This is a genomic window from Ruegeria sp. CE8 (assembly GCF_056537465.1).
The window spans coordinates 1-57,671 of record NZ_JBQFRP010000002.1; the positions used below are offsets into that span (position 1 = coordinate 1).

Consider the following 57,671-nt stretch of genomic DNA (forward strand, 5'->3'; position numbering starts at 1 on the left):
GGCTTCGGGAAGAAGGGCTCCAGACGCGCCATTTGCGCATCCGCAAGCCAGAAGAGATCAGACATGTTCACCGCTCGTTTTTGAACCGTGAATCACGCCGCAAAACGGAAATCAATGGGTCATGACGCTAGAGTTCAGGAGCCATTGTGTAACATTCTGTTTTTCTCAATAATCTCACCAAGGGTCGCACGCGCATCTGGCAACACCGCTGTGAAGCGCACCATAAAACAACCATCGTCATGGTGCTGGTCCATTACTTTAGCGTAAAGCGTCAGATCGCTGCCAGACCCGCCTTGCCACTTGATCTGGAACTGAAGATCACTGAAAGGCTTTGGTGCTGTATCGGATTGTATGCACGCTGCGACGGGAGAAAGCTTCAGAAGCTGGCCGTGCTGCGCCACACCCACGACCTGTTTACCGACAACGGCTCTGTACGAGAGCGCAACGGGCAAGTTGATGTCTGCCATCTCCACAGATTGCGATGAAAGGGTGATCGCGTAGATGCCCCCGATGCCAAGTAATTCATAAAGCTTCAGAGGATCGCCAGAACCTTTGGGCTCAACCGTGCGCATCGCTCCTAGTTCAATAGGCGTTTTGACGGCTTCGCGCGTATTATCTGCGATCAGTATCTGGCCACCGACAGTGTAGCTTTCGATCCTTGCTGCCAGGTTGGTTGTTCTACCCACAACGCTATACTTGGCGCGTTTATCAGAACCGATATTGCCAACAACGACTTCACCCGTGTTCAGACCGATGCCCATCTCAATTTCCGGGAAGCCATTTCTGGTATTCCACTCGTTAACCCAACCCATCCGTTGCTGCATTTCCAACGCACAAGCCAAAGCGCGGTCAGCATCGTCGGGCCGTTGCAAGGGTGCTCCAAACACCACCAAGATCGCGTCGCCGATGAAGGCATCAATTGTGCCATTGTATTTCTGGATGACGTTGGTCATTTCGCTGAGATATGTATTCAGCATTGCCACGATGCTTTCCGGCGGCAACTCGTCAGAAAGGGTCGAGAAGCCCCGCAGATCTGACATCAACATGGTAACCGTGGTTTTCTTCCCGCTGAAGTCCACCCCATCCGCCGATTTCAACAGCTGGTCCACAACTTCCGTGGCCAGAAACTGACCGAACGTCTGTTCAAGAAACTTTGCGTGAACCTCAAGCTGCTCAGTCCGCTCGCGAACTTTTTCTTCCAGATGTTCAACGATCTCAGCATTGCGCATTGAAACGGCAATCTGTCCTGAAAGCAGCGACAGCAGTTGCGCTCGTTCCGGTTTGAAGGCCGAATTCACCAGATTGTTTTCCAGATAGACCAGGCCAATCAATTCGTTCTGGTGGAGTATAGGCTGACACAGAACGGAACGCGTTTCATTTTGCTGAACGTGCGGGTCAACCATGAAACGCTCGTCAAGCTGAGCGTCGTCCACCAGTACGACCTCGTGCGTTCGCGCCGTGAAATTGATTACGCTGGTCGGGAGAATTCTGGATCCTTGGTCGGAATCAAGAGGAACGGGATTCTGGAATGTACCAACCTCGGGTGTAACGCTGACCTCTGCCTCGATCATCAGTTCGTCGCCATGTGCAAGCAAAAGCACGCCGCGTTGAGCACCGGCGTTTTCGATCAGAATTCCAAGCAACCGATCCAGAAGCGGCCCCTGGACCACTTCCGCTGAGATCGTCTGAGCCGCCTTCAGCAGCGTATTCAGGTCAAGATCCTGTCCCAGGAATTGATTGGTCGTTTTTTCGGTAGTTGAGGTCAGGCTTTCAGTGATCTGTTGCGTGGTTGCGCGACGATCACGGTGTTCGGTGAGGAGTTGAGGGAACTCCAGCTCCAGCTCTTCCACTTTGCGATGCGCGCCCCACAAACGATAGGCATGCCGCGCATCGCGCAGGTACATCGAACCGATCCGAGCGCTGGGTCGACGCTCAATCACGTGTCGCGCGGCCAGTTCACACGCCAAGGCCTCATCCTGTAGAAACCGGCCCTTCTGTGCTGCGTCAATGGCCGCGTCCAACAGGTCCAGCACATCTGCATCATTGCCGTTCAGACGCGCAATTTCCGCCCTCACGATAAGGGTTTTAGCCAGGAAGTTGTCCGGGCCGGACTCCGCCCATTGGTTCAGCCTTTCGTGATTTGCCTCCAGACGGCTTTGCATATCGGGATCGGGCTCGCCATCCCGAAGAAGCGCGGCGATTGAAAGCGATTGATAGAGAAGATGGTCGGCAAGGCAGGGATGGTTGACGACAAAACTGAGGATCGGCTCTACCAAACGCGTCTCAGCAAGCGCTTCCTGCGGTCGCCCGAACACATAAAGGGCTTGGGCTTTTAGAATTCTATAGAAACAGATGGCCATGGACATCTGGTTCTCTTCACACCCGGCCAGAAATGTTGCTTCGTCCAGATCTTCGGTGGAAAAATCTGTGCTGGATTGCGTACGTCCCGCCAGCGTTGAAAGCACCAGCCGATACGCGTTAATGCCAGCAGCAGCACCGTGGTTTTGCGCACGTTGGATGGTGTCCAACTGGGTTGGCATCGCATCCAGTATGTCTTCAAGCGGTTTGCCCGCGAAGCTGTCAATCACGACGCGGTACATTACCAGATACCCCGCCCAAAGAATGTCGCCTGAATCCATCCCCTCGCGATAACCCCGTTCGATCACGGGTATCGCATTACGTACATGCTGCACCCACGGGATGAGCTCCACGCCGGTAACCAGACACACAGTTGCTGTCGGGGCACGTGCGCCAAACTTGTCGCAGAGCCGCAAGGACAGCTCACCGAATGCCGCACCCTCGCGGTACTTGCCCATGAACGCGCCGAGGATCAGGCCAAAATTGGCAAAAAACAGTGCAGATTCCGGCGCGTTACCGTGCTTCAATGACAATTGTACCGAGGTGCCGACAATCAGCGGGAATAACTCTTGGTTGTTCAGGAACGCCGCAATGGTCAGATGCCGCAAGCTGCGTTGTGCCAGCGCGATTTCAGGGCTGTCGACATCTGCATTGTCAAAAAGCGCCGCCGGGTTTGTGGCCCCAAGCATCGCCGCAGCCTGGCCGATCGCGTTTTGGCCCGATTCTTCCAGATTATCGAGGCTCATCTGGACGCCGACGAGCCCCAGGGCCTTGATACCTGCATCAATAGCTTCGTCGAATTCCATCAGCAAAGTATGCTGTGCAATACGCGTGAAGAAGATTTCCGCCTTTTCGAGGTCAGTTCGTGCGTGTGCCAACGTTGTGGTCACAATTTCCGTGCATCGCTCGAAATTGCCCGTCAAGTATTCGAGCGATGCGGACAGGCGCTGAGCTTCAAACATCAGCTCATAGTTTTCGTCCCAGCCGTTCGGTCCCAAAAGCTCTGACGCAACGTTCACAAAAGACAGTGCGGCCTCATAGGCAGCCGAGTCAAAAGCCCTGCGTGTGGCAATGAGGTCAAGATGCGCAAGATCGAGCTGCTCGGCACGGTCTTCCATTCTGTCCCGCCCGATGTTGAGTTGATCGACAACTTCAAAAATTCGGTCATTCAACTCTTCCGATGTCAACCGGGCTCTGAGCTGGCGCCCAATGGCAAGATGTACGCTGTTGTGACTGTCAGTGTCGATTAGATCATAAGCGGCCTGCTGAATACGGTCGTGTTGGAACTCAAAGTCCCGCACGACAAGCGGGGACAAGACGTTATCCGTTTCCGTCACGACCAAATCAGAAAGCGGCTGGATCATCTCTTTCCGAATGGCCGTCAGCAGGCGGTCAAACGCTTCCTCAGGTTCGATTTTTAAGATCAGCGCGAGCGTGTCGATGTCAAATCGGTTGCCCATACAGGACGCAATTTGCAGGACTGATTGTGTGCCCTGCTCCAACCTGCGTAGTTTTTCCAACAGAAGGTCGACCACATTGTCGGTGATCTGTACCGCGCGGATCGCCTGGATGTCCCATGTCCATTTCGTGGATACGCTGGAGTTTACTGTCTTTTGGACAATCAGCTTTTCGTGATGCAGGTCCATCAGAAACTGCCGTGCAAAAAACGGGTTGCCTTGCGTCTTTTGCACCACGAGTTGCGCCAGTTCGATAACCTGTGACGCGTCCGAATGGAGCGTGTCCGCAATCAAGTTTGCGATATCGGGCACGCCAAGTGGCGCAAGCGACAAATTGGACAGACGCCCGCCAGCCTCCCGAACCGATTCAAGTGCCAGCGACATGGGATGCATCGCGTCCACTTCGTTGCTGCGATACGAGCCAATCAAAAGTAGCCGCCCGATCTGATCGCCGGTCAAAACAACCTTCAAAAGCCCCAGCGTCGCGCTGTCGGCCCATTGAAGATCGTCCAGAAACAGGACGACAACCCGGTCGTGGGCACAAAGCGCGCGCAAAAACCGGCGAACGGTTTGGTTGAACCTGTTCATGGCCTCTGTGGCGTCCAGCTCTGGTGCAGCAGGCTGTGGCCCGATGATCAACTCAAGTTCCGGCACAACATCCAGAAGGACCGATGCGTTCGGGGCCAAAGCTTCGTTTAGGTCCTTGCGCCAGGTTGCGTGACGCGTCTGGCTTTCGGTCAACAATTGCCGCACAAGGTCCTGCAATGCGACCGTAAGGCCCGAATATGGGTCGTTTTTCTTGAACTGTTCGAATTTACCCTTGATGAAATAACCGCGCGCTCGGGTGATCGGTTTATGAACTTCGTTCACCAGTGCCGTCTTGCCAACACCTGACGAGCCGGACACCAACATCATCTCGGCTGGTCCCTGACGCACCCTTTCAAATGCTTCGAGCAATGTGTGCACTTCTTGATCGCGACCATAAAGTCGTTCAGGGACCGAAAAACGCTCCGTACGATCCTTGAGACCCGGTACAAACTGGTCGAGATTGACGCCAAGCCGTACTGCTTCTAGGTCTGCAATGATGCCAAGGGCGCTTTGATAGCGATCCTCGGCCTTTTTGGCCATCATTCGCTGGACAATCTTGGACAGTGCCAGTGATACGTCCGGGTTTTGCCTATGGGCAGGAACAGGTTCGCGGGCAACGTGGCAGTGTACAAGCTCTAGTTTGTCGTCAACCTCGAAAGGCGGCACACCTGTGAGCATCTCGTAGAAGGTCGCGCCCATCGAATAAAAGTCGGTGCGATGGTCAAGCGTTCGATTCATGCGCCCGGTTTGTTCGGGCGAAATATAGGGCAAACTGCCTTCCAGAACCTCGGGGCTTTTCAGGATCGGGTGCTCGGTCGAAAACTGCGTTGCAATCCCGAAGTCGATCAGTTTCACCTCGCCAGTGCCCGGATTGATGAGCACGTTTTGAGGCGAAATATCTTTGTGGATGACCTGCGCCTGATGAATGCCGTCAACAGAGCGGGCAATCTGAATAGCGGTTTCAATGAATTCTTCGTGTGACATTGCCCGGGTCGACAGCAACTCTGCGATAGAGGTTCCATCGAAGTCTTCCAGGACCATCATGAGCGATTTGTCATGGCGCTGTAAGTCCAGAGCTTTGATCACGCCCGGTAGGTTCAGACCGCTGGTTATCTCGAACTCGCTGCGGAAGCGCGCAAGCCTGCTGGCGCTGGGAAAATCGCTTTTGAGGATTTTTATGACAACGCGTTCCCCATTAGAGTCGCGCGTTGCGCGGAACACGAACGAATTGGAGCTTTCATAGAGAGTTTCGGACAATTGGAACCCCGGAACAAAAGACATCTGCACGTTAGCCATTTGCGCTGTCACCCACCGACATTTTGTTTGCACCATAGTATCCTATACCATGGCCGACTTGTGCAAAGTTGAGTTCCGAAAAGTTGCCAAACGGGATGAATTTCGTCAGCTTTGGCAGTATTTCCCGCTCCCACTTATCCTGTTCTATACAGGTTCCGATTTCTGTGCCGGGCAAGTCGCGTCCAACGTCCAGAAAATCGGTCATCGCATTCATATGGCCCGCCAGGAACTCATGCCCGCGCGCGCGCTCAAGACTGCGGGAAGCCAAGTTCCAGAACGAACTGTCCCATCGCGATCCACGCGCGTAGTGCCAGGAAATAAACAGTGAGTTGCGCAGGACATAAGAGCGCATGGTCCGGTTCGCGTGTTCCACGGCACCCACGTCCGGCGCACTTTGCGGGTGGTGTTCCGTCATCCAGCGCTGCGCGATGCGGACTTGCATGATCGTGGCACCGATGGCCGTGGCCTCAAGTGGTTCGACGAATGACGCGGCGTTGCCAATGGTGAAAACGCGACCGTCAAACCAGTTGCGGCGCATGAAGTTCGGGAAACTGACACGCACTCGAATTTCCGTTGGTTCAACCTGCTCTTCTTTGAGAAAAACGTCGAAGTCCGCCAGAACGTCTTCGTCGCTGCTGAGTGAAGGATTGAAGACATACCCGCAGGAGGTCCAGTCCCGCAGCGGGATTTGGAATATCCACCCATGCGGTCGGGCGATTAAACGGGACATGCTGGTTTCGGTACTGGGGGGCAGACGGCGGACCATCGCGCGGCCAGTAGGTATCCAATCCATGCGAATGATCTCGGGATCTTCCGGCGCTTGCGTCCAAGCTCCCGCAGGAAATCCCCGCGCGTCCAACACATAGTCGCAGTCCAGTTGACTGCCATCCTCAAAACCGATGGCAACGCCGCCGGGCAAAACCTCAAGGGACACAACCCGGGCATCAAGCTGCTTTGCCCGTACATGATCACTGATAATCCCTGTCACACGACCGGCGTCAAAGTGGTATCCGAAAAGACGCGGTGGCTGAAACCTGTTCACGAAATCCGCGCTATTTGATCCCCATCCTTCATAATGTGACCCAAGCTTTACTGTCGCGCCACAACGCGCGCCCAGTTCGTCCGGTCCGATGCCTGTGACCTCGTCCAGCCACAAAGGAAAGCGTGGTGTTGTTCCTTCTCCGACACCGATTGTCGGGATGCGGGAATCGTAAATGTGCCACAGCTCAGCATTCGGGAAATAGCGGGTCATGTGGGCTGCAGCAATGAAACCGGCCGTTCCGCCGCCCAGTACAGCAATTTTCATGAAACAGCCTCATTCGTTAGGGTTTCCGGTGTGCGCAGCATATGCTGGAGTTCCAACAACATTATGGCCAAAGAAGGATCAAAAGGGGCAGCCCGTGTAAGGCTGTTGATCTGATCTGCCAAACCGGGTTGCGACGCAGCTGTTGTCCAATCGTTCGTTGCGATCATCCAGGGCAACTGGTTATGCTTGGCAAGTTGAGACTGGAAGCGGTTTGCCGTGTTGATTGTCTTAAGGTCTGGCTGATTCAGATAACCTTGCAGCAACTGAACACCTCGGGCTGCCGCCGTCATACCCAGCCCGGCATAGGGGTCAAGCGCACAGACGCTGTCACCTATTGCAAACAGATTGTCTGGCCAGAAGGAGTATTGTTCGTAGTGCCGACGGCGATTTGCGGTGCGACCAAACAGATGCGGGGGCGTCACCGGCACTGCGCGTTTCAGGACGTCATAAAGTTCTGTAGCTGGTAGCATCGCCGCTGACGCAAGAAAAGTCTCGTCATTGGTCGGCAATGCGACATCTTCGGGAGTTTGCAGCACCACCCCCCACAGATCGTTCTCTGCCCGCATCATCATCCCTGCACGTCCATGGGTCGGCGCCAACGCAAGGCCTTGCCAGTCCGGGGTTTGATCTGGTGCCAACCGCACCCATCGTGAAACATACTGCCGACCCGGTGCGACTTCGGTCCGGGCGATCTGATGCTGCTCGCCATAAATCCCGGCAAGCCAGCGTGGCAGACGCGAGGCGGCACCGCTGGCATCCACAACCACATCAACATTGTTTAAAACTTGTAAAGCGCCGTTGGTCGACTGAAGCCTCACACCACATACGCGTTCGCCATCCCGCGAGACCTCAAGCCCGATGACGCGCTGGACCGTTTGAATCGTCACATTGCGGGCTTCGCGTAGCACTGCTAGCAGCGCGTTTTCGATGAGCCCGCGTGAAGCGCCATAGAGGGTTATGCCAGTTTCAATCCTCGGCAACCACCCTGAGGCCACCCGCATGGCAACATCTGCACCCGCATCATAAGCCACCGCACCGCGTGCAATCAATTCGCCGCGCCAACCCGGAACCAGTTCGTCAAAAGCTTGGGCGCCAGCTCCCATCAACATGTGCAGGCAGTGGCTTTGCGGCACTTCGGGGCGTGTTGCGGGTGCGCCATCCGAAGGTTCCACGTAGTTTGACCGTTCCAGAACCGTAACATTGGCAAAACGGTCCTTTAGCATGTTTGCACAAAGCAGTCCCGCAATACCCCCACCAATGACAAGCGCTTGGTCGCCTTTCAATCGTGACTGAGCTGGCTGTGGAACGGCTGGGTTTGGCACGGGAGTCAGAACGCGTTTTCGGGGACGTCGTAGGAAATTCGCTCAAAGGTTTGCGAGACGACAAATTGGAAACCGTCTGTCCTTCCTTCTGCATCGCGGGGCACAAATGGACCGATTATCCGGCGCTGATTGGGATTGAGGAAATACTGATTGTTGTAGTAGTCCCCGGTCGGGAAGTTCAAATGAAACAGGTAGGTTCCGGGGGAACTCTCGACACCGTGGACTTTGATGTCACCGGTGATCGATTCGCAGGACTTGCCGTCGACCTGCAGTTCAAACTCACGCAGCACAAACAGATCTTTAAGCGCCTTACCATGTTCGTGCTCTTGTATCAGCTCGTCCAGGCTTCCAAGGTCTTCCTGCCTGTAGTGCATTACTTTCCCGGGTTCTTTCCAGTCGATCGTCAGGATACTGGGTCCGGTGTAGAGGTACTTCCCCTTGTTGTCATAAACGATTGAGTGGCCGGTCCACATTCCGATCATGATGTCGAATGGACGGGCATAGTCGAAATAGCTGCTAGTCATCTGGGGGGGTCCTCACTCAATGGGTCAAAATTGTATCACGTGGGGGTTCAGGTCCTGCTCATGGGTTGGCGTAGAAAGCCACCCCTGACGCACGGGCACGTCATAAAGGCGCCCTGGTCCAAACCTGGCCCAGAAATGGCGCAGGCCTGGGGCCACAACCCGTACCACTGGAAAGTTCACATCTGGCCTAGTCTGGTCGAGAACCAGGACATCAATGCCAACGGGTTTCAAACGCGATACGCAAGCTTCGATATCCAAGAGAATGTCGTCACTTGCCAGACTTTCGCTTTCATTCAGCTTCAGCATCGGTTGCTTGGTGTCGGGTACAAGGTAGCTGGCTTCGGACAGGCGTGTTGTCCGCCACCAGTTTATCGCTTCGGAACTGCCGAGATAGGTCGTTTCGACGGCCGTACCGCCCACTTTTGGGACGGCTTCCAGAGATTGGTTTATTTCCGTAAGCGCCCGCGACAGAGCCACCTCGGGATCGAGATGACAGCCAAACCCGTAAATTATGTCTTCTTCGGACTTGTCTATTCTGCCCGAAATGGCCGCAAAGGTAGGTATGCCAATGTCGCTTGTTACATCTATCACCCGTAGGTTTCTGTTTATCTGCTGGTAATACAACACCAGGTCGCGCCCGTACGTGTCACGGAAACTTTCGATATCAACACCGGGGCGGATCAGCCTGTTGTACCACCAGATCGCAACGGCATCTCTTTCAATCAGCTCCAGCAAACCCTGCAGAATAGCTTCTTCCAGTGTGCCGCCAGCGGCGCAGCCGTTGGAATCCGCACGTCCATAGGTGGATCCGGTGCCTTGATAGCCGAAATAGCACATTGATGTCGGCAGGTATCGCATGGTGTCATCGCTCAGCGACCAAAGCGGTGTCCATTCGATTTCGGCTCCCCGGTCAAATGGCTCCGGCACCCAGTATGCTTTGTGGTCTTTGCAATTAAGCGCAGCACGATCCGCATATTGTTGAGCGCTGTAGCCCTGGCATTCGTTCGGTAAAATGACCGGTGCATCTAGGTCCTTGAGCGCGGCAAGGCGCCGAGGCTCGGTGCCATCAAAAACGCCACAGTAGCGTTCCAGGGACTCAGCCACCGCACTGATACGCGCCTGCTCTGGGCTGCGACCTTTTCCACCTGATCGCCGCCGAAGTCCTTCGCGCAGAAAAAACCGGGTGTCATGCAGGTCAGAAAAGTTGTGATCGGCGGAGTAGGTTGGCGTGATCCAAGACCCTTGGCCGGAAAAACCACCCCGAACACCCGGGTCGAGTGAGCCAACAATACCGGTGATCGGGCTTACATTTCGATCCAGAATAGCCTGCACATCATTGGTATGACAAGACCGATGCCCACCATCTGAGCCACGAATTTTGGGGCGCGGCTGTAGATTTTGTTTAGGTGGTGTTTCGGGCATTGTGGAATTGTCACCGCATACCGGGCATTGCGGTCGGCGTGTCAGAATGTGCTCCTGCCGTTCCATCGACAAATGGTCCGTGCTGATCACCCGGTTAGCCAACACCGACGGGCCGCCGACGCCGATCCAACGGGTCACTTCAGTAGCGATTTCTGCCAGTGCTGCGATCTGCGAAGTGTCATTGTTGGACTCTGGGGCGAGGCGGGTGCCGGCCAAACCTGAAAGTGTGCCAATATGGGTTTCGACGCGACGGTGCCATCTCAGACGATTTGCGAGGCATTCCCAGCACGCTGTTTCACCGGGAAGAAATGCAGGGCCTAGCCAGCTTTGAATGCCGCCTGGGTTGACCAATATCCACGGCCGACCTTCTGCAACAAACCGTTTGTTCAATGCGTCCAATTCAGCGGCAAGATAGTTGTTGGTTACAACAACGCTCAACTCGCCGCGATCAACGACACGCACCCCGTTTTTTTCGAGAAGCGCGCGCAGACTGCCGCCAATTCGGCCAATGCAGACGACATCTACCGGCGTGTTTTTCACACGCTCTGCCGCTTCAGCAGGGTTCACCCCCGCCAACTCCCAAAAGGCCTGCTGGTCGCGCGGCAACACCGAGCTGCGTTCGGCCAGAAATCCACGCTTTTTGAGCAGGTCCAGAGCAGAGAGAATGTCGGCGCTGGCATAGCTCTGACACAGTTGGCCGAAGATATCCTCGACCAACTGTGTTCCGTCCAGAAAAGGTGCCAGATCGGAAAAAATCGTAGACTTCAGGCAGACGTGACCTTGCTCGTTGAACAAGTACAAGCCTTCTTCGGGAACTACGATTGCCTTGATGCTGGATTTGAACCGTGGTGCCGCAAGGGCACTGTCGTACATAAGAGCGCTTGCCCTCAGCAGCAGGCCGGTGGCGCAACAGCAGTATCATGCTCGTGGAGATCATCATCATGAACGTCGTCGGGTTTATCTCCGACATTCACGATCTTTGAAAAAGTCTTGCCGATTTCTTCGCCATATGCCTTTACTGCGGCGGTTGGGTCTTGTTCGAGCAGCGTCCGAAATTCCGGGTCTTTCCAGGCTTTTGCATGCATTTTACCCCAGTCTTCATTCGTTGGTGCTGTCATTGAGTATTCCTCCGTTGGTTGACTATCGTCTGCACATTTGTATTGATTTGCTGCTTTTTGTTAACCTTTTCACACAGGCAAAAAACACGATCAAGTTGTGAGTGTGTCTTCTGGCTAAGAGTTAACCTAAATGAAGCGCATACATCACGGACTTGTGTAGCTTCCGGCTGCAGACCGACGTCGGACTTCAAATCTGTTGGGCGCTCCCGGGACAGGTTCCAACTTAAAGCTGCGCGCTATTGTTTGGATGATGACGACCATTTGTGACAAGGATTGAGCAGCCGCAATACAAACTCTTGGACCGGCCCCGAAAGGCATATACGCTTTGGCCGAAACCGGCGGAATACGACCCGCGGCAAAGCGTTCAGGTTGAAACTCAGAAGGCTGCGAAAAGTAACGAGGATCTCGATGCAGCAGACCCGGGCAGACCCAAATTCCATGCCCTTCAGCCAGTTGGTGGTCACCCAATCGAAAGCCGCGCGCCACTTCACGATAAAGAATTGGTGCCGGGGGCGTCATTCGCATCGACTCTCGCAAAATCGCCATTGTTCGGCTTGTGCCAAGCGTCGCATTACTGAAACGTTCAGCATCATCAAGGGCTGCCACCTCATCGACCAGTTGCCAGTCCAGATCATTGTCGGCAATGTCGGTCCAGAACTGCGTCAAAGCGAATGGCATAGTTAGATGGCCTGCAAAAAGCATCTGAACAATTTCCCCCACGACGTCTTGTTTGGAAAGAACGTCGGGAGCCATGTGGTGTGCCCTCACCAAGGCCGAGAGAACGTCACCTCGATCAACAAATTCCTCAAAACGAGCGCAGATGATGGCCAGGACCCCATCCATATTTCTGGGTGCCCGAGGGCGCGTCATTTGCACCGCTCCTTCGGTACCGCCCGCAGTCGCAGTGAAATCCTCTCCGTAACCCTCGAGGTAAGGCACAAGGCCACTGCGCTCCTGAGCAGTCCCCCAACCCTCAAGATCGGCATCCAAAACTGTCCGCAGCGCGATGCGAGCAATCAACAACCGAACCTCATGCGCAAGGTCAATCGGTTCTCTGTCCGCCCAATGGGCAGTGATCGACTCCGTGAGCTGTCCCGTCAAGAAAAGTCGAGGTTCGCGCAACGCAGAACGAAAGAGCGGCAGCAAGAGTTGGCGACGCTGGCGCCAGATTTCAGGATCGTCCAGCGTTGTCAGCCCGTCGCCCCAATATCCGGTGTTCGAGACTCGCAAAAAATCAGGCTTGCGCAGATCTGCCTCGTGGAAGCGAAAAAGGTTCCGGGCAAGGTCAGCATCATTTACAAAGATGATCGGTCCCGTGCCCAGATCAAAGCTCGAAACATTTCCGAACGTATCCGCCAGCTGACTGAGAAAGTCGATCGGGCTGCGGTGAAAAAACTTCGCATTGAGCCGCGCATTTTGGGTGCCGGCCGGTCCGGGCGGCAAAGTCAATTTGACGTCCTGCAAGGGTATTCGTGATGAACCAGCCAAATATTTGGGCATATGGGTTGGCTCCCGACGTCCTGCTCGACGAGACCGACGAAGTTGCGAAATTGCACAGCGCTACTGAATCGATATCTATTACCGACGATGCCCATATTTCGCTTGCCAAGAAACTCGCCCAAGGCTGTTTGAGTGAGGAGGAACTGACGGCTTGCCTCGACCCAAGCCCAGATGCAGAGGTTAACTGTGCGTCGTTCTTGTTGCGCCTCGATCAGCGCGGCTTTCTCTGCCGTTTCGTCATGCAGAACGCTCAGCCTATCGCTGTTTGTGTGCCACAACGCGCGCCCAGCAGCAGACTTCCGGTATTCGAACCGGATGCTACTATTCGGCTTTCTCAACAGACACTTTTGCAGCCCCAACAAAATGGGTTCAGAGCGCTGGCTCCGGGCAGTTGGGCGACCATAGATCTGTTGGACCCAAAGCTTGGCCCATTGCTTTTTGGGCTGTCCGAGGGCGCTGAGGCGGCGCAGGCCCAAAATTGCGTGCCGGGTCTTGCCCCCCCTGCTTTCGAGGCTTTGATGCGGCTCTTTACGTGGTGCGATTTGCTGGACGGCACTGCGGCACCTAAACCGCCTGTGCATGAAGCGCTTTTCCACAGTCAAACACGCCTCGGTTTCGCAAGGAAAAAACTCGGAAAAACGGGGAAATCGCATGAGTCTGAACACCCATCCAAACATGTTCCGGACATTGCGCTGCCGCTTCCCGATATCGCGGATATTATTGCAAGCGACCCGCCGCATATGCTGGTGTCCCGCCGTCGAAGTAGTCGCCGTGATCAAGGTCGCACACCGATCAGTCTTGCGCAGCTCAACGAGTTGCTTTTCCGATGTTTCTACCAAGAGAATGGTCACCGCTCCTATCCCAGTGGTGGTGGTATACACCCATTGACTGCGTATCTTGTTGTTAATCATTGTGACGGTTTGGTGCCAGGGCTTTATGCCTACGATAGCAGGCGTCACGGCCTCACAAGGGTTAGCGAATTCAGTCCTGCTCTCAAGAGTCTTTTGAAAGATGCCGCCGTGTCAGCCAACTGTGTTTCGCACACACAAATTTTGCTTCTTCTAACTGCTGACATGGCGACCACCCGCACCGCCTACGGTGCATTGGCGTACTCATTGGTCCTCAAAGAAGTTGGTGCTGTTTATCAAAATGTTCAACTTGCAAGCGAGGCGATGAAGTTAGCAGCATGCCCCCTGGGAACTGGAAACTCTTTAGTCTTCGCAAATGTCAGCGGGCGAAATGTGCATGATGCGCCATTGGTTGGCGAAATGACTATTGGGTCAAGTGAGTGAGTTGTTGACGGGGGACGCAAAGGTCAATGTCCGTCGCGGAACCTTCCAATTCGACAACTCCGACGCCGCTGGCATTGGTGCGGATAGTTATCTGATCGGTAATGAAACGGTCACCAAGACCGATGGTGGCGGTGCTGTAAGACGAATTCGAACCAATCTCATTTTGCTGCGGAAACTGTGAACCTATCTGGAAGAAGGCTGACACTACTATACTAGCGTCGGGACCCATTGATTTCCGTTTTACGGCGTGATTCACGGTTCAAAAACGAGCGGTGAACAAGTCTGATCTCTTCTGGCTTGCGGATGCGCAAATGGCGCGTCTGGAGCCCTTCTTCCCGAAGCCCCACGGCAAGCCGCGCGTCGATGACAGGCGTGTGGTGAGCGGGATTATCTTCATCAATCGCAATGGTTTGCGGTGGCGGGATGCCCCTGCTGCCCATGGACCGCACAAGACGCTGGACCATCGATGGAAACGGTGGAGCGACAAGGGCATCTTCGCGCGAATGATGGCTGGGCTGGCCGCCGGGCACGGCGAACAGAAGACTGTGATGATCGACGCGACCTGTCTGAAGGCTCACCGGACAGCGACCAGCATGGGCGTCAAAAAGGGGGGCGTGGACGCCTGATTGGCCGAACCAAGGGCGGCATGAACACCAAACTGCACGCGATCTGCGACAGTCAGGGACGCACGCTGAACCTGTTGACAACCAGACATACGTCGTCACACGCGCTGTCACCAACCCTGAGACCGGTGAGGTCACGCCAACCGCAAACTACAGTCAACTTGGATACCTGCTGATCTCCGTGGCCCTGATCTCAGTGATCGTTTCACTCGCTACAGTGTTCTTCGTTTAAAACTCGCGCTTCCGAACGAGCGAATGATCACTGGCTTTCCGCTTCTCCCAGCACAGCTCTGAGATGTGAGACCGGGACGCCGATGTTTGAACCACCAAACTCGGGCAGGATCGCAGCATTGATGGCAACGACCTCACCCCTCCGATTCAATACTGGCCCCCCGCTCCCACCGGTCGTGGTCTCAGCGTCATAAACGATGGCGCTCTCACTTGTCCGCGCAACGATCCCCCGGCTTGCTAGGGGGTGAATCTTGCTTTGAGCGGAAAGCCGGGACGCAATCGACCAAAAGTTCAACGTTCCTTCAGCTTCCAGTTCCTCTAGAAAGCCCGGACCAGCCTGCGCGATCAGTGCTTTCAAACCCGTTGGATACCCCAACAGATAAAGCTCTTCACCTACGCGCGACGTGGCATCCGCCAAAGGAATTCCGAGGTCCTGAACGCGGCTTGGCTCTACTGCCAAAATCGCCAAGTCAGCCGTTTCGCTGAACCGGACCAAACGCGCCTCTATTGGTTCCGTCTGATCAGGCAAATAGGCCAGCAGCCTCAACATCTCAGGCTCAAGACCAGCATCACTCAGTGCTTTCTCTCGGTTCCCCGAAGTCCAAGGCAAAGCAACATGGCGATTGGTGGCCATCAAAGGTACACCAGCAATCAAAAACCCGGTTCCGGTGAACTGAAATTCTGCAGGTTCGCCGGTCCCATCCGGTTCGATCCAAGGCTGGCCGAATGGGGTTTTCAGGTTTTCTCCGTTCGGTCCCAATACATGCCGCAATATCTTCCCGCTTTCTACGTGGCGCAATCCATAAGCCCCCTGAAGGAAAGCGACGGACCGGGTCGAGGCAGCGATCACCCGCGCGGGGGCGCCGGCCCGCTGCTCCAAGGTTCCAAGACGCTGCTCGGTCGACAGAACTTGGTTCTCAAAAGCGTCACGCAAAGAAGCCAAGTCATCAGGCGTAAGTGCATCTTCTCGCGTCTGGGCGAGCATAACCGCGACCGCTTCGATCTTGCGGGACTCCTGTTCGATACTATCCGCCAAGCGCCGGTCGTTTTGGTAAAGCAGGTACCCAAACCCCGCGATCAAAAGGAGCGTTGCAAGTACTGTGATCCTGAAAAGGATCGTGGTCTGAGACGCAAGCCGCCGCCCACTATCGCGCAGGGCACCAGACATCTTTTTGGCGAAAGGTCGACGGCTCGTTCGGGTGTAAGCATATGCGTCACTGAGGATATCTTCGACTGTGTGGTGCGCGGGAAATGAGTGATCGCACAACCTGTATCGAGACATGGGGCCCCTTTCACCGAACTCGATCATGTCGCCATGCCTCAGAAGCGTCGATGAGGTTTTTTGCCCGTTTACCCATACATTGCGCCCTGCTGACGCGGTTATCGTGTAACCGTCGTCAGCCCAGTGAAGCGCGGCAATATCGTTATCATGGGGAGGCAGGTCATCTTTAGGTCGAAGGCTTAGCACCCTGCCATCATCAACAGAAACAGTCAGGGCTTTACCGACAAGCCAGTTCACGTTTCCCCGCGATGGACCTGTCAGGCTCTCCAGAAAGGCCCGCACCTCACCTTCACCACCATCCCCTGAGGATGCAATGCTGCTCGTTTCTGGTTTTCGCATTATGGCCCCCTATCCAAACGCGTGAGGGCATTCTACCACGCTGCATCACCAATCCCATCGCCACATGTAAATGTACAAAAAGATGTTGATACAATCACTTGCAACGTTCGAACCGATTGAACCAAGAAACCTATTGGTTCGCGCTTCGAAGAAGGCCGACCGATTGTCGGCCCTCAGTTTTGTCGTGAATTCGGAAGGCTAAGAACCACCCGACCGTCTACTTAGTCGATACCTTGATCTTGCGGCTTGGATCCTGGGGCTCAGCCTTCGGCATCTCGATATGCAGAACGCCTTTGTCAAACGTTGCTGAAATCTTTTCGACTTCCACAGTGTCTGGCAGCGTCATGGCTCTTGAAAAGCTGCCATAGCTTCTTTCGCTGACACGCAGATCCCCCGTTTCATCATGCGCAATCTTCTTCTGACCGCGCAATATTAGCCTGCGGTCCTTGACTTCAATTTCAACGTCATCCTCTTCGAGCCCCGGCAATTCAGCCGTAAGAACTATCGCAGAATCCGTTTCCTGGACATCGATTGCCGGTGAAATCGCACCTGTCATGTCAAGAGACGGAAAACCCGTGCGTTGCGCGGTTGTTTCCATTGGCAGGAAAGGTGATCCTCCCCCCAAAAAACGCGACATCAGGGTTTCCATTTCACGCCGAAAGTTGTCGGAGAGCGGATGCGTTCCAGTGAAAAGTTGCGGGGACTTTTTGTCTTCTAGCATTTTTCAGCCTCCTCCTTTGGTCGGATTTCGCGCGCGCAATATTATGACAGAAAGCGCGGTCTAAGACCTTGATCTTGCGCAAGCATGCAACCTCATCTTTCGCCAGATCGCACACACCGGCTGAATGAACAGAAACGGGAATCGTCGTCCAACAAACCTGCCGCGTCGTAGCGGACTTAACACTAATCTCAGTAGTCTTGATCGGAGCCCCAGGTCAGCTTAGCGTTTAATCTAAATGAGCCCGAGTTGCCTAACTCTAGCACAGTGGAGCAAAACCGTATGAAATGGCCTTATCTGGCGCTGATTTACGTTTTGCTGATCTTGGCTCCCTTGGGTTTTTCTTGGTCCCTGGGATGGCAACCGCGATCATTTCATCAAGAGCTCGCGTCCGGGCTTGGAATGCTCGCTTTTTCAATAATCTTAGTCGAGTTCCTTCTGTCTGGGCGGTTCAAGTTCATCTCTTCCGGTCTGGGTATGGATGTAACCATGCGGGTGCATCAGTTGATGGCGCGTACAGCGCTTGGCTTTGCGCTAATACACCCGCTTCTGTATCAGGGTACGCCTTCTGGCGGACGACGCCCGTGGGATGAAACAAACCAACTTACGATTTCGACCGACTTTTCTACGCTGGTATCGGGCATCGGCGCATATTTTTTACTGTTCATTCTGGTCGCCTCGGCAATTGCCCGCAAATCCCTTGATTACAAATACGAAACATGGCGCCTCTTGCACGGGCTAGGAGCCGTCGTAATTGCGTGCTTGCTGTTGCACCACACTGTCTATGCCGGGCGCTACGGTGGGCATCCGCTATTGACGTATCTCTGGCTTGCCCTGACCAGTATTGCAGTTGGAACTTTGCTGTATGTCTATCTCGTTCGGCCTTTACGTCAGAGAAAAAGGCCGTGGCGCGTTGCTTCTGTGTCTCGACTAACACCGAAGCAATGGGAGTTGCGCCTCAAGCCCAATGGTCACAACGGACTAACCTTCGAAGCAGGGCAGTTTGCCTGGCTAAACGTTGGCCACAGTGCTTTCTCGCTGCACGAGAACCCATTCTCGATTAGTTCGGCACCAGCCGAAGGCCCCGAAGTTTCATTCGTGATAAAGGAGCTTGGGGATTTCACATGCGGTCTCGGGCAGATCGCTCCGCAAACCACGGCCTATCTGGATGCCCCGCACGGGAATCTGTCGATCAGCCACCGCCCTGAGAAAGGCATTGTTCTGATCGCGGGTGGTGTCGGGATCGCCCCCATGTTGAGCATTATGCGTCAGGTTCGGTTGAGTGAAACACAACGCGATCTCAAGCTTATCTATGGCAACCGGGTGGAAGAGCAGATTGTTTATCCCAGGGAGTTGTCCGAAGAAGAAACAGTATTTGTTCTTTCCGAGCCACCAAAAGATTGGTCCGGAGAGACAGGCTTGGTCGACGGCCCCCTGTTGGACCGCAATTTGTCTTCTGAACAATTTGAAAACTGGCTTTTTGTTCTCTGCGGCCCCCCTGCCATGATGGACGCCGTCGAAGATCATCTGATCGCGCGGGGCACCGCGTCCCACAGGATTTTGTCTGAAAGGTTTGACTATGACTAGACTGCTCAGAAACCTGCCCGCACGCCGACAGGTGAAGTTTGCAGTGTGGGGTATCAGTTTTTTAGTCTTTATCGCTGTCTTGACCTTTTCCTTTAGGTAGAAAGACAGACCATTATGCATTGGCTAGTTTGAAAATTGTCAGCCGAAAAAAACTCTTAGAAATAGCTGTCGTCGAGAGCTTTCCCAAAAACACTCTCCGCGTGGACAGCAATTTCATACCCAAACTATCCCGATATGTTCCCAAGAATTGCCTTTGATGGAGATCAAGGGCAACGCACGCCACTTAATCATAATAAGCAATCTATTCAGACCGATTTTTGGGAGGATCGGAATGACCGCACTCATCGCCTTCGCTACAGTCGAAGGTCAGACGACAAAGATTGCACGTTTCGTAGGCAATATCGCGAAGGAAGCCGGTTTCGACATAAGGCTGATCAATACTGATGAAATGCGCGGTCACATGTCGCTTGACGATGTGGCCGAGGTTATTCTTCTTGCCCCTGTCCACGAGCGTAGGCACCCCGAGTCATTCGAGGCATTCGTCGCGTCACATCGAGAGGATTTAATGAAACGAGAGTCTCTCGTGCTTTCCATCGGCCTAAAAGCTGCTTTCGAGTCAGGTCGAGAAGAAGCGCGTGACTATCTTAACGAAATGCTTATGCGAACAGGTTTTGAACCAAATGCGACGGCGTTGATCGCAGGCGCGGTGAGGCCCGAAAACTACGGGTACTTTGAGAGGGAGATTCTAAAGCACGTCGTCTTGCGCGGTCAAAATATCGATCCACGAGATGGCGCACGGGAATTTACAGACTGGGACGAGTTGACATCAATTGTGATAAACTTCCTTAGCGGAAACGGTCGGGCAAACCGGCATCAGCCTCAAGCGGGCCCCTAAAAACAACTGGCTGCTCCCTTTTTCCGATGAACTTGAATAGCTATGGCTACCAGTAAGTCGCAGCCACCCGTTCACGTAATCAGCGCCCGAATAGCACTGGCGATTTTTTCTGCTCCAACATTGCTTGCGTCGTTCCTCCAAAAACTGACTCTCGCAAATGGGAGGCCCACAAGCGCCGATACAAACGCGGCAACCGGATCGAGATCATGTTTGGCAGGCTCAAGGATTGGCGCCGTGTGGCAACCCGGTACGACAGGTACGAGGCGGAAACTGGGACAAACCCGTTCAAATTTGGCGCGAGCGGCTCAACTGATGCTCATACATCGCTGTCCACGGTAGGCGAGGACAATTTCTTCGGGAAAGTCGCGGCTGTTGAACCTACTGCTGACCCGATCCGATTTGAAGAGGTCGTCGGCGGTATCGGTGGTGACGAGAGTGTTGCCCAATATGCATCGCAGACTTCGGCGTCGGGTTTGGCGACCATTTGGGCAAGGAAAAACACCCGCGAGGCCATTTGGGATATTTTTGCTCGAAAAGAAGTCTATGCAACCACAGGACCGCGTATGCGCGTTCGCGTCTTTGCTGGATACGAATTTGATGAAACCGACCTGCCGCGCGCTGACTTTGCTGAGTATGGATACGAAAATGGCGGCCCGATGGGAGCGGATTTGCCAGTGGACAGTAACGGTCGCTCTCCGCGCTTTCTGGTTCGTGCGCTTCGTGATCCCGATGGGGCGAACCTCGACCGCATTCAGATTATCAAAGGCTGGCTGAATAGCGACGGCACAACGTCGGAACGGGTTTATGATGTTGCTTGTGGTGGGCGTGCACTTATTAACGCGGCTTGTGACGGACCGGTTGGGAATACGGTAGACGTAGAAAACGCGTCTTGGACAAACGAGATCGGTCAGGCAATTCTCGCCGGATTTTGCGAAGACCCGGACTACGACCCGACGCAAAGCGCGTTCTACTACGTCAGAGTGCTGGCCATACCGACGCCGCGCTGGACGACATACGATGCAAAGGTGTTCGGAACGGAGATCCCTGACGAAGCCCCTCGGTCTATACAAGAAAGGGCCTATACGTCGCCAATCTGGTACACACCTCAGGGATAAGTGATATTAAGTTAAGACTTAAAATTACTTAGTCTGCTCTGGGCTCAGCGCGGTCGTTGGTGGCAGCGTGTCAGAATGGCGGTTTTGGACCGTCCGTACAAGGGAGAGTGGTGCGGAGGAATGGACTATTACCGCGGATCTGGACGTATTAGGCAACGCAAGGACCGTGCCAACGGACCGAAGACAAATGTTCCAATAGCACGACATGCTTCACGCCTGTCCTAAGCGGCGCTAGTCTCCCGTCATAGCAACGCTGAAAGGAGCCGCCCAATGTCCCTCTTCTCTAAACTTTTCGGTGGCGGTGAAAAGTCGGAGCCGGAGCCGGTCTCTTACAGAGGGTTCGAAATCTTTCCGGACTTGATGCCCGAAGGTGGCAAATACCGCCTTTTAGCCCGTATCGAAAAGACCATCGACGGAGATCGCAAGACCCATACTGTGATCCGGGCGGATGTTTTTGAGACCCGGGATCAGGGCGAAAGCTTCAGCATCGCAAAGGCGAAACAGGTGATCGACGAGCAGGGCGAACGCATTTTCGATTAAGCAAACAGACAGCCTAATGTATGCGATGCAATCGACGGATGTCCCGCAAAGTAGACATTCCCCCGATTTGGCGAACGAACGCTAAGCAGGCCAAGCAGTCATTGGAAGTCTTAGATACCCGAAACATGCAGCTGCAATCTGGGTCCCAATTTCGTCTATTTTGCAGCCTGTGCTACCCTGTTGCCTTTATAGTATGCAATTGGGGGCTGAAGATATGTGGAACATGGAACAGTTTGTGGCGGACTGCCGGACCGCAGTGGATCGGGACGCGTCTCACAAATCGGTGGCTCAAGTAGTGGACCGGGCGATGCGCGATCCCGCGGGCGTGACGCAAGCCTTGGGAGAGCCGACCGAAAGCGGAATCTTTCCCATCTACAAGTCAGGTGATCTGACAATCGTCAACGTCGTTTGGAAGCCAGGAATGACCATAATGCCCCACAATCACGAAATGTGGGCCGTGATCGGTATTTATGGTGGTAGAGAAGATAACATATTTTGGCGGCGCGTAGCAGATGACCCTAACGGACGCATTGAAGCGGCGGGGGCTCGAGCATTGTCGACGGGTGACTATGCTCCGCTTGGTAAGGACCTCATTCACTCGGTCACAAACCCTATCCCCAAGTTGACCGGAGCAATCCACGTATACGGCGGGGATTTTTTTGAAGCTGGGCGAAGCGAATGGGATCCTGAAAACCTGACGGAACATGCGTATGACATGTCGAAGGTTCGCGCGTTATTCGAGGACTAGTTTGCAGTTTGACAATCTGCGCTGACAATGCCTGAGGCATGTTTCGTCTATACGGCAGGCTTCGCTGTTTGCCGATTACTATCTCGTTGAATTGACACGGGGTGATGATCTCGGATTATGGACAGATGAGCAAATTACAACGCCCCCCGAAGCCTCGGCCGCGCCCGTTTCTTCCCAATCCGGACCGCTACGAGCAAATGGTCTACCGCCGTTGTGGGCAGTCTGGCATAAAGCTACCCGCGATCAGCCTTGGGTTATGGCACAACTTTGGTGGAGATACCCCGCACCAGACAAAGCGCGATCTCTGTCGCACTGCTTTTGACTTGGGTATAACGCACTTTGATTTAGCAAATAACTATGGCCCGCCGCCGGGATCGGCGGAAGAAGCATTCGGCGAAATTCTAAAAACTGATTTCGCAGGCTATCGGGACGAACTCATCATATCTACCAAGGCAGGGTATGATATGTGGCCGGGCCCCTATGGGGAGTGGGGATCACGAAAGTATCTTGTGGCCTCTTGTGATCAGTCGCTCAAACGGATGGGGCTAGAATACGCAGATATCTTTTATTCCCACCGCTATGATCCAGATACCCCTCTGGAAGAAACTATGGGAGCCCTAGACTATATAGTGCGCTCTGGACGCGCACTTTACGTCGGAATTTCAAGCTACAACTCGCAACGAACGCGCGAAGCGCTGGCCATCTTGAAAGACCTTGGCACACCGTGCCTGATCCATCAGCCGTCGTATAACCTACTCAACCGTTGGGTTGAGCGGGACGGGCTGTTGGATACGCTTGACGAATTGAACGTGGGATCGATTGCGTTTACGCCACTTGCTCAGGGTATTTTGACATCGAAGTATCTGAACGGCATTCCCGAAGACAGTCGTGCAACCCAAGGCACGTCTCTATTGGAAGGCATGATCAATGAACGTTCACTGACGAGTGTCAGGGCTCTAAACGACATAGCGGCGTCACGCGGTCAATCATTAGCTCAGATGGCGCTTGCTTGGGTGCTGAGAGGTGACCGGATTACGACAGCCCTTATTGGCGCTTCGCGACCTGAGCAAATCGTGGATTGCGTAGGTGCGGTCCGGAATTTGGAATTTACCGAAGCGGAACTCGCCAAGATTGATCAGGTCAGCTCGGAAGAGGAAATCAACCTATGGGCGCGATCCTCAGAAACTGAGTAGAATTGTTGACCACTGATTTTTGGTGTGAGCAGGTTTTTCTGCGTAATCGCTTGGCGTTTCTGCTTAGGGCTCGAAGCTGCTATTCGCTGCTAGTTGCTCGCACGACTGCTTTGCGGACAAAGCCGTCGTTAATCACACTACGGAATGTTTGGTCCGAGTGAACAACCGCTCTAGAGACGCAATAGAACAAAAATATGAACAGCTAGCGGAGGCTCTCACTGAACCCAAACCGCACAGCGCTTACCGCTATGGCAACGCATAGCGAATATTTCAATTATCTATCTTGCCAACACCAAAGCCGCTAAGAGGTGAAGCGGTCCAGTACATTTTGCGTGATCTTGTCAACGAACTCGTCTCGACCAAGCGCGAAGCACCAATCGTATGTGGGTCCTGTTGCCACGACTCCTTTGCCTTTCTCCATATAGGCAATTAACCCATTGAGGCGGCGGCATGCCCAGCAGGACGCCGATCCCCAACACAGTGACGCTGCACGTACCATTCCGCGTCGTGAGCGTTATCGTAAAAAAGTCCGAGAAGCGCTCGATGCGCACCGGAAGACTTTCCGCGATAACTTCGTGGCTGAATTTCTCCCCAGATGGAAGGCAGCGCCGCCGGACTACATGACGCGCTGGGGAAATCGGTCTGACGATGACAGCCTACGGGAAGGACTGGAGAACCGTCCGAACGAGGTCTTCTCCGAGATGTTGAATTTCGATCCACCGTCGGTTCGGCTGGTCGAGAAGAACATCTCCCCAAAAAACGATGAAGACCCGCAGTTTATTGACAGGCTGAAGACCATCATGGAGCGGCGGCGCGTCCTGAAAGACATCATAGAGTCGCTGTTCGCCACGGGTGGTGCGGCACCAGAACAGCCCGACCTCCTTGAGGACAAGTAAGGGCTATGGAGAAAATCGCCGACCGCGTGTTCTGACGAGATGTTCGATGCCGGTTCCATCTCGCGAACGCCACCCGTGTCGAAGTGTTCAGTTATGCAATAGAAGAACCTATCAAATCCAACGGCTTGCAAGCTATTCACCAAATCGGCGCAGTCATGAGGTCCGGAGAAGGTGCTGTCAGACGAATTCGAACCAGTCTCAGTTTGCCGCGGAAACCGCGAACCTATCCGGAACAAAGTTGACGCCACTCGCTAAGAGAGGCGGCGCGGGTCAGCTTGAAGATGTCTCAACTGGCTAGCGATCTTTCCTGGTTGAAATGGTTGTAGACGGAGGAATGGACGGCGGCGAACTTCTGCAAACTTCGCATCCGCCTAAAACGTTGCATGGCGCGTTCGCGCCGTCGGAAAGGAAGGTGCGAATTCTCGACGCGGTTGTTGAGCCACCTGCCCGTATGCTGTTTTTCGGTCGCACCAAGCTCTCTGAGAGCAGCCTTGTAAGAAGCGAAGCGATCTGTGACGATCTCTTCGGCGCAACCGTGCCGCTTCATCAATTTCCTGAGGAACTTCAGTGCTGCAGCTTTGTTTCGGCGTTTGGTGACAACGGCTTCCAGCACCTCGCCTTCGTGATCAACAGCCCGCCAAAGGTAATGCCGCTTGCCATTTACCTTCACGAAAACCTCGTCCACGTGCCACTTCCATTTGGAGAATGCGCGCAGCTGCTGAACACGCTTCCGTCTGATTTCAGCAGCAAACATCGGGCCAAACCGGTTCCACCAATATCGGACAGTTTCGTGGCTCACGTCGATGCCTCTCTCGTGCAGCAGATCTTCGACATTCCGAAGCGAGAGCGGGAAACGGATGTACAGCATCACCGCAAGACGGATGATCTCAGGACTGGTTTTGAAATACTTGAAAGAGGCAGGTCTGGTCATGGGAAAAAGCTACGCAACACGCCTGCCCGCCTCAAGCCAAGTTCTTCTGACAAGACCCTCAGGCTATTCTTTGTCTTTCGTGGTTTGCCTCAAAACCAAACGCGTGGAAGTGCGCGCATGTTGTGCCGGCGTAACTCCATCCTGCAGCCATAGCAAAACAATGTCTGCCACTTGTTCGCCAAACTCAGAGACGCCGCAGTGTACCGTAGACAGTGCTGGCCAGCATTCCGAGGCTTCCTTGATATCGTCGAAACCGACGATCTGAAACTCCGTGCCAATCTTAATTTGCGCTTCATGGCAGGCATTAATCATCCCAAAGGCAATAAGGTCATTAAAGCAAACTGCGGCGTCGCACTCCGGATGCTCCTTGAAAAGGCTGATCGTTGCTTCATGCCCAAATGACCGACTGGATTCCCCTGTCTTCACAATAGGCTGTATGCCGTTGCACCTCATTGCACCAATGTAGCCAGACAGTCTTTCGCGAGTAACTTCGGCGCCATCCAGACCACCGATGAAAGCGATGTTCCGCGCACCCGTTTCGATCAGGTACTGCGTAGCGGCTCGACCACCCTCTGCATAGTCGGGGGCGATAAAGGGAAATCTCGCCGTTTCGCTTTCAACTTGCCGCAAGACCTGCATCAAAGGGATGCCAGCTCGCTCGACCGCGGACAAGGTGTTCGAGACATCGCCATAAGCAGGCGATAGGATCAAGGCGGAAACCCCATGCTCCAGCATCGCGCCCACCACCTGATCTTGAAGCTCGGGGTCTTCGTTTGTATTGGCCACAACGACCGCATAGCCTCGGGACCCCAGTGCCATCTGCAAGGAAGTCGCAAACTCAGTGAAAAATGGGTTGGTCAGGTCGTTGATTACCAAACCAATAAGCGCTGTTCCCGTTGACCGTAGATTTGCCGCCGATCGGTTATAGACGTACCCGATCTCTTTCATCGCGGCATGAACCAGCTTGCGCGTCTCTTGCTTCACCTGCGGGCTGCCTTGCAGAACCAGGCTGACCGTGGATTTTGAAACGCCTGCCGAGTTGGCAACATCTATGATCGTGGGTCTGCGCATTCAGGTTATTGTTCAACTCCATGCAGGCTGAGAAGCGTGGTCATCCGTGCTTTAGCCAGTTCCGGGTCCGAGAGCAAACCGGCCTGATCCGCAAGCCTGAAGACTTGCGCGTAGTGGCAGATGTCGCGGCTGGATTGGAACCCGCCCGGCATGATGAAATGGGACTGCGACCCGTTCAGCCACGCCAGATACGCGATCCCTGCTTTGTAGAACCGCGTCGGGGCCTTGAATATCTCTCGGCTGAGGGGAACGGTCGGCGCGAACAGCGCATTGTAGCGATCCATGTCACCCATCGCCAACGCTTCAAGCGCCTGACTGGCCGCAGGGGCAATGGCGGCAAAAATTCCAAGCAACGCATGCGAGAAATGCGTGTCTTCCCCGGCAATTAGATCCGCATAGTTAAAGTCATCACCGGTGTATAGACGCACGCCTTCCGGCAATCGCGCGCGGAAGGCTTCTTCGTGCGCTTGGTCCAGCAAGGAAATTTTGATCCCGTCCACTTTGGCCGGATTCTCATTGATCATAGACAGGACGAAATTGCTGGCGGTATCGACATCCGCACTGCCCCAATAGCCGGTCAGAGCAGGGTCAAACATGTCGCCCAGCCAATGCAGGATCACCGGTTCCGCCGCACCGTCAATCAGCGCGCGATAGACGTCATGATAGGTATCCGGGCCCGCGTTGATCGCCGGGAAAGCGCGCGAAGCCATCAGGATCAATTGACCACCGGCAGCCTCAATCGCTTCAGCCTGATGTTCGTAAGCCGACAGGATTTCGCCAGCGGTATTCAACGCGCGCAGCGGCAGGTGATCTGTCCCTGCCCCACAGGCGACACGTGGTGACATTGGGTGCGCCTTTGCGGCTGTCATTGTGCGCTGGATCAGCTCCAACGCAGTCGCCCAATCCACACCCATCCCGCGCTGAGCAGTATCCATTGCCTCGGCCAGACCCAAACCCTGATCCCACAGCCCTTGACGAAAGCGCAAGGTCGCATCCCAATCCACTGCCGGGCGACCATCCCAGGGGTCGCGTTCCGCCAGCGGGTCCGAGACAACGTGCGCCGCCGCAAAGGCTGTCCGCGTCAAAGGCACCTGCGGCGCGCGCGGCACTAACGGAGTTCCGGTCAGCGCATAGGGTTCAAGCTGCCCCTCAGGATTTGGCAAAATCAGTTTCATTGTCTCAGACCTCCAAATCCAGAACCAGAATGCCGTCGATGCCGCCCACGGCGTTCTCGACCAGTTGCGCGCCCAGCGCCTTGTGCGTTTCGTTGTTTTGATAGGTCTCCAGCGCCGCCCAATCTTCGAAGTCGATCACGAACCCATGCATGTATCCGCGTTCGATCTGCTCGGGGCTTTCACTACGGCCACCGGTGAACCCGCTGGCCCCCGGCAGCGCCTCAGCCACGGCTGCAAGGCCTTTATAAATGGCCCCGATGGTCTCTTCGGTCACGTCAGGGCGGAACTTGGTCAGTACGATATGGCGGATCATGTTCAGAAACCTTGGTCTTGTTTAATCATGTCAGCAGCCTTTTCGCCGATCATGATTGTCGGAGCGTTGGTGTTCGAGGAATTGACCGTCGGCATGATCGACGCATCCGCGACGCGCAGCCCTTCGATCCCGTTGAACCGCAGACGCGGGTCCAAAACGGCCTCTGCATCGCTGCCCATCCGGCAGGTGCCCGCGCAGTGGTGCGAGGTTTTGGAATGCACGCAGATAAAGTCGAAATACTCCTGCTCGGTCCGCACGTCCGGCCCCGGCAGGCGTTCGGCGAGGATGTAAGGTTTCAAGGCCTCCTGTGCGAGGACGTTCTGCACCAGTTTCAACCCACGAATGGACATCTCCCGATCATAAGGATCCGCCAGATAGTTGGGATCGATCAGTGGCATGACCGCAGGGTCGGAGCTTTGCAGCCTAACCGTTCCGCGCGACCTTGGTCGCAGGAAACAGGCGTTTAGGGTGACCCCACCGTTTGGCATTGCCTCGACGCCCGCCTCGATGCCCGTGCCCAGCCCCAGATGCATCTGAATGTCGGGCGAGCGTGCATCCGGATCGGCGTACCAGAACCCACCCGTTTCAAACAGGCTGGACGCAACCGGCCCTTTGCGGGTGAACGCGTATTGCAGCGCGGCCAAGGCCGAGAGGTGCAGTTTGGCAAAACGGTCATAGGTGTGCGGCCCGGTCACCTCGCAAATGGAATACAGATCCAGATGGTCTTGCAGGTTCGCGCCGACCTGAGGCTGATGATAAACCGCGTCTAGGCCGAGACCGTCTAATTGATCCGCCGGACCTATACCGGACAGTTGCAACAAACGCGGTGAACCAATGGCACCCGAGGACAGAATGACTTCTTTCGCGGCGGCGATCTTGTCACCATTCATCATCTCAATACCGGTTGCCCTATCTTTGTCCACCGTGATGCGGCGGACCTGCGCTCCGGTGCGCACGGTTAGGTTCGGGCGGCTGCGGTTCGGCGCAATAAACGCCATCGCGGCAGATGAGCGCCGAGCGTTGCGTTGGGTCAGTTGATAGTACCCAGCTCCGTCCTGTTTGGCGCCATTCACATCGTGTGTTTCGGGAATTCCCACTTCCCCGGCTGCCTTGATATAGGCATCACAGATTGGCAGAGGTGCTGCGGGCATGGACACGCCTAGCGGTCCGCCTTTGCCGTGAAATTCGTCATCGTAGGTGTCGTTGTCTTCGGACTTTTTGAAATAGGGCAGCACGTCGGTGTAGCCCCACCCCTCGCAACCCATCTGCCGCCAGTCATCGTAATCCTGCGCCGCGCCACGAGTATAGATCTGCGCGTTGATCGCCGATCCCCCTCCGATCACCTTGGCCTGGGTGTAGTTGAAGACCTTGTTCTGCATATGCTTTTGCGGAACCGTGGACCAACCCCAGCTGCCTATACCCTTGGTCATCTTTGCGAATCCGGCCGGCAGGTGAAAGAATGGGTGGCGGTCGGTTGAGCCGGCCTCTAGCAACAGCACACTCGCCGACGGCTCTTCGGAAAGACGCGCAGCGATCACCGATCCTGCTGAGCCACCTCCGATGACAATGAAATCAAATCCTTCAGACATTCTTATGTGTCCTGACTTACAGACGTAAGATTGACAGGCCGCCATCCACCGGGATGGCGGCACCGTTCGCAAAATGCATCTGCCCCTGAACCAGCGGGACGACGATGCACCCAATATCCTCGGGCTCACCCCAGCGTGCCGCGGGAACAAGACCGCCTTCGATACGGTCGGTGTACTTGTCGCGTACGCCTGCCGTCATCTCAGTCGCGATTATGCCCGGTCGCAGTTCAAAAACGCCGATACCATGGGGGGCCATGCGCACCGCGAACAGTTGGGCCATCATCGCCGCCGCCGCTTTGGACACGCAGTACTCGGCCCGTTCAATCGACACCATCGTCGCGCTGACCGAAGTGACAAAGGTGATCGAACGATAGGTTTCTTGCGGCTGCTCCAACATACGCCGGGCCACCTCTTGCGCCAGAAAATACGGTCCACGCAGGTTGATGTTCTGCACGAAATCCCAGTTCTCGGGCTTCAGATCCAGCATGTCACCACGCACCGGCGCTCCCACCCCTGCGTTGCTTATCAACGCGGTGATCGGGCCCAAATCGGCTTCGACCTGATCCAGTAGCGCCGGAACGTGATCAATGTCGGACACGTCGTGCTGCACATAAATTGCACTTGGACCAAGCTCTACCAAAGCCGCCTTAACGACCGGTTTGTCGGGTGTCGAGCGAGAGGCTAGTGCCACCTTGTACCCCGCCGCGATCAAGGCGCGCGCGATCCCAAGACCAATGCCCTGTTGTCCTCCGGTCACCAATGCTGTTCCGGTCATGCGGAAAACTCCGTATCAATGATGTGACGACCTGCCCTGAACGCCAGTGCGGCTATCGTAAGGGCCGGGTTAACCGCACCAGACGTCGGAAGGACCGAAGCGTCGACGATGAACAGGTTCTTGTGGTCGTGACTGCGGCAATACGTGTCGACGACGCTGCTAGCCGGATCATTTCCCATCCGAGCCGTCCCGCATTGGTGCGACGGCGTGCGCCGGTCAAATGGCCGTGACAGCACCACCGGAAAACCCGCTTTTTTAAGATGCGCCTTCAACCGGGCTACAAGGGCCTCATGCGCCGCCCAATTTGAGCGCTTCCAATCCAGCCTGATCTGGTCGCCTTCAACCGTCACGCGGCTGTCCGGATTGGGCAGATCTTCGGACATAGCATAGAAATCGAAGCTTCGATTGGCGATCAGCGCAGCAATTGGACCCGGCAAATGGGTTTGTGATGCAAGGATCGGCCCGGTGATCTTACCCAGCATCTGAATATTGCCCAGCGGCGCACCGCCTTCTTCGTCACCGTTGTAATAGTCGTTACACATCAGTGTCTTCTGATAAACAGCGCGGTTCCGTCGCAGCGGATGCAAGGCCAGTACTGCCGAGCAATTGTGGTTCATAAAGTTCCGCCCAACTTGATCCGAGCGATTTGCAAGACCAGTTGGGCAATTGTCATTCGCAGATTGCAGCAACAAGACCGCCGACTGAACCGCCCCGGCCGCCAGAACGATAATCGGCGCGTCCAAGGTGCCATGCCCGTCAACGTTAACGCTGGCGATAAGCCCGTCACCGCCGGCAATAAGCTTCCGGGCGCGGGCACCAGTCAACAATTCAACATTGTCGTGTTTCAAAGCCGCGGAAAGCGCACGGGTTTCCGCATCCATTTTGCCGCCGCGCGTGTTTGGAAACGCATCCCAAGTGGTTTGTCCCGCCGCAAGCCATGCATCGATGTCCACGCCCAACGGCACCGAGGACGGTGTCAGCCCGGTGTGGGTTAACCGAACCCTCAGGTCGGCAATGTCCGCTTCATCCGGCACTGGTGGGAATGGATAGCCTCTGCTGTGCGGCGGTTCGGTGGGATCCTCGCCAGTGGTCCCGTGCGCGTCGTAGAGCTCCTCGGCCCTAGTATAGTCGGGCTCCAGCTCTTCATACGACATGGGCCAGCCGGACGAATGGCCGCCCATATGCTGACGCGGCTCAAAATCCTCTTTCCGGTAACGGATCAATGCCGCTCCGTAGAACTTGGAGTTTCCGCCCACGCAATAATAGTTTCCCGGGTTGAAGGGTTTACCTGCCCCATCCAGCCATGTTTCATCGGGGCGAAAATGCCCGTCGGCAAAGATCGCCTGTGGGTCCCGATCCTGCGGCGAGGGTTGCAAACGCTCACCTCGTTCAAGGATCAGGATGCGGCAACCGGACGGCGCGAGTGCTGCAGCCAGAGTTGCCCCGCCGATACCCGACCCAATGATGATGACGTCAGCACGGGTCATGGAAGGATCCGCATCTCGCTTTCCGGATCAAAGGCAACGGCCTTTTCCATGTTCACGGCAAAGGGGAAATCCTGACCCGGTGCGACCTCGGCATCCGAGCGCATCCGGGCGATCACGTCGCGCCCGCCCAGTTGCATCGACACAAACGTGTCAGACCCTGCAGGTTCCGTGACCACAATACGATTGGCCATTTGCGCAATATTCGAAGACTTCCGATCCGCGCCATCCATATCGGTTATAGTTTCCGGACGGATACCCAACAGAATGTCGCGCCCATCCCATGCCGTCAGGTTATCCTGACTGAAGGGGAGTTGCGCCATCGACCCGTCGTGAATGGCGACCTCGGCATGTGGTCGGCCGTTCAGAACGGTCACTTTCGCAGGCAAAACGTTCATCGCGGGTGAGCCCATAAAAGTTGCCACAAAGATATTGGCTGGCGTGTCATAGATCTCTTGCGGCGTGCCCAGTTGCTGCACATAGCCACCGTTCATGACCGCAATGCGGCTAGATAGGGTCATCGCCTCGATCTGGTCGTGGGTCACGTAAACAATGGTCGTGCCAAGGTTCTGGTGCAGCTTCTTTATCTCGGTCCGCATATCGACGCGCAGCTTGGCGTCGAGGTTGGAAAGCGGTTCATCGAACAGGAACACATCGGGGTTCCGTACCAGCGCACGGCCCATAGCCACCCGCTGACGCTGACCACCTGACAGTTGGCCGGGTTTACGATCCAGCAGTTGCTCGATCTGCAACAGCTTGGCGACCTCTTGCATGGCCTTCTCACGCTCGGGCTTTGGCACGCCATGCATCTCAAGCCCGAAGGTGATGTTCTGCCCGACCGTCATATTCGGGTAAAGCGCGTAGCTTTGGAACACCATGGCGATGTTTCGGTTCGACGGGTGGACCCCGTTCATCACCTGTTCCTTGATGCGTATTTCACCGCTGGTGATTTCTTCCAACCCCGCGATCATGTTCAGCAAGGTCGACTTACCACAGCCCGAAGGGCCGACCAGCACGAGGAATTCACCTTCCTGCACCGAGATATCGACCTTGTGCAGAACCTCGACCGATCCGTAGGACTTGGTCGCGTTGTCTATGTCCAGAAAACCCATCAGGTCTTATCCTTTCACGGAACCCGCCATCAGGCCGCGGACGAAGTATCGACCGGCCACGATGTAGACGAGCAAAGTTGGCATGGCGGCCAGAATGGCGCCTGCGAAATGAACGTTGTATTCCTTCACACCGGTTGACGACTGCACGAGGTTGTTGAGTGCAACGGTCATCGGTTGGCTGTTGGCATCGGCAAACGAGGCACCGAACAGGAAGTCATTCCAGATGTTGGTGAACTGCCAGATGATCGACACCACTGCGATCGGTCCGGAACTGGGCAGCAAGATGCGCCAGAAGATCTGGAAGAACCCGGCTCCGTCGATCTGGGCAGCCCGGATCAGTTCGGTCGGGAACACGGCATAGTAGTTGCGGAAATACAGCGTCGTGAAGCCGATCCCATAGACCACATGCACCAGCGCCAGACCCCATGTGGTACCGGCCAGACCGATGATCCCCAGCATCCGCGCCATCGGGATCAGCACGATCTGGAACGGAATGAAGCAGGCGAACAGCATCAGACCGAACAGGATGGTATCATACTTGAATCGCCATTTGGTCAGCACGTAGCCGTTCAGCGCACCTAGGATGGTCGAGACGATCACCGCCGGAACCACCATCTTGATCGAGTTCCAGAAGTAGGGCTTCAGCCCCGTCGGGTCGACGCCGATCTGCGCCGAAGACCACGCCTTGAGCCACGGTTCGATTGTGAACACTTGCGGCAGGTTCATCATGCCGCCGCCGGTGATCTCTTCCAGCGGTTTGACCGAGTTCACCAGCATCACATAGAGCGGTAGCAGGTAGAACAGACCAAACAGCAGCAGCACCAGATAGATCAGTGTGCGCGTAACGCGGCCGGTGCGGATTGCGGTATCCTGAGTTGCTTGGGACATCAGCGTTTCTCCCGCAATTCGGCGTAAAGGTAGGGGATCATGATCGCCGCGATGGTCATCAGCATAATCGTGGCCGAGGCCGCACCGATGCCCATCTGGTTCCGTGTAAACGTATAGGAATACATAAAGGTCGCGGGCAGTTCGGTGGCACGACCGGGCCCACCGCCGGTTAGGGCGATTACAAGGTCAAAGGTCTTGATCGCAAGGTGGCTGAGGATCACGAAGGCCGACAGGAATGCGGGGCGCAGTTGCGGGATGATAATTCGGCGATAGAGGTTCCAGTTCGAGGCCCCATCCATCTGCGCTGCCCGCAGAATTTCGTTGTCGATCCCACGCAGGCCAGCCAGAAACATTGCCATCACGAAACCGCTGGTCTGCCAGACCGCTGCCAGAACAACCGTGTAAATCGCATAGTCGCGGTTCTTGATCCAGTCGAACTCAAAGCTCGTCCAACCCCAGGTGTGCATCACGTTTTCCAAGCCGATGCCGGGATCCAGAAACCATTTCCACGCGGTGCCGGTGACGATGAAGCTCAGCGCCATCGGGTAAAGATAGATCGGGCGTAGCAACCCCTCACCGCTGATTTTTTGATCGAGGAAAATCGCAAGACCCAGCCCAAGGAATGTGCAGATCACGATATACAGGCTGGCGTAGATGCCCATATTGATCAGTGATGTTTCCCAATGGCTCAGCCGCCACAGCTTGTCGTAGTTTTCCCACCCGACCCAACCAAAGGTCGGCAGAATGCGGCTGTCAGTAAAGGACAGGTAGACCGAAAACAGAATGAAACCGTAGACAAAGACCGTCATCATCGCGATCGATGGGGACAGGACTAGCTTGGGAATCCAGTTCTGAAGGCGTGTCTTGAAATCCGCGTCGGCTGAACCAGCCATGGCGCGCCCTCCTCGTTCGAGTAGTTGTGGGTCGGAGCGATTGCGCCCTCTTGGTGACAGGGCGACCAACCCGCCGCCCCATCGGGAGGATCACGATAAGATCATTTGGCGATCGAAACTGCGTCGACCAGTTCAACGACAGCAGTCTCGCTGTCATATTCGCCGTTGAAATGGGCTGTGACGACGTCATAGACCGCGTTCTTCACAGATGCCGGTGCGGCATGGCCATGGGCCATCGAACCGAACAGGTTGCCCGAGGAAGCAGCAGCTGCCAGATCCTTCATGCCCTGCTGACCACAGGCATCCAGATCACTTCCATCCACATCGGTACGCGCGGGGACAGACCCCTTCACCTTGTTGAAGGCAATCTGGAAGGATGGCGACAGGATCGCGCTGGCCAGCGCGGCCTGTTCAGCCGATACCGAACCGCCCTGATCGAACATCATGAACTGGTCAGCATTGAAGGTGACCTGATCCTGAGTGCCGGGGAAGCGGAAACACAGGAAATCTTCACCCGGCACCTTGCCCGCATTCAAAAATTCACCTTTGGCCCAGTCACCCATCATTTGGAAACCGGCTTCACCGTTGATGACCATTGCAGTCGCCAGGTTCCAATCGCGGCCTGAGAAATTCTCGTCCACGTTGTCGCGGATGAATGCCATGCGTTCGAACGCTTCTTTCATAGCGTCGCCACCAAGCGTTTCCTCGTCCAGGTCAATGAACGCTGCCTTGTAGCCATCTGGCCCAAGTGTCGACATCGCCACCGCATCGAATATAGTCGCATCCTGCCAGGCCTGACCACCATGCGCGATCGGAGTGACACCGGCAGCTTTCAACGCCTCAACCGCTGCGACGAACTCGTCCCAGTTGGTGGGCTGTGCGATACCGTTGGCATCCAGCACCGCCTTGTTAGCCCAGACCCAGTTGGTCGAGTGCACGTTTACTGGTGCCGAAACCCATTTACCGTCATGCTTAGCAAAGGCTTTCAGAGCATCTGGAACGACGTCATCCCAACCTTCCTTGGCGGCCACTTCGTTCAGATCAGCCAGCGCACCCTGATTGGCCCAGTCGACAATGTCAAAACCCAGGGCCTGAACGGCTGTTGGAGCGTTGCCAGCGGTGACGCGTGCGCGCAGAACTGTCATCGCCTGTTCGCCACCACCGCCCGCAACGGGCATGTCCGTCCAGCCGATTCCTTGCCCGGACAGGTCGTCCTTGAGAACATTCAACGCGGCGGCCTCACCGCCTGAAGTCCACCAGTGCAGAACTTCCACGTCTTCAGCGTGCGCAAGGCTGGTCGTGCACAGCAGACCGGCCACAAACAGCGTTTTTGTCTTCAGCAGTTTACGCATTCTTGTTTCCTCCCTTAATGCGTTATTCTTATTCGGGACCAATCCGGTGCCCGGATTTAATCTTTCGGAACCCATGGCACTCGGCTGTTCCCGATGCGCATGACTACTGATTTCACTTCGAAGAATTCCTCGAACCCGTAGCGTCCGATTTCCCGCCCCTGCCCGGATTGCTTGACGCCCCCAAACGCGACCTCGGGGAACCCGTCCATCCAGGTGTTGGTCCAGACCGTGCCCGCTTCTGCGCGTCGGGCGAATTCCAGGCAGGTATGAACGTTTTCGCTCCAGACCCCTGCCGACAGACCGTAACCGCTATCATTGGTTAGCGCGATTGCTTCGTCCAGTGTTTTGAAGGTCAAAACGGACAGAACCGGTCCAAAAACCTCATCGCGGGCAATGGGCATTTCTGGCGACACGTCAGAAATCACTGTCGGCTGGTAGAACTGATCGCCCAAACCTTCGACCTCTAGCGGCTTACCACCCAGATCTATAGTCGCGCCGGACGCCTGCGCTTGTTTAACATAAGCGTCGATTTTTGAGTTGTGCTCCGGTGTTACGATTGCTCCGACTTGCGTCGTCGGGTCCAGTGGATCGCCGAATTTGACTTTGCGCGACAAGGCAACGACACGCTCACGGAAATCGTCGGCGATGTCTTCGTGCACAATGATGCGACTGCTTGAATTGCAGCACTGCCCAACATTGAAATAGACGCCGAAAACAACGGCATCCGCCGCTGCATCCAGATCGGCATCGGGAAAGATGACCTGCGGGTTTTTGCCGCCAAGCTCCAGCGCTATTTTCTTGAGCGTGTCCGATGCAACTGCGCTGATCGTCTTACCCACGGCTGTCGAGCCGGTAAAGCTGACCATATCCACGCTGTCGTGGCTGGACATCACGCTTCCGACGGGAACGCCGTAACCCAGAACGATATTGCAGACACCGGCGGGCAGTCCGGCCTCAATCAGCAACTCGCCCAGCATCAAGGTCGTCGACGGCGTCATCTCGGACGGCTTCACGACGACAGCGCAGCCTGCGGCCAGTGCAAATGGCAGTTTCTGGCTAAGGATCCAGAACGGAAAGTTCCATGGCGTGATGATGGAGACGACACCGATGGGTTCCTTCAGAACGACACCCATCATGTCCGCGCCAAGTGTATTGTGACTGTCGCCGTGGGTGCTGCGCGCCAATGAAGCCGCATAGCGCCACAGATCCGCGGCACCGCCAACCTCGCCCTTGGATTGGCTGATCGGCTTGCCGCTTTCCAGCGTTTCGATCAGGGCGATCCGGTCGACATTCTGTTCAATCAGGTCCGCGACTTTCAGCAGGACTGCTGCGCGTTCCTTGCCCGATGCACGGCTCCAGACACCGCTGTCGAACGCCTTGCGCGCCGCCTGAATCGCGGCCTCGGCCTCAACCTCGCCCCCAGTGGCCGAGCGGCTGACGATATGGCCGTGCGAGGGTGAGCGGCGCTCGAACGTCTCGCCCGAAGCGCTTTCCTGCCACGTGCCATCTATGAGGTGCCGACCTTCAAACAGAGGCGGCAGCTCGAACGGGATGGCAGGGTTGATTGTGATGTCTTTCATATCTTCAAAGGCCCGAAAATGTGGGGTTTCGTTTTTCCATGAACGCCGCGACGCCTTCTTCGCGGTCCGCCGCGGCGGCGATTGCTGCGCTGCCGAGGGCTTCGACCGCGGCATGGGCGTCTTCACCAACCGCTGCATGGATCATGTTTTTTGAGATTTCGGTGGCGCGGGGCGAGAGGCCACTCAGGTCTGCAGAGATCTCAATCGCGCGCGCCAGAACATCGTCAGTCACCTCGGTCGCATAGCCTAGGGCCAGCGCTCGGTCGGCACCAATACGGCGCCCGAAGAGTGCCATCTCCTTGACCGCAGCCTCGGGGAGCAGCCGGGTCAACCGCTGCGTCCCCGACCAGCCCGGCACGATCCCAACCCGAGCTTCAGGTAAAGCCAGCGTGGCACGCGGGGTTATCAGGCGCAGATCGCAGCAACTGGCCAACTCCAGACCGCCGCCGAAGGCGTGACCGTTGATCGCAGCGATAGTCGGTTTGCCGATCCGTGCCAGCCGATCAAAGATTCTGTGTCCGTCTCGGACCCAGTGACGCGCAAACTCGGCGGGGCTCAGACCACCCCATGCTCCAATATCGGCTCCGCAACAGAACGCTTTTTCTCCTGCGCCAGTCAGAACAAGCGCACGAATGGACGCGTCACGCTCGACCTCTCGCAAGCGAGCCTCCAACGCATCCAGCATGTCTACGGTCAGAGCATTGAGCTTGGGTACGTTGTCCAATGTAAGTACGGCTGTCGGACCCTCGATATGAACCCCAAGCTTGCTCACAGGGTCATCCCCATCGGGCCTAAAGCGAACAGAGATTTGGGCATCTGAACCGCACTTTCCGCGACTTTGACGCGACCACCCGATGCTTCGACAATGTCGCGCTGCGCCTCGATACCGGGCATGATTTCCGTCGCGACCAGCCCCTGATCCGTCAGGCGAATGACGCAACGCTCGGTCACATACAGAACATCCTGTCCGGTCTCGCGGGCTCGGCGGCCTGAGAATGTGACATGTTCAACCTGATCCACCATCTTGGTGAACTTGCCGGGCGCATTCACGCGGATACCATTATCGGCCAGATCGATCTTGGCTCCAGCTTCGAACCAGCCTGAGAACACGATCTTCTTGGCCCGCGCCGTGATGTCAACAAAGCCGCCGCACCCTGCCGTCAGGTAAGGCTTCTTTCCCAGTTTGGAGACGTTCACGTTGCCTTCGACATCAACCTCTAGGAAGGACAGGAACGACATGTCGAACCCTCCGCCCTGGAAGTAGATAAATTGCTGCGGAGACGGCACGAAAGCATGTGCGTTGGACACACATCCAAAGGCAAAACCGGTCAATGGAACACCACCAACGGCCCCCTGCTCGATCGCCCATGTCACAGCCTGAGGATGCCCCTCTTCCAACAGGACGCGCGGGACCATGGCGCTGATGCCGAAGCCTAAATTGGCACTCATGCCAGTGCGAAGCTCTTGCGCGGCGCGGCGGGCGATGACCTTTTCGACACCATGCTCGGCTAGGGAAAAGCTGTCCCAAGGGCGCATGATCTGGCCAGAGATTGCGGGATCATAGGACGTTTCGGTCGTCTGCATCTGCTCTGGATCTTCAACGATCAGATCGACCAGATGCCCCGGCACACGCACATCATGCGGGCGCAGGCTGCCCTCGGCGGTTACGCGTTGAACCTGAGCGATCACGATCCCACCGTGGTTGCGGACGCAAATCGCTTGCTCCAGTCCACCAAGGTATGCGCCTTCATGCTCGTAAGTCAGGTTGCCGAATTCATCTGCCGTGGTCGCGCGCAACACGCAGACATTCGGGTTGATGTTTGGGAAGTGCAGCCAGGTTTGACCGTCAAACTCTTTTCTTGCGACGATGGGCGCGACTGACCCGCGTTCGTTCATCGCGCACCCCTCGCGCACCGGATCAACGAAGGTCTCAAGACCGACTTGGGTCAAAACACCGGGGCGATGCGCTGCGGCTTCGCGATGCATGTCGAACAGAATGCCCGACGGCACGTTATATGCGGCGACCCGATCCTCGACGATCATTTTCCAGATTTCCGGCATCTCAAGGCTGGAAGGGCCCGACGGGTACGATCCGGCAAGAACGCGGCTGAGCAGCCCATCCTGCGCCAGATAATCCATGCCCTTCACGCCATACATATCCCCGGCGGCTATAGGGTGCAGCGTTGTAATGTTGCGCGGATGCCCCTCCGAGCGAAACCGCTCTCCAATCGCCTTCAGCACAAGGTCAGGGCACCCCAGTGCCGAGGACGATGAAACGGTTACCACCGCATTGTCAGGAATGCGAGAAACGGCCTCGGAAACGGAAACGAGCTTGGTCATCAGAAGCCACCATAGTCTATGTTGATTCGCTTACCTGACGCTGCGGCCTCACGAACGCTCAGCGCAACGGACAGCGATTTCACTCCATCAGGTCCATCCGCGGCTGGACGGCCCTGACCCGCTGTTGCCGCGACGAATTCGGAAACGCCCTGAATATAGAGCGAATGATCCGAAAACGGGATTTCTTCGTTTCCGGCTTCAGTCACCAGTTTTATTGCGCCAACCGGGCGCTGCGTCATGACATCTTCCGCAAAAATCGAGCCCCTGGTCCCATGCACTTGAAGGCCCGACCCGGCAAAGGGGTGCGTAAAGCTTTCGTGCGTCATGATCATTGCGCCCGATGGCATCGTCCATACGGACATACACGAGTCTTCGACCCCCTGCCCCATCCCAGAGCTGGCCATTTGCGCGACGACAGAAATCGGGTCCTCATTGAGCAGGAACCGCGTGACATCCGCATCATGAACGACGATGTCGGGGATAACGCCGCCGCCAGCATCTGCTGAGTTGATGCGCCACCCCTGTAGGTTCCCCGGCAAATATACCGCGTGATGTATACGCAGCGAAAGAACGTCGCCGATGCGCCCGTCTGCAATGAGGTTGCGAATGGCACGATGGCTGCCGGAGCATCGCAGGTGGTGATTTGTACCAAAAGTCACGCCAGCTGCTTCGGCTGCGTGCACCATTTCGACAGCTTCCGCCTGCGTCATCCCAAGCGGCTTTTCACATAGAACATGCTTACCAGCCGAAATGGCTGCCATTGCCTGACCGTGGTGCTTTTCATTGGTCGAGGAAACATAAACAGCCTGAACGTTCTCGTCAGAAAGCGCAGCGTCCAAGTCTGTCGTTGCGTTGGGAATTCCGTATTGCTTAGCCCAGGTCTGAACCCGATCCGGAGAATTACTGACGACCCAGGTCACGTTGTTGCCTGCCTGCCGGCGCACCGCGTCCAACATGTATTGCGAAGCTATTGTGCTCGCTCCGACAAATGCCCAATTCATCCTCTTACCCCACAATTGGAACGTTCCAAAACTATTAATGGAACGTTCCAATTGTGGCAAGGGGAAATTCGGCAAGCATTCTAGGTATTAGAAAATAAACAGAAAATTTGACACCGGCCGCCCTTTTACAAAAGGGCGCCGGGAATCGAAGGGGTGTCACAGCGTCGTCGCGCCCAAACTGAGTCGAAGGGGGCAGCCTTGTGCCACTTGCCTCACTGTTTCAAAGCAACCCCTTCAACCGTCACCCGGTGCATCAGGCGCCGAAAACCGTAATAGTCGTTTATCGCTTTGTGCCAACTTGCTCGGTTATCCCAAATGGCGACGTCCCCTGCCTGCCAACGGAGGCGGCATTGGAATTCTGGCTGCTTGCAATGATCATAGAGCATTCCAAGCACGGCCGCAGACTCATCTGCGCTCAACCCCTTGATTTCCGTGGTGAACACAGGATTGACGAACAGTCCACGCCTGCCGCTCAGCGGATGCGTGATGACAACGGGATGCAATGCGTCTTGCGTGGCGGCTTCTGCATTACCCAAACGACCGCTTTTTGCGGCTTCTGAATCCATGATGCTGGCGCCAAAGACATGGCGAGAGGAATGCACCGCCCATAGACCATCCAGAAAACCACGCATCGTGGGCGACAAAGCCTCGTAGGCAGCAGCCATTGACACAAACAGCGTGTCGCCGCCGTGCGGCGGGACTTCCAAGGCGTGCAGAATTGAGCCCATGGCCGGTTCCTGATCATAGGAGTGGTCGGTGTGCCAGCCCTCTCCCACAGCTTCTTTCTGATCTTTTTCTTTCAAAACCGTGGCGATCTCGGGATAGCCGTCGACAGGTTTGAAAAAGCGGTTCACGTTGATCGGGCCGAACCTTCGCGCAAAGGACAGATGCTCTTGCGGGCTAACGCTTTGGCCCCTCAGAACGATTACGGAATACTCTGCAAAGGCCGTATTTATCGCATCAAATTGATCTTCGCGCCGGATGTCCGCCCCGACGATTTCCGCGCCCAATCCACCGGTGAGAGGTTTTATCTCCATGCGCCTTCCTCCCTGCTTTACTCAGCCTAAAGAACGAGGAATATCACTTCAACGCAAGCGGCGCGGCTTCATACAATTCCAATGGAAGATCGTCCGGATCTCTGAAAAACGCAAACCGACGTCCGGTGTATTCATCGACACGGATGTCTTCGACGGGAACACCCTTCTGTTCCAGACGGACTTTCAGCGCCTCGATATCATCTACAACAAACGCAAGATGCCGCAGACCTCGTGCTTCGGGGCGAGACGTGCGTTTGGGCGGGTTGGGAAAAGAAAACAACTCGATCTGAGACCCATCAGGCAACGCCAAATCCAGCTTCCAGGATTGCCGCTCTGCCCTGAAGTTTTCCGCAATTATCTGCAATCCTAGCGTTTCTGAATAAAACGCCTTGGACCGTTCATAGTCCGAACAGATGACTGCAGCATGATGGATTGATTTCAGACTGCCCAAAGACTCGGTCCCTTTTTAAATCAAGTGGTTCGGTCCAGCTCTTGAGGCAATTCTTCGCTCCACTTTCGAAGTTCATCAAGAAAACAAAGAGCAGTCTGACCAAACTCGGTCACCGAGTATTGCACGGAAACAGGAGACGTATCCATAACCTGCCGGCGCACCAGGCCCTGCTCCTCAAGCTGACGCAACCGCTCGGTGATCATCTTCTTGCTGGCCCCACCGATCATACGGGACAGGTCGTTGAAGCGCACAGGGCCATCCTTGAGGTGCCACAAGATTGACCCGGTCCATTTTCCGCCAATGATCCGCATACCGCGTTCGATTGCGCACGGCTCCAGACAGGCCTCGGAAACCTGTCGACGCCCTTTCGCATCCTCGTCAATCCGCGCTCGCATCTCCGTCCTTTCGATCAGAAAACTAGGTTACTAAATGTATACTGGTTGATTTCCTATACCTGCACAATCAAATGCTCTGTGAACCCACCCAGTGTCAAGGGTTCTGAAATTGCACATATAGGATACGGACATGAGCAAAATCCTGATCGTGAACGGCACCCAGCCCTACGAATTCGCCCCTGGACAGTTGAACGCCGGCCTGACCGAACATGCGCATAACACGTTGGCCGCTTTGGGCCACGAAGTGCGCGTGACCACCGTTGCCGATGGCTATGACGCCAATGATGAGGTCGAGGCGCACGTTTGGGCCGACACAGTCATCATGCAGTTTCCGGTGAACTGGATGGGAGTTCCATGGGTTTTCAAGAAATACATGGATGAAGTTTACACCGCTGGAATGGATGGACGGCTAAGTACTGGTGACGGCCGGACGGCAGATGCGCCAAAGGCCAATTATGGGATGGGAGGCGCGCTGAGCGAAAAGACGTATATGCTTTCGGTGACGTTCAACGCGCCAAAAGAGGCGTTCGACGACGTAACCGAACCGTTCTTTGCCGGTGACAGCGTTGATGACCTTTTGCGCCCGATACACCTGACTGCAAAGTTCCTCAACTTGAAGCCATTACCGACGTTTGCAGCATTCGATGTAATGAAGAACCCGGATATCGAAACTGATTTCGTCCGATTTAAGTTACATCTCAAAACAGCATTTTCAGAGGTTGAACATGTCCCAGCCTGATATTCATCTCTACACCGCCGGCACGATGAACGGTTACAAACCGGTCATCTTTCTGGAAGAGGCAGGTGTCCCCTATGACCTGACTCACATCAACTTTTCCAAACAGGAACAAAAATCGCCGGATTATCTGGCGATGAACCCAAACGGAAAAATCCCAACAATCGAAGACCGCTCGAATGGGCGAGCGATCTTCGAATCCGGTGCGATCCTGTGGCATCTGGCCGAGAAATACGGAAAATTCCTGCCATCGGACCCGATCAAACGGTCCGAGGTCATGCAGTGGATGTTCTTTCAGGTCGGCCATATCGGTCCAATGATGGGACAGGCGATGTACTTCCAGCACATCGCCGCGCCCAATGGTCATGAAGAGCCCTTCTCAATCCGCCGCTACGTGGACGAAAGCCGCCGCTTGATGGAGGTGATGAACACGCGCCTGGACGGGCGTGAATGGATCGCCGCGGACGAATACACCATCGCCGACATGATGCTGTACCCGTGGGCACGCGCTTATGTCTGGGCGCGGGTGGAAGTGTCGGACTTGCCACATCTGAATGTCTGGTTCGACCGTATTGATGCCCGGCCCGCCGTGCAGCGGGCGCTGGCTATCCCCAAGGCCAATCCGCAGTTCTGGGATGCCGACGCGGATGCCAGCGTCTTTGCCAGGGAAAACGCGGCACGGTTTTCCAGCGATGTGAAAGGAACCTGATCGGTGGAACATACTATGCCCATTCGCGTCGAGGTGCTGTCAGACAAATTCGAACTAGTCTCAACTAGGCCAGTAGAGCTGTCCTTCATGCCGCGCCAAGTTCGCGCCACTAGGCGAGAGCAGCGGCGCGTGTCAGCTTGAAGGTGCCTCGGCTGGTTAGAGATCGCTCCTGGTTAAAGTGGTTGTAGACGGAGGAGTGGACGGCGGCGAATTTCTGTAAACTTTGCATACGCCTGAATCGCTGCATCGCGCGTTCGCGTCGTCGGAAAGGAAGGTGTGAGTTCTCAACCCGGTTGTTAAGCCACCTGCCCGTCTTCTGCTTTTCCGTCGCACCGAGATCTCTGAGCGCGGCTCGGTATGACGCGAAGCGATCGGTGACAACTTCATCCGCAGCACCGTGTCGCCGCATCAATTTCTTGAGAAATTTCAGTGCTGCCTGTTTGTTTCGACGTTTGGTGACAACGGCTTCAAGCACCTCGCCTTCGTGATCAACGGCGCGCCACAGGTAGTGCCGCCGACCGTTTACCTTTACGAAGACTTCGTCGACATGCCACTTCGACCTTGAGTATGCCCGCAATTGCTGGACCCGTTTTCTGCGAATTTCCGAGGCAAACATCGGACCGAACCTATTCCACCAATATCGGACGGTCTCGTGGCTGACATCGAAGCCACGCTCGTGCAGCAGGTCTTCGACATTCCGCAATGAAAGCGGAAAACGGATGTAAAGCATCACCGCCAGGCGAATGATCTCAGGGCTGGTTTTGAAGTATTTGAACGAGACGGGTTTGGTCATTGCCAGAAGCTATGCGACCACCCTGCCCCGCTCAAGCAAAGTTCCTCTGACAAGACCCTTCAGTTTACCCAACCACCCCCCCTGACTTAGCAACTTATGGTTTTGCTGCCTTGAAAAAGTCTACTTTAAGTGATTTCGGATTCCACATGTCAAATGCAGTTCAAATCATTGATGAAGTCTGGGGGCGTGGCGACGGCAGGCAGCGACGAGACGGCCCGTCACTTCGCATCGCCGCCGAAACGGCGACAGCATCTGAGGTCATTGCCGCTCGGGTTCGCGATGAATGGGCCAAAGCTCAGGGAAAAAAGCAGGCGGGTTTTGAGACGCGACAAGATCTGGTCCATTGGTTGAGTGTTGGCGATTTTCAATTATCTGACACATGTGACGGAGCAGTTCAGGATGCTCTAGAGGCATTTTCAGACGGCGCGTTTCTGTTCTTTTGGAATGACGAGCAAATCGAGATTGCGGATCAACGTCTGAACGTTCTTGGCGAAAACGAAGCTGTATTTCTGCAGCTATTTCCTATGAAAGGGGGATAAGAGCAGTTGTTAAGCTCAATATTTGAGAAAGATCGAATTTCGCGGTTTGCCAAAACATGTTCAGACCGTTTTGGAATCGCTTTTGGACAACCTGAAATCGCCGGAACACGGCCTGAGAGACTACCAAAAGAACCAGATCGAAGAACTCGAGGTATTAGCCGGACGGGACCCGCAAAAGAACCCGGCCATTGAAGCGCAAAACCAAATGATTTCAGATTATCTGACACTTCAGTCAGAAATCATGCCGTTGTTTGGCCCCTTGATGCGTCCAGTAATTGACCGGCTGCAGAACGGCGAGGACACGGGGTATCAATTCTCGCTTGATTGGGACGCGGAGATTGCCGCGTACAATGCTGAACAACGCGGTGAGTTGGTTTTAGAGATCATCAGGCTCAATGCGCTGAAACAACACCCCGGGTTCTCCGCTGCCGTTTTGTGTGAATGTCATCCGGATGCGGTGCGTTTTCAGGACATTCGAATTCCGCGGTCTTGGAACACCGGAGAAATGAAGCGCAAAAACACGCGCTTTACTGAAACGCAGGCCAAGGAAGCGCTGAATAGATCAATTGTTTACCGGAAATCCCAGTGGGATTTTCAGTTGGGCAGCAGTCCCAAGCCGCTTTTGAATTCGCTGGCCACAGCGATCCAGTCACCTGATGAGGAATTGGCAGGGCGTATCCGGACTCTGGCATCGAATAAATCGCTTCTTTGGCCTTTGCTCAATAAACTTTGCCCGATTGAGGCTGCTCAGGGTCAGCGCAGCTATACCGGCACTAAAGCCGAGCAAAACATGGCGCGAACATTGGACGATCTGCTGTTTGCCCTAAAGCGGCTTCCAGGTATGTGGATTACCGTGCCTGCGGACTCTGATGGTTTTTGGGGCAAGTTGGATCATCAGATATTCCCTTACTATCGCGAGGTTAATCGCTATCTGGACGCAGTCACCGAAGCGGCTCGTATTGGGAGCAATGTTGAAAGCCACCTCGAGAAGATTGACGCTTTGATCGAACGGGTTGGAAATAACCTGAACTTGCTGAAAGATGGCCGTTTTCAGTCTCGTTCCTTCACGGACATTGCCGCCGGATTTCCGAAAGGCGAGGAACCATCCACCCGAAACATCTATTGGAACATGCGTGTGCCTCAAAATCGCAAAGAGGTATTTGACACGTCAGGTCGACCAAAGATCAAACTGATCTTGGATATCGAAGCGCGGAAGTTTCGCGACATAGTTGAAGTGCGCAACAAGATCGAAAGCTTGATGCCCAAGGATGATTTGGCACGGGTCTTGTTCAATCTGTTGCCTGATCAAAATATGGCAAAACCTACAAAGGCGTGGCTGAAACGTGCAAGAGACCTGCTTGACCCAGGCCTCTTGCAGCAAATTCTTGGCAATATTCAAACCTATGACGCGCCGGGACGGATGGATCAGCTTCCGCTTGAAGACTACCTCGATTTTGACAAGTCTGCCCAATGGGCTGCCAATGAACGGCAGATGCAGATCATGTTGTGGGCGGCGCACCTTGCTGGACCCGACGTCGCTCCGATCTTGTACGACTTCGCGCTGAGGTCCTATGAGAAGATACCCGGAGTTGGAATCCGGCGCGAAAAGCTTGGGAATGCAGCTTCAATTTCACTGTCTCTTTTGGAAGGCGGTGCAGGTGCACCTTATCTGATGCGCCTACAACGAAAGATTACCTATTCGGGCGTCAAAAAGCGTATCACTAAGTACCTTGAAGACGCGGCCGCGCTTGCCGGTATGTCCCGCCGTGATCTGGAGGAGTTGTCGACGACCGACCATGAACTGGCTGATGGCAAGCGCCGAATCCCTTTGGCCGAAGGAGCTGCGATCCTGAACGTAGTTTCAAGAAAAATCGTCCTCGGCTGGGAGGACGGTTCCGGCAAAGAGAGAAAGACTTTGCCCAAAGGTCTGAAAGAGGCAGATCCGGCCGGTGTCAAACAGGTTCGGGCGCTGGTGAAGGAAATACAAAGCGATCTGGCGACATGGAAAGATCGTATCGAGGGCTATTTTCTTCAGGATGTCGCCTGGGACTATGAAATCTGGCGCGCAAGATATGCCGATCACGGCACATTGTCTTTGCTTGCACGTCTGTTGGTCTGGAACATTGAACGCGATGGTCAAACCGTTGCAGTGCTGCCCGTAGCGGAAGGGTGCGTTGATTCAGCGGGGCAGCTGGTGGACTGCGCGGATGGAAAGGTCAGTTTGTGGCATCCGCTCGAAAGTGATGCTGCCACGGTCACAGCGTGGCGAAACGCTCTGATGGATCTGGAGATACATCAGCCATTCCGGCAAGCATGGCGGGAAACCTTCGATCTGACCGACGCCGAGCAGGTTACGTCCACCTACTCGAACCGATTTGCAGGCCATGTGCTTCGCCAGCACCAGATGATGGCTCTTGGTGTTGCGAACGGGTGGCAGAGCACGCACAGAACCGGCTTTGATAGCCCCGATGATGATCCCACCCATATACGTATTCCGGGCTTTGGTTTGCAGGCGGAATATTGGACCTCGGCGTTGGCCGCCGGCAGCCCAGTGACGGATTCCGGTTCGTATCTGTTTATCACCACGGATCGGGTGAAGTTCCACAAGTTGGACGCTAAAGCTCGGTTTGGGCGAGGAGACGAACTGCCGCTGGAAGAGGTCCACCCGAGAGCGTTTTCCGAGATACTTCGCCACTGTGATTTGTTCACATCTGTGTCTTCGATCAGTTTGGACCCTGAATGGGAGGATCGCGGAAGAGATGCCCAACATCCGAGCAAATGGCGCCTGGAAGCCGACACATATTGGGCTTCCAGCCATACGCGACCGCTGGAAGGTTCTGCCAGAACGCGTCGAGATATGTTACGTGTTCTGCTTCCGCGTTTGAAAAAGGCAAAGTGTTTCAGCCTGGACGATATGCACCTGAGGGTGCAAGGAAAACGGCAAGCATATCTGATTCACTTGGGTTCTGCGGCCGTTCTTCTGGAAGCCAGTCGAAAGCACGTCTGCATCGTACCGGATGCAAAGCCGAAAAAAGTTGCACTGCCGTTCGAAGGGGATGCGACGCTCTCGACAGTTCTAAGCAAGGCATTCCTGTTGGTCGACGACGACAAGATCACCGATCCGGTTATTTTGAACCAGATTTAGCGTTTGGGACGCCTGTAGTTACGCATTGGGATTGGCAGAAGATCAACAAATTTGTCCGCGATGTTCGAGTTCGCCAGTCTCAAAGTACTGCAGTCGCTGCGAAGGTCCAAAAGCGGGCTGCGACCGCACATATCAATGGAAGTGCTTGGGGTCGGCTATGGGTGCTGTCAGACGAAATCGAACCAGTCTCAGTTTGCCGCGAAAACCGCGAACCTATCCGGAACAAAGTTGACGCCACTCGCTAAGAGCGGCGGTGCGTGTCTGCTTGAAGGAGTCTCGGCTGGCTAGCGATCTTTCCTGGTTGAAGTGGTTGTACACGGAGGAATGGACGGAGGCGAATTTCTGTAGACTTCGCATACGCCTGAAACGCTGCATCGCGCGTTCGCGTCGTCGAAACGGCAGGTGCGAATTCTCGACGCGGTTGTTTAGCCACCTGCCCGTCTGTTGTTTTTCGAGAGCACCCAAATCTCTAAGGGCAGCCTTGTAGGAAGCGAAGCGATCTGTGACGATCTCTTCGGCGCAGCCGTGCCGCTTCATCAATTTCTTGAGAAATTTCAGTGCTGCAGCTTTGTTACGGCGCTTCGTTACAACTGCTTCCAGCACCTCGCCTTCGTCATCCACAGCGCGCCAAAGATAATGCCGTTTGCCATTCACTTTCACAAAGACCTCGTCCACGTATCACTTCCATTTTGAAAAGGTTCGGAGTTGCTGCACACGCTTCCGTCTGATCTCAGCGGCGAACATCGGGCCGAACCTATTCCACCAATAGCGGACCGTCTCATGGCTTACATCGATCCCACGTTCATGCAGGAGATCTTCGACATTCCGAAGCGAGAGTGGAAATCGGATGTACAGCATCACCGCCAGGCGGATGATTTCGGGGCTGGTTTTGAAGTATTTGAAGGAGGCAGGTTTGGTCATTCCTAAATGCTATGCAACCGCCCTGCCCCGCTCAAGCAAAGTTCTTCTGACAAGACCGAACGGGAAGTCACCGCCGAACGTATTCGCGACAAGATTGCTGCGTCGAAGAAAAAGGGACTTTGGATGGGTGGTAACCTGCCTTTGGGCTATGATCGCCACCCCGATTCCAAAGCAAGAACGTTGGTGGTGAAGGAAGATGAGGCCCGAACGGTTCGACATCTCTTTGATCTTTATGATGAGCTGGGTTGCCTGCGCAAAGTAGAAGAGCGGGCAACGGCTGACGGGCTGCGGTCAAAACGGGTTGTTCGGACAGATGGCAGCGTGAAAGGGGATTGTCCGCTGTCACGGGGTCAAATCTATTACCTGTTGCGCAACCCGGTTTATCTCGGAAAAATCCGCCACAAGGACAAGATCTGGGACGGACAACATCCGGCGATCATCGACCAGGACATCTGGGACCGGGTACAGGAGAAAATGCGGCAGGCCTCTAATCGTTCCCGGGCACGCGGCGGCTCCGATACGCGCCAACACTCCAATGACCCCGGCGCCTGGCTCACCGGTCTGCTGCAGGACGAGACAGGTGATCGGTTGACGCCAACCCATACCACGCGCAAAGGCCGTCGGTTGCGCTACTATATCTCAAATCGACTGATCTCGGGCGGCAAGGATATCTCCGGCTGGCGACTGCCCGGCCCGGCGCTGGAGCACGCAGTCATTGATGTCATCGTTAGACATCTGCAAGGCGCCGCCACGGCGCATCAGGTAATGGCGCAGCCGGAGGCCGGATCAACGGAGGTGGTTCAGACTTCAGTTGCGGATTTAGTAACCCGGCTTCAACGCCAAGGCGGTCAGGTCGGCGTTGATATTCTGGCCAAAGGCAAAATTGCACGAGGACACTTTGACCTCGAATTGAACCCCAAAACTCTGGCAAGCGCACTTAGCATCGCGGCCGATCATCTGCACCCGGATCTCACCCACATCACCGCATCCTTCGATCTGCGCCGCCGCGGCGTCGAGGCCAAGGTCATCGCCGGAGATATGGCACCCCAACCTGATCGCCACCTCCGGTCCATGCTGATCCGCACCCGTGGCTGGGCCCGAGATCTGAAAGCCGGGGTTCAACTGATGGAAATTGCGCGGCGGGAAAACCTCCCCGGCGCCTTCATCCGCACCCGCGCCCAGCTCGCCTTTCTCTCACCAAAGATTCAAGCCGCGATTCTCGACGGCACCCAGCCGCCCGAACTCACACTCAAGCGACTAGTCAGCGTTACCCATCCACTTGATTGGTCCGAACAGGAACGCCAGTTCGGCTTTTGATAGCTTCAGATCCTGCGTCCCTGATGCAGGGTTCGCCCTCCCTGATCCGGCGGAACAATTCCCTGTTCGTGCGAGAAAATTCCCTGTTCCACGATTTAGGGAATTTGCAGCATAACCCCCTAAAAAAACATACGGTTCTGATAGAAGAAATGACGGAAATCAGTCCCGGTTTGCGAAAATTCCCTGTAAATAGCCGGGTATCAGGGAAATCCAGCCCAAAGCGACCCCGCTAAAATGCGGCACTGAGACTGGGGCCTGAATTATGCTCTGAATGTACGGTCTGCTCCGTCTCTGATTGAAAGCGCATGCGCCAACGCGCGGGAATTGCGGCACAATTCCGGGTCAGAAAACACAACTGAAATGAGACGGGTATGAGTGGCGGGGAGACAGGGATTCGAACCCTGGGGACGCTCTCACGCCCAACGGTTTTCAAGACCGCCGCATTCGACCACTCTGCCACCTCCCCGCGTGAGGCCGGGTCTAAGGCCAACGCGAACCGGTGGCAAGCCCAAATAGGGAATTCTTGCCGAAGCCCATGCTGCGGTCTTTCCATGACACATTGGCCGCGTTATGATCCGCAGGAAAGACCGGAGCAGGCTGGCAATACAGAACCAGCAATCGGCGGCGGGTCTCGGGAAACGGGACCCATTCAGGCAAGGGATGACAAAATGAAGCGAGCGACAGAGAAACGCGCAAATCCGCGAGCGTTGGCGGTTCTGGCGATGGTTTCCGTAGGTTTGGCTGGTTGCGATGAGGCACTTTCCCCAGACAATGTTTCAGCGGATGCCCAAAGTTCCGAAACCGACTCTGACGGCCCTGTCGAGCTTTTTCCCGAACTGGCCGGTAACCCGAAGGACGATGTCGAGGCACCCGATGTGTTTCAGGTGACCGAAGCCGGATTGTGGGACGGCCGCCCATCTTTGGGTGGCATCTGGGTGGCTCATCCCGATGTGACCCAACCCGAGCGTGTCCGCATCAAAAACGCGAAGAACAACAAATCCGTAACCGGCGCCCTGTTCCGCCGCGAAAGAAACCTGCCGGGTCCGGCATTGCAGCTTTCATCAGCGGCGGCGGAAAAGTTGGGCATTCTGGCGGGCGCACCGACCAAAGTTGAAGTCGTCGCCCTGCGCCGCAAAGAACCCGAGCCAGAACCGGTCGAAGAAGAACAGATAGCTGAAGCAGCACCCGAAAAGGTGGTCGAAACGGAAACAGCTTCTGCAGATGCGGATCAACCACAAGCTGACGCCGCCGAAACTGAGGCAACCGAGACCGAAAAGCCTACCAAACGGAAATGGTGGCAGAAAAAGAAACCAGCTGCCGCTGCAGGCGCTGCGACTGCCGTCGTTGTCGCGACGGATGCCGCGGCAGACGCAACTGCGGAAGCGGCAACCGAGGCCACCGAAACCGTTGCCGAAGCCGCAGCGACCCCGGTCCTGGTCGACCCCGAAGTTACGGCACCAGTTGAAAAGCCAGCCAAGCGGAAATGGTGGCAAAAGAAAAAAGCGGATGAAATTACTGAAACCCCGCTTGACCCGATTGCAGGCGCCGCAGCAGCGATCGAAGCGTCCGAACCTACCCCCGTGGCCAGCACTGCGGCAACCGCGACCGCATCGAGATCATCGCTGTCGAAACCATTCGTCCAGGTGGGCACGTTCGGGGTCGAGGCCAATGCCGACAGCGCCGCCGCCAAGATACGCCGCAACGGGTTGCCTGCCGAGGTGCGCGAACTGAAGTCAGATGGTAAGTCCGTCTGGAGAGTTGTGGTCGGCCCGGCCTCGACCCGCTCGGAACGCAACGCAATCCAAAGCGATGTCAAGGATCTGGGCTTTTCCGATGCGTTCACCGTCAAAAACTGAAACAAAGGAGGCTCCTGTGCTGTCCTCACTGCGATCATCTGTTTTGACCCTTGGGCTGGCGCTGTTCGCCCTGCCCGTCCATGCTTTCGACACGACGGCTCGCGCGGCCTACGTGATGGATCAGACAACCGGAACAGTGCTGCTGTCCAAGGAAGCGGATCAGCCTTTGCCGCCTGCGTCGATGTCAAAGCTGATGACGCTCTACGTAGCGTTCGAAGCGCTGCGCGATGGGCGTCTGACACTGGATGAAACCCTGCCTGTTTCGGAACACGCCATGAGCTATGGCGGCTCGACCATGTTCCTGAATACGCAGGACCGGGTTCGGGTCGAAGACCTGTTGCGCGGCATCATCGTTCTGTCCGGCAACGATGCCTGCGTGGTGATCGCCGAGGCGCTCAGCCCCGATGGAACTGAGGCCGGGTTTGCCCGCTACATGACGCAACGGGCCAAACAGTTGGGAATGGATAACTCAAACTTCGCCAATTCAAACGGCTGGCCGGCCGCCGGCCATATGATGTCCGTTCACGATCTGGCCATTCTGGCGGACCGTTTGATCTCGGATTTCCCCGAGTACTACCCGCTGTTCGCGGAAGAAGAGTTTGAGTTCGATGGCCGTGCGCCTTCAAACAAACGCAACCGCAACCCTCTGTTGAAGCTGGGTATAGGGGCGGACGGATTGAAAACCGGTCACACGCAAGAGGCGGGCTACGGCCTTGTCGGATCAGCAAAGCAAGGCGACCGCCGCGTTGTTTTTGTTCTTTCAGGTCTCGACAGCACCGCACGCCGCGCAGAGGAGGCTGAGGCCGTGGTTAACTGGTCGTTTCGCAATTTTGTCGAGAGGACAGTTGCCGACGCCGACTCGCCGATAGCCGAAGCTCAGATCTGGATGGGTGCCGAAAAAACCGTTGGTCTGGTGCCCGAAGGCGACCTGACCCTGCTGTTTCCTGTTCTGAATGACAAGAATATCGAGGCCGAGGTTGTCTATGACGGCCCCATCAACGCTCCGGTGGAAAAGGGTCAGAAATTGGCTGAACTGGTTATCAAGCCTGAAGGGCTGCCGGAAATCCGTCGCCCCTTGGTCGCGGTCAAGGAAGTTCCGGTCGGCGGATTTGTTGTACGCATGAAAACCGTGGGCGGTATTGTTGTGAATGACGTGATCGGTAATCCGCTGGGGGCAATGTGACGAAGGCCGGGTTGTTTCTGACCTTCGAAGGCATTGACGGGTCTGGAAAGTCATCGCAAGCGCGAATGCTATCCGAACATTTGCGCGACCTCGGTCATGATGTCGTTCTAACGCGCGAACCCGGAGGTTCCGCAGGCGCGGAAGAAATCCGTAGCCTCGTTCTGGAAGGTGACCCGGATCGCTGGTCTGCGGAAACTGAAATCCTGTTGTTCACCGCTGCGCGCCGGGACCATCTGGAACGCACGATCCTGCCCGCTCTGGCCGAGGGCAAAGTGGTGATTTGCGATCGGTTTGCAGACAGTACGCGAATGTATCAGGGCCTGTCGCGCGGCGATCTTCGAGGGTTGGTCGACCAGTTGCACAGCCTGATGATCGGGCGTGAACCCGATCTGACCGTATTGATCGACATGGACCCCGAAACCGGGCTGTCCCGCGCCAAGGGGCGTCAGGGAACCGAGGAAAGATTCGAAGACTTTGGCCTCGATCTGCAACAGCAGATGCGTGCAGGGTTTCTGGCGCTTGCGGACGAATTTTCCGACCGTTTCCGCGTGATCGACGGCAACCGGGACATAGACAGCGTTGCACAGGATGTGACAGATATCGTTCTGCAAGCTTTGCGATAGACGATAGATGAGCGACGACACCCCAACCCCGGATCAGGCACCTGGTGCCCCGCACCCGCGCGAAACCCAGCGCCTGTTTGGGCAGGACTCGGCGGAACACGCATTTCTGAGTGCCTACACTTCGGAACGTCTGCACCATGGCTGGTTGATCACTGGTCCGCGCGGCGTGGGTAAGGCCACACTCGCCTGGCGGATCGCCCGGTTCCTTCTGGCGACACCGCCAATTGAGCACGACGGGTTGTTCGGCGCCCCGCCGCCGCCCGACAGCCTTGAGGTCAATCCAGACCACCCCGTCGCCCACCGCATTCTGGCTGGGGCCGAGCCCGGTCTGGCCGCGATTACCCGGTCTCTGAACGATCAGGGGCGGCTGCGGAACGACATCGTCGTGGACGATATCCGCAAACTGGGCAAATTCTTCGGCCTGTCCTCGGCCGACGGAGGCCGCCGGGTGGTCATCGTGGACGCGGCGGATGAGATGAATGTCAGCGCTGCCAACGCCCTGCTGAAAATGCTCGAAGAGCCGCCCGCGCGTACTACACTGCTGCTGATCTCGCACCAGCCCTCGCGCCTGCTGCCGACGATCCGGTCGCGCTGCCGCACGTTGCGCCTGTCGCCGCTGGGACCCGAGGATTTGCAGGCGGCGCTGATGCAGACTGGCGCAGAGCTGCCCGCACATGCCGAACATCTGGCCGCACTGGCGGCCGGTTCCGTGGGCGATGCGGTGCGCCTGATCACTCTGGGCGGGTTGGAGATTTACGCCGAACTGATCGCGATTCTGGGCACCCTGCCCCGCATGGATCGCCAGCGCGCTTTGGCATTGGCCGAGGCCGCTGCTCAACGCGGCGCGGCCGAGCGGTTTGAGCTGTTGTTGACGCTGATTGATGTCGCCCTGTCTCGGTTGGCTCTGACCGGCGCAACCGGTAGCGCCCCGATGCCCGAAGCCGCCCCAAACGAGGCCGAAACACTGACCCGCCTGTCGGCAACACCACACCAGGCCCGCAAATGGGCCGAGGTCGCAGCGGTGATCACAGCTCGGGCGCGTCACGGGCAGGCGGTGAACCTTGACCCTGCGGCTCTGGTCCTAGATACGGTATTCAAGATACAGGAAACCGCCGGTCAGAGCAGATGAGCAATACCCCCGAAATCACCGACAGCCATTGCCATCTGGACTTCCCCGATTTCGAAGGTCAGCTGGACCAGATCATCGCCAATGCCGCCGAAGCTGGCGTGACCCGCATGGTGACAATCTGCACGCGCCTGCGGAACGAACCCTCCGTTCGCGCCATTGCCGAGGCACATGCACCGGTGTTCTACGCAGCCGGAACACACCCCATGAGCGCAGCTGACGAGCCTATGGCGAGTGCAGATGAACTGGTCACTCTGTCTCAACATCCGAAATTTGTAGGCATTGGCGAAACCGGACTGGATTACCACTACACAGCCGACAGCGCAGAAGTGCAGAAGCAGTCGCTGCGGGTCCATATCGAAGCTGCTCAGCGCACTGGCTTACCGCTGATCATCCACGCCCGCGCAGCCGACGACGACATGGCCCGCATTCTGGCCGAAGAACACCGAAACGCGCCCTATTCATGCGTCATGCACTGCTTTTCGTCTTCTGCCGAACTGGCGAAAGCCGCTTTGGACCTAGGGTTCTACCTTTCCATGTCCGGTATCACCGCTTTCCCCAAGAGCCAGGAACTGCGCGACATATTCGCTGCCGCGACGGTCGACCGTATCCTTGTGGAAACAGACGCGCCATACTTGGCCCCACCGCCTTATCGCGGCAAACGCAACGAGCCCGCTTATACCGCACACACGGCGCGTAAAGGGGCCGAAGTGTTCCGAATGGATTACACTGATTTCGCCGCACAGACGCAGGCCAATTTCGACCGGCTGTTCACCAAAGCCGCGACTTACAAGGCGGCTGCATGACCGAATTGCGCTGCACAATCCTTGGCTGCGGATCTTCCGGCGGTGTGCCCCGGCTGGGCGGGCACTGGGGTGAGTGCGACCCGAAGAATCCCAAGAATATCCGCCGCCGATGTTCGATGCTGGTGGAACGCGACGGCCCTGACGGGACTACGTCGGTTTTGATAGACACCACACCGGACATGCGCAGCCAGTTGCTCGACACTGGGACCGGGCGTTTGGATGGGGTGATCTATACCCACTCGCACGCGGACCACGTGCACGGGATCGACGACCTGCGCATGATCGTGTTCAACATGCGTGAACGGGTGCCGGTCTGGGCAGATGGTGATACGCAAAATGACCTGCTTGGCCGGTTCGGGTATGCCTTTGTTCAGCCGGAAAGCTCGCCCTACCCGCCGATCCTCGACCTCAAAACCATTGACGGTCCATTCGAAGTCGACGGCGCCGGCGGCCCCATCCCCTTCCATCCATTCAAAGTCAACCACGGGTCAATCGACTCGCTAGGCTTCCGCATGGGCAAACTAGCTTACCTGCCTGACGTCGCTGAGATCTACGACGATGCCTGGGCGATGATGGAAGGGCTGGATTGCCTTGTGATCGACGCCCTCCGTCGGTCGCCGCACCCAACTCATGCCCATCTGGAAAAGACATTGGGCTGGATCGAACGGTTGGAACCAAAACGCGCAGTCCTGACTAACATGCATATCGATCTGGACTATGCCACGGTCGATGCGGAGACCGCAGACCACATTACCCCGGCCTATGACGGAATGGTGATCCATCAGGCGCTATGAGACCTCGTTCAACCGACTTAACTCGCGGCGGCCTTGTGTCAGCGCAGCCTGCAATGTGGTGAGATGCTCCAAAGCCTGATCAACGTCATCCTACCGGTTTTCCTTGTGATCGGAGCAGGTTATGCCTCGACCCGGTCGGGGTACTTCAAGGAAATCCACATTGACGGGTTAATGAAGTTTACCCAGGGTTTTGCGATCCCCTGCCTGCTGTTCCTTGCAATCTCGCATCTGGACCTGAGTGCCAGCTTTGATCCACGACTTCTGGCAAGTTTTTATACCGCCGCTGGCCTGTGTTTCACTGCCGGCCTGTTAGGCGCGCGTTTTATCTTTGGCCGGGATTGGGAAGACTGTGTTGCCATCGGGTTTTGCTGCCTGTTCTCGAATTC

48 protein-coding genes, 1 tRNA gene and 4 pseudogenes (1 of these 53 running past the window's edge) are annotated in these 57,671 nt (G+C 55.8%); 23 read left to right on the forward strand and 30 right to left on the reverse strand.

What is annotated here, in order from left to right; all coding sequences use genetic code 11:
* Window positions 1-134 precede the first annotated feature (134 nt).
* The 7 genes from ACR0AA_RS02910 to ACR0AA_RS02940 form a co-directional block, all read right to left on the reverse strand.
* Complete coding sequence (locus tag ACR0AA_RS02910; protein ID WP_480755412.1) at window positions 135-5,699, reverse strand: AAA family ATPase; 5,565 nt, start codon at window positions 5,697-5,699, stop codon at window positions 135-137.
* Complete coding sequence (locus ACR0AA_RS02915) at window positions 5,692-7,005, reverse strand: tryptophan 7-halogenase (RefSeq protein ID WP_480755413.1); 1,314 nt, start codon at window positions 7,003-7,005, stop codon at window positions 5,692-5,694. Before ACR0AA_RS02915 ends, ACR0AA_RS02910 begins: the two co-directional genes overlap by 8 nt.
* Complete coding sequence (locus ACR0AA_RS02920; RefSeq protein WP_480755414.1) at window positions 7,002-8,228, reverse strand: hypothetical protein; 1,227 nt, start codon at window positions 8,226-8,228, stop codon at window positions 7,002-7,004. Before ACR0AA_RS02920 ends, ACR0AA_RS02915 begins: the two co-directional genes overlap by 4 nt.
* Window positions 8,229-8,332: 104 nt before the next feature.
* Window positions 8,333-8,851, reverse strand: coding sequence for a hypothetical protein (locus ACR0AA_RS02925; RefSeq protein ID WP_480666383.1), 519 nt, complete (start codon window positions 8,849-8,851; stop codon window positions 8,333-8,335).
* Window positions 8,852-8,875: 24 nt separating this feature from the next.
* Window positions 8,876-11,146 carry a TOMM precursor leader peptide-binding protein gene (locus ACR0AA_RS02930; RefSeq protein ID WP_480666382.1) on the reverse strand — a complete coding sequence of 757 codons (2,271 nt, stop codon included), beginning with the start codon at window positions 11,144-11,146 and terminating at the stop codon, window positions 8,876-8,878.
* A 14-nt stretch (window positions 11,147-11,160) separates the two neighbouring features.
* On the reverse strand, window positions 11,161-11,391 hold the full coding sequence (locus tag ACR0AA_RS02935; protein WP_170518819.1) for a hypothetical protein: 231 nt from the start codon (window positions 11,389-11,391) through the stop codon (window positions 11,161-11,163).
* Between the two features lie 144 nt (window positions 11,392-11,535).
* The gene (locus ACR0AA_RS02940; RefSeq protein ID WP_480666381.1) at window positions 11,536-12,891 is read right to left on the reverse strand and encodes a cytochrome P450; all 1,356 of its coding nucleotides are present in this window, start codon (window positions 12,889-12,891) and stop codon (window positions 11,536-11,538) included.
* Between ACR0AA_RS02940 and ACR0AA_RS02945 the strand changes: the two genes are divergently transcribed.
* The 3 genes and pseudogenes from ACR0AA_RS02945 to ACR0AA_RS02955 form a co-directional block, all read left to right on the forward strand.
* Window positions 12,867-14,183 carry a SagB family peptide dehydrogenase gene (locus ACR0AA_RS02945; RefSeq protein WP_480755415.1) on the forward strand — a complete coding sequence of 439 codons (1,317 nt, stop codon included), beginning with the start codon at window positions 12,867-12,869 and terminating at the stop codon, window positions 14,181-14,183. The genes ACR0AA_RS02940 and ACR0AA_RS02945 overlap by 25 nt on opposite strands.
* Window positions 14,184-14,187: 4 nt before the next feature.
* Complete coding sequence (locus ACR0AA_RS02950; RefSeq protein ID WP_480666378.1) at window positions 14,188-14,364, forward strand: hypothetical protein; 177 nt, start codon at window positions 14,188-14,190, stop codon at window positions 14,362-14,364.
* Window positions 14,365-14,494: 130 nt separating this feature from the next.
* Window positions 14,495-14,892: pseudogene (locus tag ACR0AA_RS02955) on the forward strand (IS5 family transposase); the annotation flags it as partial.
* A 173-nt stretch (window positions 14,893-15,065) separates the two neighbouring features.
* Here the strand turns inward: ACR0AA_RS02955 and ACR0AA_RS02960 are convergent.
* Both ACR0AA_RS02960 and ACR0AA_RS02965 read right to left on the reverse strand, forming a co-directional pair.
* Window positions 15,066-16,658: a trypsin-like peptidase domain-containing protein gene (locus ACR0AA_RS02960; protein ID WP_480662862.1), complete on the reverse strand. Its 1,593-nt coding sequence runs from the start codon at window positions 16,656-16,658 to the stop codon at window positions 15,066-15,068.
* A 217-nt stretch (window positions 16,659-16,875) separates the two neighbouring features.
* Complete coding sequence (locus ACR0AA_RS02965) at window positions 16,876-17,379, reverse strand: Hsp20/alpha crystallin family protein (protein WP_480662860.1); 504 nt, start codon at window positions 17,377-17,379, stop codon at window positions 16,876-16,878.
* Window positions 17,380-17,778: 399 nt separating this feature from the next.
* Here ACR0AA_RS02965 and ACR0AA_RS02970 point away from each other — a divergent pair, with 399 nt between their 5' ends.
* From ACR0AA_RS02970 to ACR0AA_RS03005, 8 genes and pseudogenes are all read left to right on the forward strand, one after another.
* Window positions 17,779-18,963 carry a ferredoxin reductase family protein gene (locus tag ACR0AA_RS02970; RefSeq protein WP_480755416.1) on the forward strand — a complete coding sequence of 395 codons (1,185 nt, stop codon included), beginning with the start codon at window positions 17,779-17,781 and terminating at the stop codon, window positions 18,961-18,963.
* 331 nt (window positions 18,964-19,294) lie between these two features.
* Window positions 19,295-19,858, forward strand: coding sequence for a flavodoxin domain-containing protein (locus ACR0AA_RS02975; RefSeq protein WP_480662856.1), 564 nt, complete (start codon window positions 19,295-19,297; stop codon window positions 19,856-19,858).
* Between the two features lie 167 nt (window positions 19,859-20,025).
* Window positions 20,026-20,115 (forward strand): annotated as a pseudogene (locus tag ACR0AA_RS02980) (IS5/IS1182 family transposase); the annotation flags it as partial.
* Window positions 20,095-20,973 carry a DUF3604 domain-containing protein gene (locus ACR0AA_RS02985; RefSeq protein ID WP_480662886.1) on the forward strand — a complete coding sequence of 293 codons (879 nt, stop codon included), beginning with the start codon at window positions 20,095-20,097 and terminating at the stop codon, window positions 20,971-20,973. The pseudogene ACR0AA_RS02980 and the gene ACR0AA_RS02985, both read left to right, overlap by 21 nt.
* A 270-nt stretch (window positions 20,974-21,243) precedes the next feature.
* Window positions 21,244-21,513: an HlyU family transcriptional regulator gene (locus tag ACR0AA_RS02990; RefSeq protein WP_480662854.1), complete on the forward strand. Its 270-nt coding sequence runs from the start codon at window positions 21,244-21,246 to the stop codon at window positions 21,511-21,513.
* Between the two features lie 223 nt (window positions 21,514-21,736).
* The gene (locus tag ACR0AA_RS02995) at window positions 21,737-22,261 is read left to right on the forward strand and encodes a cysteine dioxygenase family protein (RefSeq protein ID WP_480662852.1); all 525 of its coding nucleotides are present in this window, start codon (window positions 21,737-21,739) and stop codon (window positions 22,259-22,261) included.
* Window positions 22,262-22,386: 125 nt separating this feature from the next.
* Window positions 22,387-23,454, forward strand: coding sequence for an L-glyceraldehyde 3-phosphate reductase (gene mgrA / locus ACR0AA_RS03000; RefSeq protein ID WP_480662851.1), 1,068 nt, complete (start codon window positions 22,387-22,389; stop codon window positions 23,452-23,454).
* A 437-nt stretch (window positions 23,455-23,891) separates the two neighbouring features.
* Window positions 23,892-24,350: a hypothetical protein gene (locus ACR0AA_RS03005; protein ID WP_480662849.1), complete on the forward strand. Its 459-nt coding sequence runs from the start codon at window positions 23,892-23,894 to the stop codon at window positions 24,348-24,350.
* A gap of 289 nt (window positions 24,351-24,639) precedes the next feature.
* Here ACR0AA_RS03005 and ACR0AA_RS03010 read toward each other — a convergent pair.
* The 18 genes and pseudogenes from ACR0AA_RS03010 to ACR0AA_RS03095 all read right to left on the reverse strand — a co-directional run.
* Window positions 24,640-25,281, reverse strand: a pseudogene (locus ACR0AA_RS03010) (IS6 family transposase); the annotation flags it as partial.
* Window positions 25,282-25,344: 63 nt separating this feature from the next.
* Entirely contained in the window at window positions 25,345-26,352 is a 1,008-nt protein-coding gene (locus ACR0AA_RS03015; protein ID WP_480755417.1) for a LacI family DNA-binding transcriptional regulator, read from the reverse strand.
* Window positions 26,353-26,357: 5 nt separating this feature from the next.
* Window positions 26,358-27,527 carry a dihydrodipicolinate synthase family protein gene (locus ACR0AA_RS03020; protein ID WP_480755418.1) on the reverse strand — a complete coding sequence of 390 codons (1,170 nt, stop codon included), beginning with the start codon at window positions 27,525-27,527 and terminating at the stop codon, window positions 26,358-26,360.
* Window positions 27,528-27,531: 4 nt separating this feature from the next.
* The gene (locus tag ACR0AA_RS03025; protein WP_480662843.1) at window positions 27,532-27,840 is read right to left on the reverse strand and encodes a Dabb family protein; all 309 of its coding nucleotides are present in this window, start codon (window positions 27,838-27,840) and stop codon (window positions 27,532-27,534) included.
* Window positions 27,841-27,842: 2 nt separating this feature from the next.
* Window positions 27,843-29,429, reverse strand: a complete 1,587-nt coding sequence (locus ACR0AA_RS03030; RefSeq protein ID WP_480662842.1) for a GMC family oxidoreductase — start codon at window positions 29,427-29,429, stop codon at window positions 27,843-27,845.
* Between the two features lie 16 nt (window positions 29,430-29,445).
* Window positions 29,446-30,204, reverse strand: a complete 759-nt coding sequence (locus ACR0AA_RS03035; RefSeq protein ID WP_480755419.1) for a 3-ketoacyl-ACP reductase — start codon at window positions 30,202-30,204, stop codon at window positions 29,446-29,448.
* Window positions 30,201-31,691, reverse strand: a complete 1,491-nt coding sequence (locus ACR0AA_RS03040; protein ID WP_480662838.1) for a GMC oxidoreductase — start codon at window positions 31,689-31,691, stop codon at window positions 30,201-30,203. The genes ACR0AA_RS03035 and ACR0AA_RS03040 overlap by 4 nt, the downstream gene beginning before the upstream one ends.
* Complete coding sequence (locus tag ACR0AA_RS03045) at window positions 31,688-32,800, reverse strand: ABC transporter ATP-binding protein (RefSeq protein WP_480755420.1); 1,113 nt, start codon at window positions 32,798-32,800, stop codon at window positions 31,688-31,690. Before ACR0AA_RS03045 ends, ACR0AA_RS03040 begins: the two co-directional genes overlap by 4 nt.
* 6 nt (window positions 32,801-32,806) lie before the next feature.
* Window positions 32,807-33,688, reverse strand: a complete 882-nt coding sequence (locus tag ACR0AA_RS03050) for a carbohydrate ABC transporter permease (protein WP_068340098.1) — start codon at window positions 33,686-33,688, stop codon at window positions 32,807-32,809.
* Window positions 33,688-34,581: a carbohydrate ABC transporter permease gene (locus ACR0AA_RS03055; protein ID WP_480755421.1), complete on the reverse strand. Its 894-nt coding sequence runs from the start codon at window positions 34,579-34,581 to the stop codon at window positions 33,688-33,690. Before ACR0AA_RS03055 ends, ACR0AA_RS03050 begins: the two co-directional genes overlap by 1 nt.
* Before the next feature lie 101 nt (window positions 34,582-34,682).
* Window positions 34,683-35,933, reverse strand: coding sequence for an ABC transporter substrate-binding protein (locus tag ACR0AA_RS03060; RefSeq protein ID WP_480662832.1), 1,251 nt, complete (start codon window positions 35,931-35,933; stop codon window positions 34,683-34,685).
* A gap of 56 nt (window positions 35,934-35,989) precedes the next feature.
* The gene (locus ACR0AA_RS03065; protein WP_480755422.1) at window positions 35,990-37,513 is read right to left on the reverse strand and encodes an aldehyde dehydrogenase family protein; all 1,524 of its coding nucleotides are present in this window, start codon (window positions 37,511-37,513) and stop codon (window positions 35,990-35,992) included.
* Window positions 37,514-37,517: 4 nt separating this feature from the next.
* Window positions 37,518-38,285 (reverse strand): enoyl-CoA hydratase/isomerase family protein, encoded by a 768-nt coding sequence (locus ACR0AA_RS03070; RefSeq protein WP_480662828.1) that lies wholly within the window; start codon window positions 38,283-38,285, stop codon window positions 37,518-37,520.
* On the reverse strand, window positions 38,282-39,853 hold the full coding sequence (locus ACR0AA_RS03075) for an acyl CoA:acetate/3-ketoacid CoA transferase (protein ID WP_480662826.1): 1,572 nt from the start codon (window positions 39,851-39,853) through the stop codon (window positions 38,282-38,284). The genes ACR0AA_RS03070 and ACR0AA_RS03075 overlap by 4 nt, the downstream gene beginning before the upstream one ends.
* A complete protein-coding gene (locus ACR0AA_RS03080) occupies window positions 39,853-40,854 on the reverse strand; it encodes a Gfo/Idh/MocA family protein (protein ID WP_480662824.1) in 1,002 nt (333 codons plus the stop codon). The genes ACR0AA_RS03075 and ACR0AA_RS03080 overlap by 1 nt, the downstream gene beginning before the upstream one ends.
* A 212-nt stretch (window positions 40,855-41,066) precedes the next feature.
* Complete coding sequence (locus ACR0AA_RS03085) at window positions 41,067-41,891, reverse strand: TauD/TfdA dioxygenase family protein (RefSeq protein ID WP_480755423.1); 825 nt, start codon at window positions 41,889-41,891, stop codon at window positions 41,067-41,069.
* 43 nt (window positions 41,892-41,934) lie between these two features.
* Window positions 41,935-42,342 carry an SMU1112c/YaeR family gloxylase I-like metalloprotein gene (gloA2, locus tag ACR0AA_RS03090; protein ID WP_480662819.1) on the reverse strand — a complete coding sequence of 136 codons (408 nt, stop codon included), beginning with the start codon at window positions 42,340-42,342 and terminating at the stop codon, window positions 41,935-41,937.
* A gap of 20 nt (window positions 42,343-42,362) precedes the next feature.
* Entirely contained in the window at window positions 42,363-42,737 is a 375-nt protein-coding gene (locus ACR0AA_RS03095) for a winged helix-turn-helix transcriptional regulator (protein WP_170496888.1), read from the reverse strand.
* 130 nt (window positions 42,738-42,867) lie between these two features.
* Here ACR0AA_RS03095 and ACR0AA_RS03100 point away from each other — a divergent pair, with 130 nt between their 5' ends.
* Both ACR0AA_RS03100 and ACR0AA_RS03105 read left to right on the forward strand, forming a co-directional pair.
* Window positions 42,868-43,476, forward strand: a complete 609-nt coding sequence (locus tag ACR0AA_RS03100; RefSeq protein WP_480755424.1) for an NAD(P)H-dependent oxidoreductase — start codon at window positions 42,868-42,870, stop codon at window positions 43,474-43,476.
* Window positions 43,463-44,182 carry a glutathione S-transferase family protein gene (locus ACR0AA_RS03105; protein ID WP_480755425.1) on the forward strand — a complete coding sequence of 240 codons (720 nt, stop codon included), beginning with the start codon at window positions 43,463-43,465 and terminating at the stop codon, window positions 44,180-44,182. Before ACR0AA_RS03100 ends, ACR0AA_RS03105 begins: the two co-directional genes overlap by 14 nt.
* A gap of 109 nt (window positions 44,183-44,291) precedes the next feature.
* On the opposite strand, the gene ACR0AA_RS03110 is transcribed toward ACR0AA_RS03105, so the two are convergent.
* Complete coding sequence (locus ACR0AA_RS03110; protein WP_480755426.1) at window positions 44,292-44,975, reverse strand: IS6 family transposase; 684 nt, start codon at window positions 44,973-44,975, stop codon at window positions 44,292-44,294.
* A gap of 110 nt (window positions 44,976-45,085) precedes the next feature.
* On the opposite strand from ACR0AA_RS03110, the gene ACR0AA_RS03115 reads away from it, so the two are divergent.
* On the forward strand, window positions 45,086-45,514 hold the full coding sequence (locus tag ACR0AA_RS03115) for a hypothetical protein (protein WP_480755427.1): 429 nt from the start codon (window positions 45,086-45,088) through the stop codon (window positions 45,512-45,514).
* Window positions 45,515-45,596: 82 nt separating this feature from the next.
* Window positions 45,597-48,659: a DUF4132 domain-containing protein gene (locus tag ACR0AA_RS03120; protein WP_480755428.1), complete on the forward strand. Its 3,063-nt coding sequence runs from the start codon at window positions 45,597-45,599 to the stop codon at window positions 48,657-48,659.
* A 213-nt stretch (window positions 48,660-48,872) separates the two neighbouring features.
* On the opposite strand, the pseudogene ACR0AA_RS03125 reads toward ACR0AA_RS03120, so the two are convergent.
* Window positions 48,873-49,580 (reverse strand): annotated as a pseudogene (locus tag ACR0AA_RS03125) (IS6 family transposase).
* 6 nt (window positions 49,581-49,586) lie between these two features.
* Here ACR0AA_RS03125 and ACR0AA_RS03130 point away from each other — a divergent pair.
* A complete protein-coding gene (locus ACR0AA_RS03130; protein ID WP_480755429.1) occupies window positions 49,587-50,897 on the forward strand; it encodes a recombinase family protein in 1,311 nt (436 codons plus the stop codon).
* 376 nt (window positions 50,898-51,273) lie between these two features.
* On the opposite strand, the gene ACR0AA_RS03135 is transcribed toward ACR0AA_RS03130, so the two are convergent.
* Window positions 51,274-51,363 (reverse strand) — tRNA-Ser (locus tag ACR0AA_RS03135).
* Window positions 51,364-51,565: 202 nt separating this feature from the next.
* Here ACR0AA_RS03135 and ACR0AA_RS03140 point away from each other — a divergent pair.
* The 7 genes from ACR0AA_RS03140 to ACR0AA_RS03170 all read left to right on the forward strand — a co-directional run.
* Complete coding sequence (locus ACR0AA_RS03140) at window positions 51,566-52,753, forward strand: SPOR domain-containing protein (protein ID WP_480755430.1); 1,188 nt, start codon at window positions 51,566-51,568, stop codon at window positions 52,751-52,753.
* A gap of 16 nt (window positions 52,754-52,769) precedes the next feature.
* Entirely contained in the window at window positions 52,770-53,936 is a 1,167-nt protein-coding gene (locus ACR0AA_RS03145) for a D-alanyl-D-alanine carboxypeptidase family protein (protein ID WP_480662788.1), read from the forward strand.
* On the forward strand, window positions 53,933-54,559 hold the full coding sequence (gene tmk, locus ACR0AA_RS03150; RefSeq protein WP_480755431.1) for a dTMP kinase: 627 nt from the start codon (window positions 53,933-53,935) through the stop codon (window positions 54,557-54,559). The genes ACR0AA_RS03145 and tmk overlap by 4 nt, the downstream gene beginning before the upstream one ends.
* Window positions 54,560-54,566: 7 nt before the next feature.
* Window positions 54,567-55,688 carry a DNA polymerase III subunit delta' gene (locus ACR0AA_RS03155; RefSeq protein ID WP_480662784.1) on the forward strand — a complete coding sequence of 374 codons (1,122 nt, stop codon included), beginning with the start codon at window positions 54,567-54,569 and terminating at the stop codon, window positions 55,686-55,688.
* Window positions 55,685-56,491: a TatD family hydrolase gene (locus ACR0AA_RS03160; protein WP_480755432.1), complete on the forward strand. Its 807-nt coding sequence runs from the start codon at window positions 55,685-55,687 to the stop codon at window positions 56,489-56,491. The genes ACR0AA_RS03155 and ACR0AA_RS03160 overlap by 4 nt, the downstream gene beginning before the upstream one ends.
* A complete protein-coding gene (locus ACR0AA_RS03165; protein WP_480755433.1) occupies window positions 56,488-57,285 on the forward strand; it encodes an MBL fold metallo-hydrolase in 798 nt (265 codons plus the stop codon). The genes ACR0AA_RS03160 and ACR0AA_RS03165 overlap by 4 nt, the downstream gene beginning before the upstream one ends.
* Window positions 57,286-57,348: 63 nt before the next feature.
* Window positions 57,349-57,671, forward strand: the start of a protein-coding gene (locus ACR0AA_RS03170) for an AEC family transporter (protein WP_480755434.1). 610 nt of this gene lie beyond the right edge of the window; the window shows 323 of its 933 coding nt (coding positions 1-323); its start codon is at window positions 57,349-57,351; its stop codon lies beyond the right edge, outside the window.

Excerpts from the sequence above, each read along its gene's own strand:
- ACR0AA_RS02910 (WP_480755412.1), bottom strand. The coding sequence starts at position 5,699 with ATGGCTAACGTGCAGATGTCTTTTGTTCCGGGGTTCCAATTGTCCGAA.
- ACR0AA_RS02915 (WP_480755413.1), bottom strand. The coding sequence starts at position 7,005 with ATGAAAATTGCTGTACTGGGCGGCGGAACGGCCGGTTTCATTGCTGCA.
- ACR0AA_RS02920 (WP_480755414.1), bottom strand. The coding sequence starts at position 8,228 with ATGCTAAAGGACCGTTTTGCCAATGTTACGGTTCTGGAACGGTCAAAC.
- ACR0AA_RS02925 (WP_480666383.1), bottom strand. The coding sequence starts at position 8,851 with ATGACTAGCAGCTATTTCGACTATGCCCGTCCATTCGACATCATGATC.
- ACR0AA_RS02930 (WP_480666382.1), bottom strand. The coding sequence starts at position 11,146 with ATGTACGACAGTGCCCTTGCGGCACCACGGTTCAAATCCAGCATCAAG.
- ACR0AA_RS02935 (WP_170518819.1), bottom strand. The coding sequence starts at position 11,391 with ATGACAGCACCAACGAATGAAGACTGGGGTAAAATGCATGCAAAAGCC.
- ACR0AA_RS02945 (WP_480755415.1), top strand. The coding sequence starts at position 12,867 with ATGAACCAGCCAAATATTTGGGCATATGGGTTGGCTCCCGACGTCCTG.
- ACR0AA_RS02940 (WP_480666381.1), bottom strand. The coding sequence starts at position 12,891 with ATGCCCAAATATTTGGCTGGTTCATCACGAATACCCTTGCAGGACGTC.
- ACR0AA_RS02960 (WP_480662862.1), bottom strand. The coding sequence starts at position 16,658 with ATGCGAAAACCAGAAACGAGCAGCATTGCATCCTCAGGGGATGGTGGT.
- ACR0AA_RS02965 (WP_480662860.1), bottom strand. The coding sequence starts at position 17,379 with ATGCTAGAAGACAAAAAGTCCCCGCAACTTTTCACTGGAACGCATCCG.
- ACR0AA_RS02970 (WP_480755416.1), top strand. The coding sequence starts at position 17,779 with ATGCTCGCTTTTTCAATAATCTTAGTCGAGTTCCTTCTGTCTGGGCGG.
- ACR0AA_RS02975 (WP_480662856.1), top strand. The coding sequence starts at position 19,295 with ATGACCGCACTCATCGCCTTCGCTACAGTCGAAGGTCAGACGACAAAG.
- ACR0AA_RS02990 (WP_480662854.1), top strand. The coding sequence starts at position 21,244 with ATGTCCCTCTTCTCTAAACTTTTCGGTGGCGGTGAAAAGTCGGAGCCG.
- ACR0AA_RS02995 (WP_480662852.1), top strand. The coding sequence starts at position 21,737 with ATGGAACAGTTTGTGGCGGACTGCCGGACCGCAGTGGATCGGGACGCG.
- mgrA (WP_480662851.1), top strand. The coding sequence starts at position 22,387 with ATGAGCAAATTACAACGCCCCCCGAAGCCTCGGCCGCGCCCGTTTCTT.
- ACR0AA_RS03015 (WP_480755417.1), bottom strand. The coding sequence starts at position 26,352 with ATGCGCAGACCCACGATCATAGATGTTGCCAACTCGGCAGGCGTTTCA.
- ACR0AA_RS03020 (WP_480755418.1), bottom strand. The coding sequence starts at position 27,527 with ATGAAACTGATTTTGCCAAATCCTGAGGGGCAGCTTGAACCCTATGCG.
- ACR0AA_RS03025 (WP_480662843.1), bottom strand. The coding sequence starts at position 27,840 with ATGATCCGCCATATCGTACTGACCAAGTTCCGCCCTGACGTGACCGAA.
- ACR0AA_RS03030 (WP_480662842.1), bottom strand. The coding sequence starts at position 29,429 with ATGTCTGAAGGATTTGATTTCATTGTCATCGGAGGTGGCTCAGCAGGA.
- ACR0AA_RS03035 (WP_480755419.1), bottom strand. The coding sequence starts at position 30,204 with ATGACCGGAACAGCATTGGTGACCGGAGGACAACAGGGCATTGGTCTT.
- ACR0AA_RS03040 (WP_480662838.1), bottom strand. The coding sequence starts at position 31,691 with ATGACCCGTGCTGACGTCATCATCATTGGGTCGGGTATCGGCGGGGCA.
- ACR0AA_RS03045 (WP_480755420.1), bottom strand. The coding sequence starts at position 32,800 with ATGGGTTTTCTGGACATAGACAACGCGACCAAGTCCTACGGATCGGTC.
- ACR0AA_RS03050 (WP_068340098.1), bottom strand. The coding sequence starts at position 33,688 with ATGTCCCAAGCAACTCAGGATACCGCAATCCGCACCGGCCGCGTTACG.
- ACR0AA_RS03055 (WP_480755421.1), bottom strand. The coding sequence starts at position 34,581 with ATGGCTGGTTCAGCCGACGCGGATTTCAAGACACGCCTTCAGAACTGG.
- ACR0AA_RS03060 (WP_480662832.1), bottom strand. The coding sequence starts at position 35,933 with ATGCGTAAACTGCTGAAGACAAAAACGCTGTTTGTGGCCGGTCTGCTG.
- ACR0AA_RS03065 (WP_480755422.1), bottom strand. The coding sequence starts at position 37,513 with ATGAAAGACATCACAATCAACCCTGCCATCCCGTTCGAGCTGCCGCCT.
- ACR0AA_RS03075 (WP_480662826.1), bottom strand. The coding sequence starts at position 39,853 with ATGACCAAGCTCGTTTCCGTTTCCGAGGCCGTTTCTCGCATTCCTGAC.
- ACR0AA_RS03080 (WP_480662824.1), bottom strand. The coding sequence starts at position 40,854 with ATGAATTGGGCATTTGTCGGAGCGAGCACAATAGCTTCGCAATACATG.
- ACR0AA_RS03085 (WP_480755423.1), bottom strand. The coding sequence starts at position 41,891 with ATGGAGATAAAACCTCTCACCGGTGGATTGGGCGCGGAAATCGTCGGG.
- ACR0AA_RS03095 (WP_170496888.1), bottom strand. The coding sequence starts at position 42,737 with ATGCGAGCGCGGATTGACGAGGATGCGAAAGGGCGTCGACAGGTTTCC.
- ACR0AA_RS03100 (WP_480755424.1), top strand. The coding sequence starts at position 42,868 with ATGAGCAAAATCCTGATCGTGAACGGCACCCAGCCCTACGAATTCGCC.
- ACR0AA_RS03105 (WP_480755425.1), top strand. The coding sequence starts at position 43,463 with ATGTCCCAGCCTGATATTCATCTCTACACCGCCGGCACGATGAACGGT.
- ACR0AA_RS03110 (WP_480755426.1), bottom strand. The coding sequence starts at position 44,975 with ATGACCAAACCCGTCTCGTTCAAATACTTCAAAACCAGCCCTGAGATC.
- ACR0AA_RS03130 (WP_480755429.1), top strand. The coding sequence starts at position 49,587 with ATGCTATGCAACCGCCCTGCCCCGCTCAAGCAAAGTTCTTCTGACAAG.
- ACR0AA_RS03140 (WP_480755430.1), top strand. The coding sequence starts at position 51,566 with ATGAAGCGAGCGACAGAGAAACGCGCAAATCCGCGAGCGTTGGCGGTT.
- ACR0AA_RS03155 (WP_480662784.1), top strand. The coding sequence starts at position 54,567 with ATGAGCGACGACACCCCAACCCCGGATCAGGCACCTGGTGCCCCGCAC.
- ACR0AA_RS03160 (WP_480755432.1), top strand. The coding sequence starts at position 55,685 with ATGAGCAATACCCCCGAAATCACCGACAGCCATTGCCATCTGGACTTC.
- ACR0AA_RS03165 (WP_480755433.1), top strand. The coding sequence starts at position 56,488 with ATGACCGAATTGCGCTGCACAATCCTTGGCTGCGGATCTTCCGGCGGT.